Annotated in this window: 55 protein-coding genes and 1 tRNA gene (2 of these 56 only partly in view); 32 read left to right on the plus strand and 24 right to left on the minus strand. The window is 62.5% G+C overall.

Annotated elements, in window-relative coordinates; genetic code table 11:
• Window positions 1-73 (minus strand) — tRNA-Met (locus ACI3KQ_RS06595) (it extends 4 nt beyond the left edge of the window).
• Window positions 74-329: 256 nt separating this feature from the next.
• Between ACI3KQ_RS06595 and ACI3KQ_RS06600 the strand changes: the two genes are divergently transcribed.
• From ACI3KQ_RS06600 to trxB, 5 genes are all read left to right on the plus strand, one after another.
• Window positions 330-1,739 (plus strand): circularly permuted type 2 ATP-grasp protein, encoded by a 1,410-nt coding sequence (locus tag ACI3KQ_RS06600; protein WP_404955952.1) that lies wholly within the window; start codon window positions 330-332, stop codon window positions 1,737-1,739.
• A gap of 70 nt (window positions 1,740-1,809) precedes the next feature.
• The gene (locus ACI3KQ_RS06605) at window positions 1,810-2,742 is read left to right on the plus strand and encodes an alpha-E domain-containing protein (protein ID WP_404955953.1); all 933 of its coding nucleotides are present in this window, start codon (window positions 1,810-1,812) and stop codon (window positions 2,740-2,742) included.
• Window positions 2,743-2,758: 16 nt separating this feature from the next.
• A complete protein-coding gene (locus ACI3KQ_RS06610) occupies window positions 2,759-3,634 on the plus strand; it encodes a transglutaminase domain-containing protein (protein ID WP_404955955.1) in 876 nt (291 codons plus the stop codon).
• A 24-nt stretch (window positions 3,635-3,658) separates the two neighbouring features.
• A complete protein-coding gene (locus tag ACI3KQ_RS06615; protein ID WP_404955956.1) occupies window positions 3,659-4,396 on the plus strand; it encodes a peptidase in 738 nt (245 codons plus the stop codon).
• Between the two features lie 155 nt (window positions 4,397-4,551).
• Entirely contained in the window at window positions 4,552-5,514 is a 963-nt protein-coding gene (gene trxB / locus ACI3KQ_RS06620) for a thioredoxin-disulfide reductase (RefSeq protein ID WP_404955958.1), read from the plus strand.
• Between the two features lie 54 nt (window positions 5,515-5,568).
• Here the strand turns inward: trxB and ACI3KQ_RS06625 are convergent, their stop codons facing one another.
• Together ACI3KQ_RS06625 and ACI3KQ_RS06630 are read right to left on the minus strand one after the other, a co-directional pair.
• On the minus strand, window positions 5,569-5,859 hold the full coding sequence (locus ACI3KQ_RS06625; RefSeq protein ID WP_404955960.1) for an acyl carrier protein: 291 nt from the start codon (window positions 5,857-5,859) through the stop codon (window positions 5,569-5,571).
• Window positions 5,860-5,887: 28 nt separating this feature from the next.
• Window positions 5,888-6,895: a GNAT family N-acetyltransferase gene (locus tag ACI3KQ_RS06630; RefSeq protein WP_404955962.1), complete on the minus strand. Its 1,008-nt coding sequence runs from the start codon at window positions 6,893-6,895 to the stop codon at window positions 5,888-5,890.
• 46 nt (window positions 6,896-6,941) lie between these two features.
• Here ACI3KQ_RS06630 and ACI3KQ_RS06635 point away from each other — a divergent pair, with 46 nt between their 5' ends.
• The 19 genes from ACI3KQ_RS06635 (at window position 6,942) to ACI3KQ_RS06725 (ending at window position 30,678) form a co-directional block, all read left to right on the plus strand.
• Window positions 6,942-8,489, plus strand: a complete 1,548-nt coding sequence (locus tag ACI3KQ_RS06635) for an acyl-CoA ligase (AMP-forming), exosortase A system-associated (RefSeq protein ID WP_404955963.1) — start codon at window positions 6,942-6,944, stop codon at window positions 8,487-8,489.
• Window positions 8,486-9,718, plus strand: coding sequence for a pyridoxal-dependent decarboxylase, exosortase A system-associated (locus ACI3KQ_RS06640; protein ID WP_404955965.1), 1,233 nt, complete (start codon window positions 8,486-8,488; stop codon window positions 9,716-9,718). Before ACI3KQ_RS06635 ends, ACI3KQ_RS06640 begins: the two co-directional genes overlap by 4 nt.
• A gap of 130 nt (window positions 9,719-9,848) precedes the next feature.
• The gene (locus ACI3KQ_RS06645) at window positions 9,849-10,493 is read left to right on the plus strand and encodes an XrtA/PEP-CTERM system exopolysaccharide export protein (protein ID WP_404955967.1); all 645 of its coding nucleotides are present in this window, start codon (window positions 9,849-9,851) and stop codon (window positions 10,491-10,493) included.
• A 1-nt stretch (window position 10,494) separates the two neighbouring features.
• Window positions 10,495-12,009, plus strand: coding sequence for an XrtA system polysaccharide chain length determinant (locus ACI3KQ_RS06650; RefSeq protein WP_404955969.1), 1,515 nt, complete (start codon window positions 10,495-10,497; stop codon window positions 12,007-12,009).
• Between the two features lie 14 nt (window positions 12,010-12,023).
• Window positions 12,024-12,947: a P-loop NTPase gene (locus tag ACI3KQ_RS06655; protein ID WP_404955971.1), complete on the plus strand. Its 924-nt coding sequence runs from the start codon at window positions 12,024-12,026 to the stop codon at window positions 12,945-12,947.
• Window positions 12,944-14,521, plus strand: a complete 1,578-nt coding sequence (locus ACI3KQ_RS06660) for a hypothetical protein (protein WP_404955973.1) — start codon at window positions 12,944-12,946, stop codon at window positions 14,519-14,521. Before ACI3KQ_RS06655 ends, ACI3KQ_RS06660 begins: the two co-directional genes overlap by 4 nt.
• 22 nt (window positions 14,522-14,543) lie before the next feature.
• Complete coding sequence (locus tag ACI3KQ_RS06665) at window positions 14,544-15,761, plus strand: XrtA/PEP-CTERM system-associated ATPase (protein WP_404955975.1); 1,218 nt, start codon at window positions 14,544-14,546, stop codon at window positions 15,759-15,761.
• Window positions 15,762-15,775: 14 nt separating this feature from the next.
• Window positions 15,776-16,621 (plus strand): XrtA system polysaccharide deacetylase, encoded by an 846-nt coding sequence (locus ACI3KQ_RS06670; RefSeq protein ID WP_404955976.1) that lies wholly within the window; start codon window positions 15,776-15,778, stop codon window positions 16,619-16,621.
• Window positions 16,621-17,682, plus strand: coding sequence for a FemAB family XrtA/PEP-CTERM system-associated protein (locus tag ACI3KQ_RS06675; protein ID WP_404955978.1), 1,062 nt, complete (start codon window positions 16,621-16,623; stop codon window positions 17,680-17,682). Before ACI3KQ_RS06670 ends, ACI3KQ_RS06675 begins: the two co-directional genes overlap by 1 nt.
• Window positions 17,679-18,905, plus strand: a complete 1,227-nt coding sequence (locus ACI3KQ_RS06680) for a TIGR03087 family PEP-CTERM/XrtA system glycosyltransferase (RefSeq protein WP_404955980.1) — start codon at window positions 17,679-17,681, stop codon at window positions 18,903-18,905. Before ACI3KQ_RS06675 ends, ACI3KQ_RS06680 begins: the two co-directional genes overlap by 4 nt.
• Window positions 18,902-20,437, plus strand: coding sequence for an exosortase A (gene xrtA / locus ACI3KQ_RS06685; RefSeq protein ID WP_404955982.1), 1,536 nt, complete (start codon window positions 18,902-18,904; stop codon window positions 20,435-20,437). The genes ACI3KQ_RS06680 and xrtA overlap by 4 nt, the downstream gene beginning before the upstream one ends.
• Before the next feature lie 11 nt (window positions 20,438-20,448).
• Window positions 20,449-22,344: an XrtA/PEP-CTERM system amidotransferase gene (locus ACI3KQ_RS06690; RefSeq protein WP_404955984.1), complete on the plus strand. Its 1,896-nt coding sequence runs from the start codon at window positions 20,449-20,451 to the stop codon at window positions 22,342-22,344.
• A 91-nt stretch (window positions 22,345-22,435) separates the two neighbouring features.
• Window positions 22,436-23,785, plus strand: coding sequence for a sugar transferase (locus tag ACI3KQ_RS06695; RefSeq protein WP_404955986.1), 1,350 nt, complete (start codon window positions 22,436-22,438; stop codon window positions 23,783-23,785).
• Window positions 23,785-24,918, plus strand: a complete 1,134-nt coding sequence (locus tag ACI3KQ_RS06700) for a glycosyltransferase (protein WP_404955987.1) — start codon at window positions 23,785-23,787, stop codon at window positions 24,916-24,918. Before ACI3KQ_RS06695 ends, ACI3KQ_RS06700 begins: the two co-directional genes overlap by 1 nt.
• 64 nt (window positions 24,919-24,982) lie before the next feature.
• Window positions 24,983-25,729 (plus strand): methyltransferase domain-containing protein, encoded by a 747-nt coding sequence (locus ACI3KQ_RS06705; RefSeq protein WP_404955989.1) that lies wholly within the window; start codon window positions 24,983-24,985, stop codon window positions 25,727-25,729.
• Between the two features lie 20 nt (window positions 25,730-25,749).
• Window positions 25,750-27,048, plus strand: a complete 1,299-nt coding sequence (locus ACI3KQ_RS06710) for a hypothetical protein (protein WP_404956186.1) — start codon at window positions 25,750-25,752, stop codon at window positions 27,046-27,048.
• Window positions 27,045-28,190 carry a glycosyltransferase family 4 protein gene (locus ACI3KQ_RS06715; RefSeq protein WP_404955991.1) on the plus strand — a complete coding sequence of 382 codons (1,146 nt, stop codon included), beginning with the start codon at window positions 27,045-27,047 and terminating at the stop codon, window positions 28,188-28,190. Before ACI3KQ_RS06710 ends, ACI3KQ_RS06715 begins: the two co-directional genes overlap by 4 nt.
• Window positions 28,187-28,939 (plus strand): FkbM family methyltransferase, encoded by a 753-nt coding sequence (locus tag ACI3KQ_RS06720; RefSeq protein WP_404955993.1) that lies wholly within the window; start codon window positions 28,187-28,189, stop codon window positions 28,937-28,939. Before ACI3KQ_RS06715 ends, ACI3KQ_RS06720 begins: the two co-directional genes overlap by 4 nt.
• On the plus strand, window positions 28,939-30,678 hold the full coding sequence (locus tag ACI3KQ_RS06725) for an MFS transporter (protein WP_404955995.1): 1,740 nt from the start codon (window positions 28,939-28,941) through the stop codon (window positions 30,676-30,678). Before ACI3KQ_RS06720 ends, ACI3KQ_RS06725 begins: the two co-directional genes overlap by 1 nt.
• Before the next feature lie 21 nt (window positions 30,679-30,699).
• Here ACI3KQ_RS06725 and ACI3KQ_RS06730 read toward each other — a convergent pair whose 3' ends face one another.
• On the minus strand, window positions 30,700-32,394 hold the full coding sequence (locus tag ACI3KQ_RS06730) for an amidohydrolase (protein ID WP_404955997.1): 1,695 nt from the start codon (window positions 32,392-32,394) through the stop codon (window positions 30,700-30,702).
• The gene (locus ACI3KQ_RS06735; RefSeq protein WP_404955999.1) at window positions 32,391-33,260 is read right to left on the minus strand and encodes an NAD(P)-dependent oxidoreductase; all 870 of its coding nucleotides are present in this window, start codon (window positions 33,258-33,260) and stop codon (window positions 32,391-32,393) included. The genes ACI3KQ_RS06730 and ACI3KQ_RS06735 overlap by 4 nt, the downstream gene beginning before the upstream one ends.
• A gap of 98 nt (window positions 33,261-33,358) precedes the next feature.
• Between ACI3KQ_RS06735 and ACI3KQ_RS06740 the strand changes: the two genes are divergently transcribed.
• A complete protein-coding gene (locus ACI3KQ_RS06740) occupies window positions 33,359-34,606 on the plus strand; it encodes a threonine ammonia-lyase (RefSeq protein WP_404956001.1) in 1,248 nt (415 codons plus the stop codon).
• Between the two features lie 117 nt (window positions 34,607-34,723).
• Window positions 34,724-35,542 carry an arginyltransferase gene (locus tag ACI3KQ_RS06745; protein ID WP_404956003.1) on the plus strand — a complete coding sequence of 273 codons (819 nt, stop codon included), beginning with the start codon at window positions 34,724-34,726 and terminating at the stop codon, window positions 35,540-35,542.
• 119 nt (window positions 35,543-35,661) lie between these two features.
• On the opposite strand, the gene ACI3KQ_RS06750 is transcribed toward ACI3KQ_RS06745, so the two are convergent.
• From ACI3KQ_RS06750 to ACI3KQ_RS06765, 4 genes are all read right to left on the minus strand, one after another.
• The gene (locus ACI3KQ_RS06750) at window positions 35,662-36,492 is read right to left on the minus strand and encodes an RcnB family protein (RefSeq protein ID WP_404956005.1); all 831 of its coding nucleotides are present in this window, start codon (window positions 36,490-36,492) and stop codon (window positions 35,662-35,664) included.
• 126 nt (window positions 36,493-36,618) lie between these two features.
• Window positions 36,619-37,104, minus strand: coding sequence for a GAF domain-containing protein (locus ACI3KQ_RS06755; protein WP_404956188.1), 486 nt, complete (start codon window positions 37,102-37,104; stop codon window positions 36,619-36,621).
• Window positions 37,105-37,156: 52 nt separating this feature from the next.
• Entirely contained in the window at window positions 37,157-37,582 is a 426-nt protein-coding gene (arfB, locus tag ACI3KQ_RS06760) for an alternative ribosome rescue aminoacyl-tRNA hydrolase ArfB (protein ID WP_404956007.1), read from the minus strand.
• A 5-nt stretch (window positions 37,583-37,587) separates the two neighbouring features.
• A complete protein-coding gene (locus ACI3KQ_RS06765) occupies window positions 37,588-38,265 on the minus strand; it encodes an RluA family pseudouridine synthase (protein WP_404956008.1) in 678 nt (225 codons plus the stop codon).
• Window positions 38,266-38,332: 67 nt separating this feature from the next.
• Here ACI3KQ_RS06765 and ACI3KQ_RS06770 point away from each other — a divergent pair, with 67 nt between their 5' ends.
• Complete coding sequence (locus ACI3KQ_RS06770; protein WP_404956010.1) at window positions 38,333-39,319, plus strand: acyltransferase family protein; 987 nt, start codon at window positions 38,333-38,335, stop codon at window positions 39,317-39,319.
• An 89-nt stretch (window positions 39,320-39,408) separates the two neighbouring features.
• Here ACI3KQ_RS06770 and ACI3KQ_RS06775 read toward each other — a convergent pair whose 3' ends face one another.
• Window positions 39,409-40,128, minus strand: coding sequence for a pirin family protein (locus ACI3KQ_RS06775; RefSeq protein ID WP_404956011.1), 720 nt, complete (start codon window positions 40,126-40,128; stop codon window positions 39,409-39,411).
• 107 nt (window positions 40,129-40,235) lie between these two features.
• On the opposite strand from ACI3KQ_RS06775, the gene ACI3KQ_RS06780 reads away from it, so the two are divergent.
• Together ACI3KQ_RS06780 and ctrA are read left to right on the plus strand one after the other, a co-directional pair.
• On the plus strand, window positions 40,236-41,129 hold the full coding sequence (locus ACI3KQ_RS06780) for a LysR family transcriptional regulator (RefSeq protein ID WP_404956013.1): 894 nt from the start codon (window positions 40,236-40,238) through the stop codon (window positions 41,127-41,129).
• A 204-nt stretch (window positions 41,130-41,333) separates the two neighbouring features.
• The gene (gene ctrA / locus ACI3KQ_RS06785) at window positions 41,334-42,041 is read left to right on the plus strand and encodes a response regulator transcription factor CtrA (RefSeq protein ID WP_404956014.1); all 708 of its coding nucleotides are present in this window, start codon (window positions 41,334-41,336) and stop codon (window positions 42,039-42,041) included.
• 171 nt (window positions 42,042-42,212) lie between these two features.
• Here the strand turns inward: ctrA and ACI3KQ_RS06790 are convergent, their stop codons facing one another.
• Window positions 42,213-42,854, minus strand: a complete 642-nt coding sequence (locus tag ACI3KQ_RS06790; protein WP_404956016.1) for a hypothetical protein — start codon at window positions 42,852-42,854, stop codon at window positions 42,213-42,215.
• 101 nt (window positions 42,855-42,955) lie between these two features.
• Complete coding sequence (locus ACI3KQ_RS06795; protein WP_404956018.1) at window positions 42,956-44,212, minus strand: S8 family serine peptidase; 1,257 nt, start codon at window positions 44,210-44,212, stop codon at window positions 42,956-42,958.
• A 155-nt stretch (window positions 44,213-44,367) separates the two neighbouring features.
• Here ACI3KQ_RS06795 and ACI3KQ_RS06800 point away from each other — a divergent pair, with 155 nt between their 5' ends.
• The gene (locus ACI3KQ_RS06800; RefSeq protein ID WP_404956020.1) at window positions 44,368-44,856 is read left to right on the plus strand and encodes an RNA polymerase sigma factor; all 489 of its coding nucleotides are present in this window, start codon (window positions 44,368-44,370) and stop codon (window positions 44,854-44,856) included.
• Window positions 44,853-45,551: an anti-sigma factor family protein gene (locus ACI3KQ_RS06805; protein ID WP_404956022.1), complete on the plus strand. Its 699-nt coding sequence runs from the start codon at window positions 44,853-44,855 to the stop codon at window positions 45,549-45,551. Before ACI3KQ_RS06800 ends, ACI3KQ_RS06805 begins: the two co-directional genes overlap by 4 nt.
• A gap of 17 nt (window positions 45,552-45,568) precedes the next feature.
• Here ACI3KQ_RS06805 and ACI3KQ_RS06810 read toward each other — a convergent pair whose 3' ends face one another.
• From ACI3KQ_RS06810 to ACI3KQ_RS06830, 5 genes are read right to left on the minus strand one after another with little or no spacing between them, the layout of a single operon-like run.
• On the minus strand, window positions 45,569-46,324 hold the full coding sequence (locus ACI3KQ_RS06810; protein ID WP_404956024.1) for a metallophosphoesterase: 756 nt from the start codon (window positions 46,322-46,324) through the stop codon (window positions 45,569-45,571).
• A 43-nt stretch (window positions 46,325-46,367) separates the two neighbouring features.
• Window positions 46,368-46,922, minus strand: a complete 555-nt coding sequence (gene dcd, locus ACI3KQ_RS06815) for a dCTP deaminase (RefSeq protein WP_404956026.1) — start codon at window positions 46,920-46,922, stop codon at window positions 46,368-46,370.
• Window positions 46,923-46,928: 6 nt separating this feature from the next.
• The gene (locus ACI3KQ_RS06820; RefSeq protein ID WP_404956027.1) at window positions 46,929-47,405 is read right to left on the minus strand and encodes a cytidine deaminase; all 477 of its coding nucleotides are present in this window, start codon (window positions 47,403-47,405) and stop codon (window positions 46,929-46,931) included.
• On the minus strand, window positions 47,402-48,067 hold the full coding sequence (locus ACI3KQ_RS06825) for a GH25 family lysozyme (protein WP_404956190.1): 666 nt from the start codon (window positions 48,065-48,067) through the stop codon (window positions 47,402-47,404). Before ACI3KQ_RS06825 ends, ACI3KQ_RS06820 begins: the two co-directional genes overlap by 4 nt.
• Window positions 48,068-48,105: 38 nt before the next feature.
• The gene (locus ACI3KQ_RS06830) at window positions 48,106-48,588 is read right to left on the minus strand and encodes a UPF0262 family protein (RefSeq protein WP_404956192.1); all 483 of its coding nucleotides are present in this window, start codon (window positions 48,586-48,588) and stop codon (window positions 48,106-48,108) included.
• 134 nt (window positions 48,589-48,722) lie between these two features.
• Here ACI3KQ_RS06830 and ACI3KQ_RS06835 point away from each other — a divergent pair, with 134 nt between their 5' ends.
• On the plus strand, window positions 48,723-50,207 hold the full coding sequence (locus tag ACI3KQ_RS06835) for a replicative DNA helicase (protein ID WP_404956028.1): 1,485 nt from the start codon (window positions 48,723-48,725) through the stop codon (window positions 50,205-50,207).
• Between the two features lie 8 nt (window positions 50,208-50,215).
• On the opposite strand, the gene ACI3KQ_RS06840 is transcribed toward ACI3KQ_RS06835, so the two are convergent.
• From ACI3KQ_RS06840 to astD, 7 genes are all read right to left on the minus strand, one after another.
• On the minus strand, window positions 50,216-50,611 hold the full coding sequence (locus ACI3KQ_RS06840; protein WP_404956029.1) for an MAPEG family protein: 396 nt from the start codon (window positions 50,609-50,611) through the stop codon (window positions 50,216-50,218).
• A 170-nt stretch (window positions 50,612-50,781) separates the two neighbouring features.
• Window positions 50,782-51,573 (minus strand): phosphoadenylyl-sulfate reductase, encoded by a 792-nt coding sequence (locus tag ACI3KQ_RS06845; RefSeq protein ID WP_404956031.1) that lies wholly within the window; start codon window positions 51,571-51,573, stop codon window positions 50,782-50,784.
• A complete protein-coding gene (locus ACI3KQ_RS06850; RefSeq protein WP_404956033.1) occupies window positions 51,566-52,006 on the minus strand; it encodes a DUF934 domain-containing protein in 441 nt (146 codons plus the stop codon). The genes ACI3KQ_RS06845 and ACI3KQ_RS06850 overlap by 8 nt, the downstream gene beginning before the upstream one ends.
• Window positions 51,999-53,630 (minus strand): nitrite/sulfite reductase, encoded by a 1,632-nt coding sequence (locus ACI3KQ_RS06855; protein ID WP_404956035.1) that lies wholly within the window; start codon window positions 53,628-53,630, stop codon window positions 51,999-52,001. The genes ACI3KQ_RS06850 and ACI3KQ_RS06855 overlap by 8 nt, the downstream gene beginning before the upstream one ends.
• Before the next feature lie 3 nt (window positions 53,631-53,633).
• Window positions 53,634-53,930, minus strand: coding sequence for a DUF2849 domain-containing protein (locus ACI3KQ_RS06860; RefSeq protein WP_404956037.1), 297 nt, complete (start codon window positions 53,928-53,930; stop codon window positions 53,634-53,636).
• On the minus strand, window positions 53,927-54,715 hold the full coding sequence (cobA, locus tag ACI3KQ_RS06865; protein ID WP_404956038.1) for a uroporphyrinogen-III C-methyltransferase: 789 nt from the start codon (window positions 54,713-54,715) through the stop codon (window positions 53,927-53,929). The genes ACI3KQ_RS06860 and cobA overlap by 4 nt, the downstream gene beginning before the upstream one ends.
• A 114-nt stretch (window positions 54,716-54,829) precedes the next feature.
• Window positions 54,830-55,741 carry the 3' portion of a succinylglutamate-semialdehyde dehydrogenase gene (gene astD / locus ACI3KQ_RS06870; protein ID WP_404956040.1) on the minus strand. Its footprint extends 522 nt past the window's final position, so 912 of the gene's 1,434 nt are visible here — the last part of the coding sequence; its start codon lies off the right edge, out of view — the gene reads right to left on this strand; its stop codon occupies window positions 54,830-54,832.

Below are 55,741 nucleotides of genomic sequence, written 5' to 3' on the forward strand. Positions count from 1 at the left end.
AGCGGAGGAGGGACTTGAACCCCCGACACGCGGATTATGATTCCGCTGCTCTAACCAGCTGAGCTACTCCGCCCCAAGGGCTGCGCCGGGCTGTGCAGCCCTGCGGTGAGGGCGCGCTATAAGCAGGGTGATGGGCCTGGTCAACGGGGTTTGATACGCCGCCGCAGATTCTGTCGCCCTGCGCACAGTGTGGCAAATCGGCGGGTCGCCGCGATATTTTTGGCATGGTTTGGGAAGGGCGCGCATTTTAGCGCTTGCAATCGCGCCTTTGCATTGCACTAATGTTGCAATGCACAACCGGCGGTCACCGCCGAGGGAGGATCGACACTTTGCCCTTCCACGAAATGTTTGAACCGGACGGTTCGTTGCGCCCCGGTTATGGGGAAGTGCAGAGCTGGGTGGAACGGACAGGCATCGCCGGGCTCAATCGCCGGATGGACGAGGCAGAGGCGATCTTTCGCCGCATCGGCATCACTTTCGCGGTTTATGGGGAAGGGGGCGACCCGGAACGGTTGATCCCCTTCGACCTGTTGCCGCGCATCTTCACGGCGCAGGAATGGCGCGTGCTGGATCGTGGCATTCGGCAACGGACACGGGCGCTCAACGCCTTTCTGCACGATGTTTATCATCGCGGTGAAATCGTGAAGGCCGGGATCATGCCCGCCGACATCATCTACCAGAACAGCGCCTACCTGGCGGAAATGGCGGGCTTCACGCCGCCGGGCAAGGTGTACAGCCACATCGTCGGGATCGACATCGTACGCACTGGCCCTGCCCGGTTCGAAGTGCTGGAGGACAACTGCCGCACCCCGTCGGGCGTGTCCTACATGCTGGAAAATCGGGAAATCATGACGCGCATGTTCCCGGAACTCTTTGCTCAGGGGATTGTGGCGCCGGTCGATGATTACCCCGCCGAATTGCTCAAAAGCCTGAAGGAAGTAGCGCCACCCGCGTGCAAGGGCGATCCGGTTGTCGTCCTGCTGACCCCCGGCGCGCTCAACAGCGCTTATTATGAACATAGCTTCCTGGCTGACCTGATGGGTATTGAACTGGTCGAACCCGCGGACCTGTTTGTGGATCAGGACCGGGTGTGGATGAAGACCACGCTGGGGCCCAAGCAGGTGGACGTCATCTATCGCCGGATCGACGATGAATATCTCGATCCGCTGGTTTTCCGGCCCGACAGCATGCTCGGCATTCCGGGTATTTTCAACGTTTACCGCAATGGTGGCGTCACGCTGGCATCCGCGCCGGGATCAGGCATCGCGGATGACAAGGCGGTTTACATCTATGTGCCAGAGATGATCCGTTTCTACCTGGGGGAGCAGCCCATCCTGGAAAACATCCAGACCTGGCAATGTTCGAAGCCTGACGAGTGCAGCTATGTACTGGAACATCTGCACGAACTGGTCGCGAAGGAGGTTCATGGATCGGGCGGCTATGGCATGTTGATCGGTCCCAAGGCGACACGGGATGAAATCGCCGCCTATGCCGATCGCATCCGGGGCAATCCTGGCGGCTTCATCGCCCAACCGACGTTGGACCTGTCGATGGTCCCGACGCTGGGGCCGGCTTCAGTGGTCGGGCGGCACGCCGATTTTCGACCCTATTGCCTGGTCGGGAAACAGATCCGGCTGGTGCCTGGCGGGCTGACGCGTGTGGCGCTGACCGAAGGATCGCTGGTGGTCAATTCCAGCCAGGGGGGCGGGGTCAAGGACACATGGGTGTTGCAGGATTGATGGAGATGACAGCCGCGCCACATTTTGCACTGCCTGTCGGAACGGTAAATATTCGCCCGAAAGCTCGGCCATGCTGAGCCGGACCGCCGAAAACCTGTTCTGGATGGCGCGCTATATGGAACGTGCCGAAGCCACCGCCCGCTTGTTGACCATGGGGCAGCGCATGGCGATCCTGCCCGGCGCGCATCACCGGGACGAATGGCGGTCGGTCGTGCGCGCCACGGGCAATGGCGCTGCCTTTCCCGAAGGCCCGCAAGTGACCGAAAGCGACGCGGTGTCCTATCTGATGCTGGATCTGGACAACCCCAGCTCCATCCGTTCCTGCCTGTTGAAGGCGCGGGCTAATGGCAAATCGGCCCGGACCATGCTGACGCAGGATATGTGGGAGGCGCTGAACGAAGGGTGGCGCAAGCTCGACAGCTATGATGTGGGAGAGGCGCGGCGGCAGCTGCCCACCCTGATCGATTGGGTCAAGACGCGGGTCATGACATTCCGGGGCGCCGCGCATTCGGGGCAGTTGCGCAATGAAGGCCATGATTTTCTGCGGGTCGGTTCGGCGCTGGAGCGGGCGCAGATGACCTTGCGGCTGCTGGACGTGAAATATTATGTGCTGCTCCCTGAAACCGAAGTGATCGGGGGTAATCGCGACCATTATCAATGGACGTCGGTGCTGCACGCTTTGTCGGGGTCGCGGGCCTATCATCACGTCTATGGCGGAACTTACACCCCCTGGCGGATCACCGATTTCCTGATGCTCAATCGCATGTTTCCGCGCAGCGTCGCCTATTGCTACGACCAGATGGCCTACCGGTTGAACCGGTTGGCAGGGTGGCATGACAGCCGCGGTCCCTGTCATGACACGGTGCGGCAGATGGTGGCCGACCTCGAACAGTCGGACAGCGGAGAGATTTTCCGGGTCGGACTGCATGAAACCGTGCAAAGCGGGCTGGAGATGACCGACCGACTGGGCGGCGAAATTGCCCAGACCTACCATTTTGGATGAAGGGGGCAGGCGGGGCATGAAACTGATTGTCCGCCATCAGACGGTCTATCACTATCAGGCATCGGCGGGGCGCGCCGCGATGCGCCTGAAACTGATGCCGATCGATACCGCCATGCAACAGGTGCTGGAATGGCAGGTCAGCGTGAATGGCGAACCTGTGGACGGTTTCCACCGCAACAGCTTTGGAGAGATGGAGGCCATCTGGATTCGCAACGAGCGGCTGGACAGTGCGGTGATCGTGGCGGAGGGTCTTGTGGAAACACAGGACAGAAACGGCGTGCTGGGGCCTCAGCAAGGCTGCCTGCGCCCCGATTATTTCCTGCGCGAAACGCCCCTGACCCGCATGTCGGATGCGATCAGGGACATGGCTCTGTCATTGCCCGGCGATGCAGGAATATTGAACCGCCTGCATGATTTGAGCGCTGCCGTGGGCAACGCGGTCGCCTATCGCAGCGGTGCCACAACGTCCAGGACCACGGCGGCAGAGGCGTTCGCGCTCGGTGCGGGTGTCTGCCAGGATCATGCGCAGATATTCATCGCGGGCGCGCGTGCCATGGGGGTGCCCGCGCGTTACGTGACTGGGTATCTGCTGGCGCAGGAGGGCATGGCCCTGCACGAAACCCACGGCTGGGTGGAAGCATGGATCGCCGACCTTGGCTGGGTGGGGTTCGACCCGTCCAACCATGTGTGCGTGACGGAACATTATCTGCGGCTTGCGTCCGGCCTGGATGCGGAAGATGCGGCTCCCATCCGCGGTTCTGTGACGGTGGCGGGCGATATCTGGATTGACGCGGACGTTCGTATCGCGCAGGCGGAGGATGGGTTGGAGGATCGGCAGTTGCAGCGGCAGCAACAACAATGTGCCCAGCCATCCATCCCGCTGAGTATCTAAGGTTGGATAGGAGCCCGATGGGCGATGACCTATTGTGTGGCGGTTCGCGTGGATCAGGGTCTGGTCATGCTGTCCGACACCCGCACCAATGCGGGCATGGACAATATCGCGCGTTTTCGGAAGAGCTTTACCTATAGCGTCGCGGGCGAACGCGCGATCACGCTGATGTGTTCGGGCAATCTGTCGATCACCCAGGGGGTGAAGGCGATGCTGGGCAGGGCGATCAAGGATTCGCAGCGTGATCCAGAGATTGAAAGCATCCTGAATTGCGCGACCATGCACCGTGTGGCCCAACTGGTTGGCGACGCGATGTGCGAGATGCAGCATCATTATCGCAGCACCATCGAAATGCAGGGGTCGGGGGCGGATGCGTCCATCCTGGTCGCGGGGCAGCGGCGGGGCGGCAAACAGCGCCTCTACCTCATCTATTCAGCGGGCAACTTCATCGAAGCCACGGAAGACACGCCGTTCTTTCAGATCGGCGAACATAAATATGGCAAGCCGATCCTGGACCGCATTGTCCGTCGCGAAACGACGTTGGAAGACGCAACGAAAGCGGTCCTTGTCTCGATGGATTCGACCCTGCGTTCCAACCTGTCCGTCGGCATGCCGCTGGACCTGACCGTTATCGAACGCGATCAGTTCGATTTCCGGGTCCGCACCCGGATCGAGGCGGATAACGAAGAATTCCAGCTACTCTCGCTCGGCTGGTCGGCGGCGCTGCGCAAGGGTTTTGAGGACCTGCCCAACGTGCTGGGCTGATCGGCTATAATGGTCGAGGCGATGGCCTTGGCCAACGGCGCGGAGTGGCTGAGCTTCACGGCGATCAAGCAAATGCATCAGACGGTTGGGCTTGCGTGTCCGCCGTTGCAGCCTATTTCATCGCGACGAACGAATCTGAACGCCGGGGACATTTGATGACCGCAAGCCATTCCACTCGCATGCTGATCCTGGGATCGGGACCTGCGGGCCTTTCCGCCGCCATTTACGGCGCGCGTGCTGGCCTCGCTCCCATCGTCGTGCAGGGCATGCAACCGGGTGGGCAGCTGACCATCACCACAGATGTGGAAAATTATCCCGGCTTTCGCGACGTCATCCAGGGCCCCTGGCTGATGGAGCAGATGCAGGCGCAGGCCGAACATGTCGGCGCAAAGATGATGTACGACCAGATCGTCGATGTTGACCTGTCCGAACGTCCCTTCCGGCTTAAGGGTGACGGCGGCGCGGTCTACTATGCCGACAGTCTGGTGATTTCGACCGGCGCGCAGGCGAAATGGCTGGGCGCTGAGGGCGAGCAGCTGTTGCAGGGCAAGGGCGTGTCAGCCTGCGCCACCTGCGATGGGTTCTTCTATCGCGGCAAGAAAGTGGTCGTGATCGGCGGCGGCAATACCGCTGTCGAAGAAGCGCTTTACCTCACCAATCACAGCCATGACGTGACCCTGATCCACCGCCGTGATTCGCTGCGCGCGGAGAAGATTCTGCAGCAGCGGCTTTTCGCTCACCCGAACATCAAGGTGCTGTGGAACCAGAAGATCGAGCGTTTCGTCGGTGGTGGCAACCCTGAAGGACTGGTCGGCGTCGACCTGATCGATACGGTGACCGGCAAGGCGTCCCATATTGAGACAGATGGCGCGTTCGTGGCGATCGGCCACCAGCCCGCAACGGAATTGTTCGCGGGCAAGCTCCCGATGGACGATGGCTATCTGCTGGTGGATCCGGGAACGACCCGCACCAATATCCCCGGCGTCTTTGCGGCGGGCGACGTCACCGACAAAATCTACCGCCAGGCGGTGACGGCGGCGGGCATGGGCTGCATGGCGGCGCTGGACGTGGAAAAATTCCTGGCCGAAGCCGATTTTGAAGCGATGGCGGCGGAATAAGCTGGTCAGTCGGCTGGGTCGAACTGCGCGAGAGCGGCAGTTCCGACCCGGCGATTATTGCGCCAGCTTTGCCTTGGCAAAGGCAAGCAGCGTGCCGAATGTTTCGAATGTTTCGCCGTCAATATCGTCATCCTCGATCAGGATGCCAAGGCGATCTTCCATTTCCGTGAGCAGGCTTGCGACGGCCATGGAGTCCAGTTCGGGAAGGGCGCCGAAGAGCGCCGTGCCGCAGTCAAAGGCGTCGACGCGATCCTGTGACAGTGCAAGCACGTCACGCAGAAGGTCCCGCACCACCGTTTCGATATCGCTTGTCCGGTCGACCGGCATTGTTTGTCCCGCCCGCATGATGGGCGCCTACCTAATCGTTCCGCCCCTAGCCGACAAGGGCGGAAATGGCGGTACGCGCGGCGGGCAGCCATGCCGAAGCGAAGCGGGGGTTGAAGAAGTCGAGACGGTGGAGCGCTTCCCGCCGGTCCATCCATTCCGCCTTATAGGCATTGTCTCCGGTGCCATAATCGATCCGCTGCACCGCGTCGGTATCGATGGCATGCGCGAACATCGCGTGGCTGAGCAACGTTCCAGGCGAAGCACCGTCGAACGCGCGGTCATGGGCGAGCTTGTGAATCAGCGCCGTGCCATTTTCGACTGTCCAGAACTGCGTCGCGATGGGCTGGCCATGCAGGCGAACGAAGCCCAGGCGCAAAGTTCCCGCAGCGGCTTCCCGTTCCGCCAGCGCTCGCAGGAAGGCAAGACCGGGTTCGGGCTGTTTCCAGCTGCTGGCATGGACGGTGACATAGTCGCGCCACAGGGCGTCATTGACCTGCTGCCCGATGTCGATGGTGAAGCGGCTGGCGCGGGCCTTGCGCTGCAACTGATTGCGCAGGCGGCCGGGGCGGTCGGCCCAATAGGCAGCGAAATCGCGGCCATTCAGGTCGAGCAGATGGCGGCCGCCCATCGGGCGCCGCACAGCGAACCATCCAGCGCGGCGAAAGGCGTCGAGTAGCAGGTCGGCATGATCGGTGACGGGATAAAGGTCGATATGCGCGCTGCCGGTAACAAGATGCGCGGCCATCACTTCGACCAGCCGACGACGGGTTTCCGGGCATGGATCACCGATGAAGATCGGCGACCAGGAAAAGCTGTACCAGTTGGCAAGTGCGCTCAACCGCCGCGCGGTGGGAGACATCAGGAACAGCCAAGCTTCATTGCCATCCTCCATCGTATGAAGGATGCGCACCGGCACTTTGCCGAAACAATGGGCGTGCAGCGATTCGAACCAGTCGATCCGGTCGAACAGCGAAGGGGTGGAAGCGCGATCCATCCGTCCCGCCATCGCGCCGCGAGCATGGGCAATCGTGCTATATTCCCTTGCGACCAGCAAACCACTATCTCCCCGTCGCCCCCGCATGTAGGTGAAAAGTCTGGAAATGGAGTTAAGCAACAGCCTGGAACGCACACCGGCCGTGATCGACGGCGCTGAAGTGTTGCCCATCGACCATGTGCTTTTGCGCGGCGACCCTGCCGGCCTGGCGCTGGACGGTCGGTCGGGAACGCAAAATTATGCTGAGCTGGAAGAAACGCTGGGACAACTGGCGGGCTGGCTCGCTGGGTTCGGTCTTGAGCGCGGGGCAAGGGTCGCTAGCTGGATGGCGAAGGGACCCGTAGCCGCGCTGATGCCGCTTGCCGCCCCCCGTGCGGGATTGGTCCATGTCCCGATCAACCCGTTGCTCAGGCACGCACAGGTCGCCCATATTCTGGCCGACAGTGGGGCGCGCCTGTTGATCGGCACGGCGGCCCGGATCGACACGCTGGGGGCCGCCGATGTGCCGGGGGAATGCCGCCTGCTGCGGGAGGAGGACGCCGCTTGTGCGATGAGCGGGGGCAGCGCGATTGGCCCGTCCGATGCCGAACCGCACGATCTGGCCGCCATTCTGTACACCAGCGGGTCGACCGGCAGGCCCAAGGGCGTAATGCTCAGCCACGCCAATCTATGGCTGGGCGCGGCGTCGGTGGCCGATTATCTGGGGCTAGGCGCGCAGGACAGGACACTTTGCGTGCTGCCATTCAGCTTTGACTATGGGCAGAATCAGCTGCTTTCGACCTGGTTCGCGGGGGGATGCGTCTATCCGCTGGACTATCTGACGCCGCGTGACGTCATGAAGGCGGTAGAGCGGCGCGAAATCACGACGCTGGCGGGTGTGCCCCCGCTCTGGGTGCAGTTGACCGAATTGAACTGGCCGCCGGAAGTCGCGGGAAGGCTGCGGCGGATCACCAATAGCGGCGGGGCGCTGACTCGCCCCTTGGTGGCGAAGCTGCGCAGTCTGTTCGCCAACGCCGACATCTATCCCATGTATGGGCTGACAGAGGCGTTTCGATCCACCTATTTGCCGCCCGCGCTGGTGGACAGCCATCCCGATTCGATGGGATCGGCCATTCCCCATGCCGAAATTTTGGTGGTGCGGCCCGATGGCATCGTCGCCGCCGATGATGAGCCGGGAGAATTGGTGCATTGCGGTCCGCTGGTCGCGCAGGGCTATTGGCAGGATGCGGCGCGCACGGCAGAGCGGTTCCGCCCCGCGCCGCCCGCATCGCGTTATGGCGGTATGGCGGTCTGGTCCGGCGACACGGTGCGGCGCGATGCGCAGGGCCTGCTGTATTTCATTGGCCGCGACGATGCGATGATCAAGTCGGCGGGCAACCGCATCAGCCCGACGGAGATTGAAGAAGCGGCGGTCGCCGTGCCGGGCGTGGCTGAAGCGGTCGCTATGGGCATCAAGGATGAACGGTTGGGGCAGGCCGTGCTGCTGTTGATCAGATCCACCGATCCGCTGGCGGAGGCGCAGGTCGAAGCGCGGCTGAAGGCTGAACTGCCCAATTTCATGCATCCGCGCACGATCGTCAGGCGGGATGAATTTCCGCGAACGCCCAATGGGAAAATAGACCGGGCAGCATTGATGGGGGAATTTGACCGATGAAACCGATGGGTCCGATCCCGCCATTCTTCACTGGCGAAGACGGCATGTTGCTGATCGGCGGCTGTGGCGCGGCCAGCCTGGTGGAGGAGGCGGGGGACACGCCGCTGTTCGTCTATGACATGGGCATCGTTCAGCGTCAGGTGCAGGATTGGCGTGACGCCATGCCGTCGATGATGTCGCTGCATTACGCGGTAAAGGCCAACCCTTATCTACCATTGCTTCACCGCATGGCGGCGTTGGTGGACGGTTTCGACGTGGCGTCGGGCGGGGAAATGGGCCGCGCGTTGGAGGCGGGAATGGACCCTGCCCATGTCAGCTTTGCCGGGCCGGGGAAGCGAGACGATGAACTGATCGCGGCGATCGATTCGGGCGTTACCATTAACCTGGAATCCGAAGGAGAAGCACGCCGCGCCATGACCATCGCCGGGCAGCGGGGCCGTACGCCCAGACTGGCCGTTCGCGTCAATCCCGATTTCGACCTGAAGGGGTCGGGGATGCGGATGGGCGGCGGGGCCAAGCCGTTTGGCGTGGATGCCGACCGGGCGGCGGCGCTTGCCCGCTCGTTGATCGATGCGGGCGCCGACTGGCGGGGCTGGCATATCTTTGCGGGGTCGCAGGCTCTGGATGCGTCGGCCTTGATCGAAACGCAGGCGGCGACGGTGGCGCTGGCGGCGCGACTGTCCGACACCGTTGGCGTCACGCCGCCGCTGGTCAATCTGGGCGGGGGCTTTGGCATTCCCTATTTTCCCGGAGATGCGCGGCTGGACATCAGGCCTATCGGCGAAGCGCTGGCGCATGTGCTGGATGCGCGGGCCGACATTCTGGCAGGCAGCGGGTTCGCGATGGAACTTGGCCGCTGGCTGGTGGGCGAATGCGGGGTCTACCTGACCCGCGTTGTTGATGTGAAGGTCAGCCAGGGCGAAACATTCGTGGTTGTGGACGGCGGCCTGCATCACCAGCTTGCCGCCAGTGGCAATTTCGGCACCGTCGTCCGCCGCAACTATCCGATAGCCGTGGCGAACCGCTATGGGGAAGGCCCGGCGGACCAGGCGGTCACCGTCGTTGGCTGCCTGTGCACCCCCATGGACAAGCTGGGCGACAGGGTGGCGTTGCCAATGGTGGAGGAAGGTGACCTGATCGCGCTGTTTCTGGCAGGCGCATATGGGGCGTCGGCGAGTCCCGCGGCCTTTCTGGGGCATCCCAACCCATTGGAACTGTTGGTCGGATGACGTCGGGAACGGTTGACGCCTAACCCAATCTTTACCCTTTGAGTGCAAGAAGAAGCCCAAAGCCCATGGCTTGATGGCTCGCCTGCCTGTGCAGCAGCCATCCCGCGCGGCTGCACGAAGAGGTGAAGATATGCGTTTTCTGTCTGTTTCCCGGGCTCTGATCGGCGCAGCGATCCCGGCGGTCGCGCTTTCAGCTTGCGCATCGGGGGGCGGTGGGCGGCAGCTTCCGCCAGCATCCTTCGTGTCTCAGGAAGAAGGACCGGGCGAACAATATGTGATCGGCCCTCTCGATGACCTGACCGTGTTCGTGTGGCGCAATCCCGAACTGGGCGCAAAGGTGCAGGTGCGGCCCGACGGTCGTATCACCACACCGCTGGTCACCGACATGGCGGCAGTGGGCAAGACGCCCAAGCAGCTGGCCGACGACATGAAGGTGGCGCTCACCAAATATATCGAAAACCCGCTGGTGTCGGTGATCGTCAACAATTTTTCAGGCACGTTCAGCCAGCAGGTGCGGATCGTCGGCGCGACCGAAAAGCCTGCGTCCATTCCCTATCGCGCGAACATGACGCTGCTCGACGCCATGATCTCTGTCGGCGGCCTCAGCGAATATGCGGCGGGCAACCGCGCACGGCTGGTCCGCTTCAACAAGGAAGCGGGCAAGCAGCAGGAATATCAGGTCCGCATCGGCGACCTGCTGAAACGCGGCGATAGCAAGGCAAATGTCATGCTGGCGCCCGGCGACGTCATCATCATTCCTGAAAGCATGTTCTGATATGGCGGGACTTTATGATGAGCTGCTGATCGTCCTTCACGGAATTTGGAACCGGCGTTGGCTGGCCCTGGCCGTGGCGTGGGGCGTGTGCATGCTGGGCTGGCTGGGCGTGGCGCTGGTCCCCAACAGCTATGAAAGCAAGGCGCGGGTCTATGTGAACACCCAGTCGCTGTTGCAGGACAAGGTGGGCATCACCCAGGTCCAGTCCCAACAGGACCTGGACCGTGTGCGTCAGACGCTGGCCAGCACCGGCAATCTGGAACGGGTGGTGAAGGAAACCGACCTCAACCAGACGGTCAGCGGCCCGCGCGACGTGGCGGCAAAGATCACGACCCTGCGCGAAGGCATCACGGTGATGGCGCAAGCCGACCCCAGCATGATCGACATCAGCGCGAAGTCGGCCGATTCGGGCCTGTCCGACGGCGCCAATGCGCGCATCGCGCAGCAGGTCGTGCAAAAGCTGATCGACATATTCCAGGAAGCCAATCTGTCGTCCGATCGCGTGGAAACCAAGCAGAGCCTGGCCTTCCTCGACCAACAGATATCTGAGCGCGGCAAGCAACTGGCCGTCGCGGAACAGCGCCGGGTCGAATTCGAACAGCGTTATGCGGGCGTCCTTCCGGGCGCCGGGTCCATCGGTCAGCGCATGGACGCTGCCCGGATGGAGATCAACAATATCGAATCGCAATTGGCACAGGCCCAGGGCGCGCTGAGCGCCATGAACGGGCAGCTGGCCGGCACCCCGCAGACACTGCCTGGCACGGGCGTTTCGGGCGGCCCTTCGGCTCTGGCGCAGGCGCAGGGCGATCTGGCGGGCATGCGCGCGCGCGGATGGACCAGCAGCCACCCGGACGTGATCGCTGCCCAGCGGCAGGTCGATGCACTGCGCAAGCAGGGTGGCGGTGGCGCGGTGGGCGGCACGCCGAACCCCGCCTATCTTTCCATCAAATCGATGCAGGCTGAACGCGCTGCGACGGTGCAGGCGCTTCAGGCCCGCAAGGGGCAATTGCAGGCAGACCTTGCCGCCATGTCGTCGCGCCAGACCGATGAGCCTGGCCTCGCCGCCGAGCAGGAAAAGCTCGACCGCGACTATCAGGTGCTCAAGACCCAATATGACAAGCTGCTTGCCGACCGCGAGGAAATCCGCCTGCGTGGCGATGTGAAGACGGAAACCGGCGCGGTGCAGTTCCGCGTCGTCAATCCGCCCAGCGCGCCCACCGCGCCGACCGCGCCGAACCGGCCGTTGCTGCTGGTCGGGGTGCTCATTGTGGGCATCGGCGCGGGCGTTGGCACAGCCTTTGCCGTGGGACAGCTCAAGGGCAGCTTTCCTACGGCGGCCCGGCTTGAACGCGCCATTGGCCTGCCAGTGATCGGGTCCATCACCCAGACGGTCAGCGCCACGCAGAGGGCGGTCGAAAAACAGCGGCTGAAATGGTTTGCAGGCGCGAGCGGCGGGCTGGCGGCGGTTTGCATGCTGCTGGTCCTGGTCGAATTCATCCAGCGCGGCATGGCCTGAAGGAGAGCGGTAATATGAACAAGCATAGCTCCCTCTCCAACGGTTCGCTGATTGAGCGGGCGACGGAGATATACGATTTTTCCGCCGCACTGCGCGGGCGCGCCGCACCGGATGTGGACGTCCCGGCAGAAGCTCTGGCGGCAGCGCCTCCGGTTGTGGACATGGTCTCGCCATTGGGTGCCGGGGCAGCCGTGCAAGCGCCCGAATGGACCGGCCCCGTCCAGCCGATCGATCGCATCGCCCTGGCGGAGGCAGGCTATCTGCTGCCCGACGGCGCTGTCAGCGCAATGAGCGAGGAGTTTCGCTTGCTCAAGCGCGACCTTCTGGCTCAGCTGGCCGACGATCCGCGCGGCAATCATATCCTGGTCTGTTCCGCCCATAGCGGCGAAGGCAAAAGCTTTTGCGCGATCAATCTGGCGCTCAGCCTGGCGGCGGAAAAGGAGCGGGAAATCCTGCTGGTCGACGCCGATTTCGGCAAGCCCGGCATTCCCGAAGCGCTGGGCCTGACCAGCGGGCCGGGCCTGATGGATGCACTGGCCGACACCACCATATCCGTGGAAGACTGCATCATCCGCACCGATCTGCTGTCGTTGTCCGTGCTTCCGGCCGGACGGCGGAGCAACAATGATACGGAATATCTGTCATCCAGCCGAACGCAAGCGCTGCTCAATCGCCTGACGGAGGGGCGGCCCGACCGCGTGATCATATTCGATTCGCCCCCGCTGCTGGCCGCTTCGGCCGGGGCGGTGCTGGCCAGCCATGCCGCCATCGCGCTGCTGGTGGTGCGGGCCGACCAGACGAGCGAAAGCGCGCTGCGCGACGCGGCAAGCATGCTGAAGGGCGCGGGTCAGGTGCAGCTGTTGCTGAACGGCGTCAGCTTTTCGGGCACCGGGCGGCGCTTTGGCAGCTATTACGCCACGGGGGGCGCCGACGAATGAAGTTGCAGTTTTTTCTGGTGACCGCTGGCGTCATGACGCTGGGCCTGGGCGCGCCCGCGCATGCGCAGGAGCGCAGGGTTGAAGTCACGCCCTATCTGGGCATCGATCAGGTGGTGATGGCGCCGCTGACCGGCGGTGGAGAGGTCCTCACCTATACCAACGTCACGGCGGGCGCGACCGCCAGCATCCAGACGCGCCGGATGGAAGCTGTCGCGGACGTGCAATATAACCACAGCTTTGGCTGGGGTGGCTCCGCTACCGATCAGGATGTGATCAGCGGCATCATTTCGGGCCAATATGGACTGGCGAGCGGCCTGACGCTGAATGCCGGGGCGCTGGCCAGCCGCATTCGCACGGATGGGTTTTCGGGTGCGGCGACGCTGAATGACAGCCAGACGAGCCAGATTTATGCAGGCTATGTCGGCCCCGCCTATGCCGCGTCGTTCGGCGACATCGACGTCACGGCCTCCTATCGCCTGGGCTATGCCAGGGTCGAAGAGGATGCAGGCGCGAACTTCGGTGGCGCGGGCCTGTTCGACGAATCCGTTTCGCACAATCTTGCCGGTTCCGTCGGGGTCGGGCCGGGCGTGTGGCTGCCGGTAGGGATCGTCGCCAGCGCGGGTTATGACCGTGAGGATGCCAATCAGCTTGATCAGCGGTTTGAGGATAAATGGGGTCGCCTGGACGCCACCCTTCCGGTGTCGCCAACGGTCGCCCTGGCAGGCGGGATCGGCTATGAAAATATCAAGGTCAGCCAGCGTTCGCCGTTGCTGGACAGCAATGGTTTGCCGGTCGTGTCCAATGGCCGCTACGTCACGGATGACAATTCGCCGCGCCAGCTGATCTACGAATTTGACGACATCATCTGGGACGCAGGCGTGCTGTGGCGACCCAATCACCGCACCTCGCTGGAAGCGCGCGTGGGTGAACGTTATGGCGGCATGACCTATAGCGGCAGCTTCGTTTGGCAAGGCCGCAACAGCAGCGTCGCGCTGGTGGTCTTCGATGGCATCGACAGCTTCGGGCGGATCATCACGTCCAACGTCGCCTCCGTGTCCGGCAGCAGCCTGGATGTCGTGCGCAACCCATTTACGGGCGATTTCACCGGCTGCGCCTTTTCGGAATCGGGGGGCGGCCAGTGCTTCAACGATGCCTTGTCGGGTGTCACCAACGCCAATTTCCGTTATCGTGGCGTCGCGGCTCAATATTCCGCACGGCGCGGGCCTTGGGGCCTTGGCGTCGGGGCGGGCTATTCCCAGCGCAAATTCCTGACGCCATCGGGGCAGGCTGTGCTCGTCAGGGGATCGAAGGACCAGAACTGGTATGGCACCGGGTCGCTCACCTATGTGATCGACAGCCAATCCAGCATCGATAGCGCCGTCTATGCAAATTATTTCGATGCCAGCGGCGCGCGTCTGGATGTGCTCAACCTGGGCGCGTTCACCAGCTACAACCGCCTTATCAACCGCAATCTTCAGGCTTCCGCATCGCTGGGCATCGACAGTGCCAAGGCGGATGAACTGGACGCGCTGATCACCGCGATGGGCCAGATCGGCCTGCGCTACAGCTTTTAACCCGGCCGGGTGGAGACGACGAATGTACGATCAATTCTACGGATTTGAAGGCCGCCCCTTCCAGCTGACGCCGGACCCGCATTTCTATTTCGAAAGCGCGACGCATCGCAAGGCGCTGTCTTATCTGGGCTATGGGCTGGCGCAGGGTGAAGGCTTCATCGTCATCACCGGCGACATCGGCGCGGGCAAGACGACGCTGGTCGGCCACCTGATGGCGACGGTAGACCCCGCTCGGCTGACCGCGGTCAAGATCGTGTCGACGCAGGTCGGCGGCGACGACATGCTGCGGTTGACCGCGCAGAGCTTTGGCCTGCCCGTCGACAACATGCCCAAGGCGCAGGTCCTGCGACAGGTCGAATCCTACCTGCATGCGCAGGCGCGGGCGGGCCGCCGGTCGCTGCTGATCGTGGATGAAGCGCAGAACCTGTCGGTTTCCGCGATCGAGGAATTGCGGATGCTGTCCAATTTCCAGTTGGGTGGGCATTCATTGTTGCAGATATTCCTGCTTGGCCAGCCGGAGTTTCGGGACCTCATGAAGTCCTCGCAGCTTGAGCAGTTGCGCCAGCGCGTCATCGCGACCCATCATCTGGAACCGATGATGGAAAGCGAGGTGGAGCCTTATATCCTGCACCGCCTGTCGGTGGTCGGGTGGAACGGCGATCCGTCGTTCACGCCTGACGCCTTTGCCGCCATCTACGCCGCGACCGGGGGCGTGCCGCGCCGGGTCAACGTGCTGGCCAGCCGTGTGCTGCTGCTCGGCGCGCTTGACCAGTTGGCTGAAATTGATGCCGACGCGGTGGCGGCGGTGGTCGCCGATATGGGGGCGGACAGCGATGCCGCGCTGGAACCGGTTCGCCCATCGGTGCTGGACTGTGTCGAAGAAGACGACATAGTTCCGGCCCAGCCCCAGAAGGCGGTGGAGGCGAATGAAGCCATCGCGCTGAGGGCCGAAATAGAGGCATTGCGCGCGCGTCAGCCCGAACCGTCGGTCACGCTGACGACCGAAATCGCAACGCTGCGAGCCGAACTGAACCGGCTTCGCGCCGGTCAGGCGGAGATTCAGGCCGTCGATCCCGAAGCGCTGAAAGACTGCTTCACCCTGATTGAGGAACGGCTGTCGTCGCTGGAATTCCGTGTTGGCGAACAGGATGTTGCGCTGCGCCGCGTGCTTACGCTGCTGGTGGAATGGGTGGAACGCGAACAGCGCATGGGTGACCCGCAGCAAAGCGCGGCGGCCTGACCCATCATATCAGGATGATGCAGAACGCCCTTTCCGTCGATGTTGAGGATTGGTTTCACGTCGGCGCGTTCGAACGGACGATCCGGCGTGAGGACTGGGCCGCACTGCCGCATCGGGTCGAACATAATACCGACGCGGTGCTGGACTTGTTCGCGCAGGCCGGGATCAATGCAACCTTCTTCACGCTGGGCTGGGTAGCGGAACGCTATCCTGCGCTGATGCGACGCATCGCTGCTGCCGGGCATGAAGTGGCCAGCCATGGTTACGATCATGCGCGCGTCTTTACCCTGTCACCCGAAGAGTTCCGCGCCGATCTGCGCCGGTCACGCGGGCTGCTGGAAGACGCCAGCGGGCAGGCGGTCACAGGCTATCGCGCGCCCAGTTTCTCCATCGACCAGCGCACGCCATGGGCTCACGCCATATTGGCGGAGGAAGGCTATGCCTATTCCAGCAGTGTCGCACCGATCCGGCATGATCATTATGGCTGGCCCGAATCGCCGCGCTTCGCCTGGAAGCCGGTGGCCGGGTCGCCATTGGTCGAACTGCCGGTGACGACAGCCATGTTGGGCCGCCGCCGTTTGGCTGCGGGTGGCGGGGGTTTCTTCCGGCTGCTGCCCTACGCTTTTTCCCGTTGGGCAATCGGCCAGGTGAACCGGCAGGAACAGCGACCAGCCGTCATCTATTTCCACCCTTGGGAAATTGACGTGGATCAGCCGCGCATCGCCGACGCGCCGCTCCGGTCGCGCATTCGCCACTATACCAATATTCCCGTGATGGCCGACAAGCTTCGGCGGCTGATCGGCGATTTTGCCTGGACGCGTGTCGACGCGTTGCTCCCCCAGGAAGCGGGACGGGCCTGATGATCGCCGCCGATCTGGCCGTTACGACGCTCAACCTTCGCGATCCGGTTCAGGCGCAGGCCGCCGACGAATTTGTGATGGGCAGGGCCGACGGCACGCCGTTCCACCGCCCGGCATGGTTGACCGCCATCGCCCGCGCCACGGGCAATCGCGGGCATATGCTGGCTGCTGTCGCTCCTTCAGGAAAGATCAGGGGGCTGCTCCCCCTCACGCATATGAAAAGCCGCCTGTTTGGGCAGGCTCTGGTGTCGTCCGGCTTTGCGGTGGATGGCGGCGTTCTGGCCGAAGATTCGCGCGCTGCTCAGGCATTGGGCGCTGCGGCGCAGGATATGGCGCGCAATCTGGCGGTGGGGTCGGTCGAACTGCGCGGCGGCGACGCTCAATCGGATGATTGGGCGCGGCATGAAGGCAGTCATCTGGGCTTTTCCCGCCCAATTGCGGCTGACGATGAAGCTGAACTGCTCGCCATTCCGCGCAAGCATCGGGCGGAACTGCGCAAGGCGCTCGCCAACCCGGCGCTGCATATGGACGTGGGCCGGACCGACCGGCTGATCCGTGACCACTATCGCATATTTTCCGAAAGCGTCCGCAATCTGGGCACGCCGGTCTTCCCCGCGCGCCTGTTTCGCGAAGTGCTCGATCAGTTTGGAAACAATGCCGACATCCTGGCCATCTATGAAGGGGACCGTCCGGTATCCGCCGTGTTGACGCTCTACCATCATGGCCGGGTCATGCCCTTTTGGGGTGGCGGCGTCGCCGACGCACGGCGGCTGCGGTCCAATGAGCTGATGTATTATCGCCTGATGGGCCATGGCCGGACGCAGGGCATGACCATGTTCGATTTTGGCCGGTCCAAGACGGGCAGCGGTCAGGCGGCGTGGAAAAAGAGTTTTGGCTTCGATCCCGTTCCGCTCGCCTATCATAGCTGGTCGGCGGATGGCGCGCGGCGGGACATTAATCCCAACAGCCCCGCCTATCAGCGCCGGGTGGAAATGTGGAAAAAGCTGCCACTGCCAATCGCCAATCTGATCGGTCCCTGGATCGCGCGGGGGCTGGGATGACCGGCGAAGTCCTGTTCCTGTGCCACCGCATTCCCTATCCGCCTGATCGGGGGGATAAAATCCGGTCCTATCACATGCTCCAGCGGATTGCGGAGGTCGCGCCGGTTCATGTCGGCTGCTTCGCCGATGACGACCGCGACATGGGCTTTGCCGCAGACATGGCCGCCTTGACCGCCAGCCAGTGCGTGTTGCCGCGCGACCGTTCGCGTGTCGCCGCAGGGCTGCGTGGCCTTGCCCGGCGGCAACCGCTGCTGGTGTCACTGTTCGACCATCCGGCGCTGCATCACTGGGTCGCACAGGTGCTGCGCGAACGGCCCATCAGGGCCGTCTTCGCCTATTCGGCCCAGATGGCGCATTTCGTGCCGCTGCTGGGACCCGAAACTCGCTTTGTCATGGACTTTGTCGATTTCGACTCCGCCAAATATGCCGCCTACGGGGCGAAAGGCAGAGGGCCGATGAGCTGGATTCACCGCCGCGAGGGGCGGCTGTTGCTCGACTTTGAGCGTGCGACCGCCGCGCGCGCCGACATCAGCGCCTTCGTCAGCGATGCCGAGGCGGATCTGTTTCGCGCGGTCAGCGGGCTGGGACCAGACCGGGTGCGTGCAATCGACAACGGTGTGGCGCTCGAATATTTCGATCCCGCCGCCAGCTTTCCTTCGGTTGAAAGGGGGGAAGGCCCGCTGATCGTCTTCACCGGCCAGATGGACTATCGCCCGAATGTCGAAGCGGTGGAGGCGTTTGCATGGGGCGCTTTCCCGATCATTCGCGCGCGCTACCCGCAGGCGCGCTTCGCCATCGTCGGCCGCAAGCCCACCGGGCAGGTGCAGGCGCTTGGCCAGCTGCCCGGCGTCACCGTGACAGGCGCCGTGCCCGACGTGCGCGGCTGGCTGGCGGCGGCGGACGTGGTGGTCGCGCCCCTGACGATCGCCAGGGGCATTCAGAATAAGGTGCTGGAGGCTATGGCGATGGCGCGACCCGTCGTCGCTTCCCCCCAGGCCGCCGAAGGCATAGACGCCAGCGACGGCGCGCATCTGCTGGTCGCGGACGATCCTGTCGAACAAGCGGCGAAGGTCATGGCGCTGATCGCCGATCCCTTGGCGGCAAGGCGGCTGGGCCAGGCGGCGCGGGCGCGCATGGAACAACGCTATCGCTGGTCGGCGACATTGCGGGACCTGCCGGCAATGCTATTCGGTCAGCCCGCCAATGATGCGCGCACCGCATGACCGATCGCGCGCTTCCTCTGCACCGTTTCTCCGGTCTGCGCCTCTCAGGGTGGCGCGGGCATCTGTCCGCGGTCGCCATCGTCTGGCTGGCGATCCTGGCGCTGTTCCACAGGGACGCGGCGGGAATGGTGTCGATCTGGTGGAACGCCTCCACATTCGAACATTGCCTGTTCATACCCTTCCTGATCGCCTGGCTCGTGCAGCAGCGCTTGCCCGGTCTGCGTCAGATGCAGCCGGTCGCCTGGACGCCGGGGCTGATCTGGCTGACCGTGGGGGCGGTCGCATGGCTGCTGGGCGCGGCGGCGGGGGTTGCGCTGTTCCGCCATGTCGCGCTGGTCCTGATGATGCAGGGGACGGTCGTCACGCTGTTGGGCCCCGCCATCTCGCGCGCGCTGCTGTTCCCGTTATTCTACGCATTTTTCATGGTCCCCTTTGGCGAGGAAATCGTCGCCCCGTTGCAGATCGTGACGGCGCGCCTGTGCATGTTCTTCCTTGGCCTGTCGGGCGTGCCCGCCCATATGGACGGCATATTCATCACCACGCCAACCGGCTATTTCGAAGTGGCGGAAGCCTGTTCCGGGGCGAAGTTCGTCATAGCGATGACCGCCTATGGCGCGCTGGTGTGCAACGTCTGTTTCACCCGCTGGTCCCGGCGCATCCTGTTCATCACCGGCGCATTGGCGCTGTCCGTGCTGGCGAACGGGGTCCGGGCCTATGCGACGATCCTGGTCGCTCATTTCACCAGCATCGACGCAGCCGCTGGCTTTGATCATGTCCTCTATGGCTGGGTGTTCTTCGCAACCGTCATGATAATCGTGATGGCAGCGGCATGGCCGTCTTTCGACCGCAAGCCCGGCGACCCCTGGTTCGATCCCGACACGCTGCGCAATCCCACAACTGGAGTGGTATCGGCCGCACTCGCCACGGCCATCGCGCTGGGCCTCATCCTGGCCGCACCACTATGGCTCGCGGTCAGCGCGGCTGCCAGCGAACCGCTGCCCGGCGCGCCCCAACTGCCGGTGGTGAAAGGATGGACCCTCACGCCTGACCCCGCACGCTATCCATGGACGCCGCGCTTCGATGGAGCCGACCACCTGATCACCGCCCGCTATCGCGATGGCGATGGCGATATCGTGGATCTCGCCATCGCCAGCTTCGCCCGCCAGGACGAAGGACGCGAGCTTGTCGGCTTTGCGCAGGGCGCTGCCGATCCTGATCAGGGCTGGACATGGTCTTCGCCCGCCAAAGCACCGCCAAACGCGCGCGGAGAGCAGATTACCGCCCCCGGCCCAGTCGTCCGTCATGTGGTCAGCTTTTACCGCGTCGGCGACGGCGCGCTTACCGGCAGCGCGCCACAGGTCAAGCTGGCCACGATGAAGGCCCGGCTGCTGGGCACTGACCAGCGCGCGGTCGCCATCCTGCTGTCCGCCGAAATGGGGCAGGGCAGTTCCGCCGACGCCGCCATCGCGCAATTTCTTGCCGATCTGGGCCAAGTGCAGGAATTGGCTGACCAAAGCCTCGGCATTCGCTAAGGCCATTTCGCATGTGCGGAATAGCGGGCATTTTTCACCTTGAGACGGCCAAGCCGGTCGACCCGGCGCGCGTGCGCGCCATGCTGGACGTGATGCCACATCGCGGCCCGGACGGCAGCGGCATCTGGACCGCGCCCGGCGTCGGATTAGGCCATGTGCGCCTGTCTATCATCGATCTGGGCGGCGGCGCGCAGCCGATGCTGACCGAGGATGAAAGCCTGGCGGTCACATTCAATGGTGAGATCTATAATTTCGCCGAAGTCCGCGCCGAGTTGGAGGCGAAGGGGCACATATTCCGCACCGACAGCGACACCGAAGTCATCCTGCACGGCTATCGCCAGTGGGGCGAGGCCTGTGTCGAACGGTTCAACGGCATGTTCGCCTTTGCCCTGTTCGATGCCCGCGCACAGGCGCTATGGCTGGTGCGCGACCGGCTGGGGGTCAAACCGCTCCACTATGCGCTTCTGTCTGACGGCAGCCTGATTTTCGGGTCGGAACTCAAGGTCCTGCTGGCTCATCCCCTGTTGCGGCGGTCGCCAGACCTGTCGGCGGTCGAAGATTATATGGCTTATGGCTATATTCCCGACGACGCCTGCCTGGTCGCCGGGGTGCGCAAACTGGGCGCGGGGCAGACGCTTCGCATGGTGCGCGGACGTCCCATGCCCCAGCCGCAACGCTATTGGGACGTGAGCTTCGCCGAACGCAGCAAGGCGAAGCCTGAAGCGCTGGAGGAGGAACTGGTCGCGCTGATGCGGCAGGCGGTGCGATCGCGCATGGTGTCGGACGTGCCGCTGGGCGCTTTTCTGTCGGGCGGAGTGGACAGCAGCAGCGTCGTCGCCCTGATGGCGGAGTCATCGACCCAGGCGGTCAAAACCTGCACGATCGGTTTCGATGTCGCATCGCTGGATGAAACCGCCTATGCCGACCGCATTGCCCGGCGTTTCGCCACCGACCATCGCGCGCGCATCGTGTCGCCGGACGATTATGGCCTGATCGACAGGCTGGCATTTCATTTCGACGAACCCTTTGCCGACGCATCCGCGCTGCCAACCTATCGCGTATGCGAACTCGCGCGGGAAAAGGTGACGGTGGCACTGTCGGGCGATGGCGCGGACGAAGCCTTTGCCGGTTATCGCCGCCACCGTTTCCAGATGCAGGGCGAACGGATACGCGCGCTGATCCCGGCATCGGTGCGCCAGCCATTGTTCGGCGCACTGGGGCGCTGGTATCCCAAGGCGGACTGGGCGCCACGTTCTTTACGCGCCAAATCGACCTTCCTTGAACTGGCGGGAGAAGGCGGCGAAGCCTATGCGGCGTCGGTCGGCGTCACCCCCCATGCACTGCGTCAACGCCTGTTCGGGCAGGATATCCGGTCGCGCCTGGGGGGGTATCGGGCAGAGGATCGCTATATCCGCGCCATGGCAGACGCGCCCGCGCGCGATGCGCTCGACCGCGCGCAATATGCCGATCTCCGCATCTGGTTGCCCGGCGATATATTGACCAAGACCGACCGGATGAGCATGGCCGTAGGGCTGGAAGCGCGCGAACCGCTGCTCGACCACCGGCTGGTCGAATTCGCCGCGCGCCTCCCGGTCGCTCAGCGCATCCGGGGCAACAGCGGCAAATATATATTGAAAAAGGCGATGGAGCCTTATCTGCCGCAGGACATCCTCTACCGCCAGAAAATGGGCTTCGTAACCCCCATCAGCAGTTGGTTCCGCGGCCCGCTGGCGGGGGAGGCCAGCGCCATTGCGGGTGGATCGGCGCTGGCAAAAACCGGCTGGTTCGATACGAAGATGCTGGCCAAGGTGGCGGCCGACCACAAATCCGGCGTTTCCGATCATGGCCGCCTGCTTTGGCAATTGCTGATGCTGGACAGGTCGCTGGGGCGGCTGTTCGGCCTTTGAACCGGCAATCGCCACTGCGGAACATCAACGCTTGCAACCCGCAAAGGCCGGTGCCAACGGGTCGTTCAGCTAATGGCTTTCAGGGACGCAAGTGACGGTCTCAAAGGAAATAGTGCGCGCGCGCCTTTACCTGCTGTGCCTGCTGGGGGACCTTGCGGGCCTGTTCCTGTCATTCCTGCTTGCCAATCGCCTGGCGCTCGGCGCGTTCATGGGCGAACCGGGCAAGCCGCACGGGCTGGTCATGTTCTCGATGATTGCGCCGCTGTACATCCTGCTGGCGGTGCAGGGCGGGGCCTATGGCATTCACATGCTGGCCAATATCCGCCGGGGGATTTTCCGGGGGCTTCTGGCGCTGGCGCAGGCCGCGCTGCTCATGCTGCTGATCGTCTATCTGGGCAAGATCGCCGAACAGCTTTCGCGGCTGACCTTCATCACGGGGCTTGGATTTTCGGCGCTCAGCGTCGCGCTCGTCCGTATCGCCATCAGCCGTCTGGGCGCCCGCCTGCTGGGCGAAGTGCCCCATCTGACGGCGGTCATCATGGATGGCGTCGAAATTGAAACCCGCGCGCATATGGAGGTGATCGACGCCGACGCCGCCAACCTGCATCCCGAACGGCATGATGCCGACATGGCCGCGCGCCTGGCCGCTGCCGTCGGCATGGCGGAACGGGTGATCGTCGCCTGCCCGATGGAGCGGATGGCGGAATGGTCGGTCGCGTTGAAATCGCTGTCGGCTCGTGGCGAAATCGTCGTGCCGGAACTGCTGCGCTTCGCCCCGGCGCGGGTCGACGAATTTGACGGGCAGCCCACCATCATCGTTGCGGGGGGACCGTTCCAGTTCCGTGACCGCATCATCAAACGCATCTTCGACATCGTCGTCGCAACCGCCGCGACAATCGCGCTGTCGCCCTTGCTGGTCGTCACCGCGCTTGCGATCAAGCTGACCAGCCCCGGCCCCATCCTGTTCAGGCAACCGCGCATCGGTCGTGACGCCCGGTCGTTCAACATCTACAAATTCCGGTCGATGCGCGTAGAGGCCAGCGACAGCAAGGCGGATCGTCTGACCGCCCGCGACGATGACCGGGTAACCGCCGTCGGGCGCTTCCTGCGCCGCACCAGCATCGATGAATTGCCGCAGCTGTTCAATGTGTTGCGCGGCGACATGAGCATCGTCGGCCCGCGCCCCCATGCCGCAGCGGCCAAGGCGGGCGACAGCCTTTATTGGGAGGTCGACGAACGCTATTGGGAACGTCACTGCATCAAACCGGGCATGACCGGCCTGGCGCAGGTGCGGGGGCATCGTGGATCGACCGACCATCATCAGGACCTGATCGACAGGCTCCAGTCCGACCTGGAATATGTCACCCAATGGTCGATCTGGCGTGACCTGCGCATCATTGTCGCCACTATCGGCGTTGTGGTGCATCATAAGGCCTATTGATGCGCGGCCTTGACCTTTTCCTCTGCGCCGTCCTGCTGCTTTCGATGGTGGCGCTGCTGTGGCCTTTCCTGTTCTACCCGCTGATCCTGCGCATGCTGCCGGACCGCCAGGAATTGCCGGAACAAGGTCCGCGCCCTACCGCTTCGCTGTTGTTCTGCGCCTATAATGAAGCGGCGGCCATGCCGGAAAAGATCGCCAATATCGACGCGATCAAGCAGCGGCATCCCCAATTGCAGATACTCGCCTTCGACGACGGGTCATCGGACGACACAGCTGCCTTGATCGCACAGCGGCCCGACCTGTTGACGCTGGTCCGTGGCCCCGGCCGCAGCGGCAAGGCGCATGGAATGAAGCGGCTGGCGGCGCAGGCGACCGGCGATGTGCTTATCTTCACTGACGCCAATGTACTGCTGGACGCCGACGCCATCGACAATCTGCTGGCGCGCTACGCCGATCCAGCCGTGGGCGGCGTTCTGGGGTCGCTCCATTATGTGGGGGAGGGAGAGAGCGCCACCGCGTCGGTCGGGTCCCTCTACTGGCGGATCGAGGAACGGTTGAAGGACGAAGAATCGCGCACCGGCAATGTGCTGGGCGCGGATGGGTCGATCTTTTCCATTCGCCGCGCTCTCTATCCCCAATTTCCCGACAGCGTGCTGGATGACCTGACCGTGTCGATGGCGGTGGTTTTCGCGGGCCAGCGGTTGGTGAAGGCCAGGGACGTCATCGCGCGTGAACGGCTGGTTACGGGGCGGGGCGACGAATATCGGCGCAAGGTGCGGATCGCCGCGCGTGCCTGGCATACGCATGTCCATCTACGACCGCAGCTAAGGCGCATGGCCGCGATCGACCGTTTCAAATATGCGTCCCGCAAGATTATACGCTGGTTCGGTGGCCTGTTCATCCTGACCGGTGCGATTGCAGCGGCTGTGCTGGCTGTTCGGGTCTCGCCTTTGCTCGCGCTGGGTGGGGCGGTGCTGGCAGTGGGTATGATCGCGATAGGACTGCGCGCCAAAGGCGGGCCGGTCGCGGCGGTCGTCGACATACTCGTCGCCTATGCAGCAACCTTGCAGGGCGTAATCAGGGCCATGAGGGGGCGGACGGTCACCATATGGAATCCGGCCAAGTCGCGTTGATCCCCCTCGCCAAAACGGCGGCATATTGTATAGGCCGTCGCTGTTTGTGCATCGGAGCCGAGGCGTGATTACTTTCCAGCGGGTGGCAAAGGCCGTCGGCAAACATTCGACCCGCGCCATATTGGCGGCGCGAAAGGCCTTGGGCGCGCGCGCCAATCGCGCTTGTCCAGCATGCGGCCAAACGGTCGTGGGCTTTTTTCGCTATGGCGACAATGCCGAATGGGGTTGCCCCGCCTGCGCCGCGTCGCCGCGCGAACGGTTGATGAACCACCTGATCACGACCAATGTCCTGTCGGTGCCCTCCACGGGGGCGATCCTGCACATGGCGCCCAACGAAGCGAGCCTGGTCCGCCGCTTTTCCGCAGCTGCCGATTATGTGCCTGCCGATCTCAACCCCGAACGATATAATGTTCCGGCCATGCGGCGCGTCGACCTGATGGCGCTGGCGGATGTGGATCGCTACGACCTGTTCTACGCCAGCCATGTGATGGAACATGTACCCGACGACCACCAAGTCCTGCGCAACATTCATCGCGCCCTGAAAGCCGGGGGCGAAGCCTGGTTGATCGTTCCGCTGTGGGACAAGCCGACCGAGGATGGCAGTTTCGACATCCCCCCGCGGGAACGCGAGCGCCGATTTGGCCAATGGGACCATGTCCGCCAATATGGCCCCGATTTCGCCGACCGCATCCGTGCGGCGGGGTTTGAGCTTGAGGAAATCGACGTCAGCAGCATCGATGCCGACGTTCGTCACCTGTTCGGGCTGGACGACCGGCTGTTCCGCGCGCGCAAGCCCGGCGGAACCGCCTAGCCGTGGGACAGCCCGGTGGCATGGCGGTCACCCGGTTGGAAGGGTCGGCCCGAATTCTGGCTCTGGTCAAGCTCGCCAATGTCGGGCTGACGCTGATCTGGGGCTTCGCCGTCACCTACGTGTTCGTGCGCGCGCTCCCCTTGCGCGAATTTCAATCCTTCCTGCTGCTTGTTGCTTTCGGCAATTTCGCCATTTCGGCGGAATTCGGCCTCACCAGCATCATCTACGCCCGACTGCGGCGGCACTGGCTGGGCGTCAGGGATGAAGGGGCGGGGCAGTTCCGGCTGGAGGAAATGGGGGTCCTGTTCCTGTTCCTTGGCCTGCTGATCGCCGGGGGCCTGGCCATCCTGCTCATTGCCCTGGCGTCAGGCGGCATCGACACGACGATGCCGGTGCTTTTCATCCTCTTTTTCCTGTCCGCCTGCGTCAACCTTCCCGCCTTGCTCGCCAAACGGGCGCTCGCCGCAGTGGACGGCAATTTCCTGTGGGAAGCGCTGGACTTCATGCGGCGCATCATGACGATCACGCTGCTGCTGTTCATCCTGCAGGGCCTTGATCCGCGCGTGTCGGTGGCGTTGCAATTGGGGGTCAGCCTGTGCGTCATCGCGTGGGCGATCATGCTGGTCCACGCCCGGTTGGGAATGACCGTCCGGCACTGGTTCGCCTTTCGCGTTGGCGGCGGCCATGTGCGCGCGCATTATCTACGCGACATCGGTGCGTCGGCCATGTTCACCATGTCGGAAATCGTCGCCTATAATGCGCCCTATTTCACGATAGCCCTGGCGACGCAGGACGCGCGCCCGATGCTGCTGTTCGACTTTTTCTTCAAGATGTCCCGCGCGCTGTCGATGTTCGTCCGCGCCGCGGTGGAAGCTGCCCTGCCGCGCATCACTCGCGCCTTTCACGCGGACGACCGCGCCCGCCTGAAGCAGCTGCTGACCAGAGCGCTCGGCGCAGGTTTCGTTTTCGCGCTGGCGACTTCGGTCGCGCTGGCGTTGGCGGGCACCTGGATTTTCGGGAAGCTGTTTGACGGCCGAGCGGCGATTTCGTCGCTGGACCTGCTGCTGGTCGATTTGGCCCTGTTCGCCCTGACGATCATCTGCGTATCAGTCTATGTCCAGGCCGCGCTTGGCCGCTTTGCGCATCTTTTGACCCGGTCGCTGCCATTCCTCGCCGGATCGTTGCTCAGCGTCCCGCTGGCCCTGTTGCTGCGCGATCAGTTCGATATCGCCTTCCTGTCCTTTTACACAGCGACGCTCCTTCTGGGCGCCATGCTCCACGGTCTGTCGCTGCGTCGCCTGTTGAAGGGCGAACGGTGAAGGTAACGATGGTCGATCCTTCGCTCTTCACCGGGCGTTACGACGACAGCCTGTGCGCGGCGCTCGCGGACGAAGGACAGGATGTGACGCTGCTGGGCCGCCCGATGCGATCGACCGACGCCATAGCGCCCAGGGGCTATGATTATGCCCCCCGCTTTTTCCGCCACAGCGAATCCCTCCGCGCAAAGCTGGGCGAAGGAAAGGCCTTCCGCCTGATCAAGGCGGCGGAATATGGTGCAACGGCCGCTCTGGGCAGGCTTGGCGCGTTGGAACGTTCGGACATCGCCCATTTCCAATGGCTGCCGCTTGCGCCCGCCGACCGGGTCCTGCTTCGCCGGTTGAAGGGGCGAACGGCCCTGGTCCATACCGTGCACAATGCGGACGCCTATCATGACGACGCGGGGATGCAGGGCCGGGGCTATCGCGCGCTGCTGGATCAATTCGACGCGCTGATCGTCCATGGCGAAACCACGCGGCACGCGCTGGAGCGGCAGGGCGTCTCGCCGCGCCGCATTCATGTGACGCCCCATCCGCCGATGCGCCTGGCCAGGGCGAGCGCGCAGGACCTCGCCGCGATAGCTGACCCCGTGACGCCAAGGTTGCTGTTTTTCGGCACGATCCGCCCCTACAAGGGGGTCGACCTGCTGATTGAAGCCTGCCTTTCGCTATGGCGGTCGGGCCTTGCCTTTGAACTGGTGCTGGCGGGCAAGCCCTTCATGGACATCGACCCGCTGATCGAAGGGGTCCGCGCCGCCGGGTTCGGCGATCGGCTGATGACCGACCTTGGTTTCCTGACAGAAGGGCGACTGGACGCGCACATGGCCAAGGCCGACGTCATTCTGTTCCCCTATCGGCACATCGATTCCAGCGGGGCGTTCCTGTCGGCGTTGCACCATGGCAAGGCGATGGTCACGTCCGACGCAGGCATGTTCGGCGCGCTTCCTGATGGCGCTGCGGTACGCACGCCCGCCGGAAATGCGCCCGCCCTTGCCCAAGCCCTCTTGCGGCTCATCGAAAGCACGGCCATCAGACACGCAGCAGGCGCGGGCGCGCGCGCCTATGGCGATATGATGGGCAGTTGGAAGGACATGGCGTTGACGACGATCGGCATCTATCGCTCCGTGGTGACGTCACAGGCATGAACCGCTATGTCCGCGAACTGACCGACCGCACGCTGGCGCTTCGCCTCGCCGTCGCGGGTCGCACCCACCAATATCCTGAAATCCAGGCATTGCGCCGGTTCCTGTCCACCTTTGCCATCGATTGCGTGTTCGATGTGGGCGCGAACCGCGGCCAATATGCGACGATGCTGCGCAAGGACGCAGGGTTCGGCGGGACAATCCTGTCATTTGAGCCGAACCCGGACATTTTCGCTGAGCTTTCCCGTCACGCCTCCAAAGACGCCAAATGGCATGTCTTCAACCTGGCCCTGTCCGATTTCGACGGCACGGCCAGCTTCAACATCATGGCGGCGGACCAGTTCAGCTCGTTGGAAAAGCCGGCCGAAGGACAGGATGCGATCTTCACTGACCGCAACCGGGTGACCCGTACGGTGGAAATGCAGTGCCGCCGCATCGACAGCCTGCTGCCGGAACTTCAGGCAGCGCATGCCTTCACGCGACCATTCCTTAAAATGGATACGCAGGGCCATGACATGTCGGTGTGCGAAGGGGCAGGGGACCTGCTGTCGCAGATCGCGGGGGTCCAGACGGAACTGGGCGTTCGACCCATTTATGAAGGCGGGATCAATTATCGCGCCATGATCGATTGGCTGGCGGACAGGTCGTTCCGGCCATCCGCTTTCTTCGCGAATAATAAGGGGCATTTCCCTCTCCTGGTGGAAATGGACGGCATTTTCGTCAACCAGGCGCTGTTGCCGCAGGGCGCCTGATGGGGTCCGGCGTCCGATCCGTCGATGCCCGGCGCCTGTTCCTGGCGGGGGCCATCGGCCTGACGCTTTGGCTGGGCGCGACCTTCCTGTGGCACGTGACATATCGGCAGGGCATCAGCCTGGCGGTCATCATGTTCCTGGATCAGGATTTTCCTGCACTGCTGGGCGGGTTGCTGCTGCTGACGCTGGCCGCGCCTTTCGCCGGGGGCATGGGTTTTCGCCTGCCCGCGCCACGTGCGCGCATCATCGTGCCCCTGATCATGCTGTTCGGCTTGGTCGCCTGGGCCGGACATTATTGGCTGTTCCAGGATTATGCGATCTCCCGCGATGAAGAGGTCGCCCGTTTTGCCGCCGCCTATATGCGTGAAGGGCTGTTGGCACGCCCGATCCCACCGGAATGGGAACCCTATCGCCGGGCGATCATGCCCGAATTCTTCTCTCCCTTTGGCGCGGCGGATTATTGGACGGCGGCCTATCTGCCGGTGAACAGCGCCATCCAGGCGATGTTCTGGCAATTGGGCGATCCCAACATGGCGGGACCGGCCCTGCTGATCGCGGGGCTGTTCGCCCTGTGGAGGGTCGCGCTTCACCTGTTCCCTACGCGCCCCGACGCGGTGTGGGTGACCATGCTGCTCGCTCTGTCGTCCGCTCAACTTTGGGTGACGGCCATGACACCCTACGCCATGACCGGGCATTTCGCGCTCAACATGGTGTGGCTGGCGCTTGTGCTGCGCGGCGGCGTGGTGGGGCATGTCAGCGCGGGCGCAGTCGCCTTGGTGGCGGCGGGCCTGCACCAATGGCATTTCCCGCCCATCTTCATCGCGCCCTTCATCCTGTGGATGCTGCTGGCGCGGCGTTGGGCGGCGGCGGCGTTCCACGTCATCGTGCTGGTGGCGATCGTCATCGTCTGGGCAAAGCTGTGGCCCGGATTTCTGGTGGAACTATTGGGGCCGCCGTCCGACATTCGTCCTTCGGCGGGGGTGGCGGACAAGGTCGGCAGCCTGTTCGAACGGCTCGGCGACCGCTGGCAACCCTTGGTGAACCTCAGCCGGTTTGCGGCGTGGAACAATATTTTGATGGTGCCGCTCGCCACGCTGGGCGTGTTCGCGATGCAATGGCGGCGGGCGATCAGGGGGCGGGAAATCGCCTTGCCGCTGGCCCTGGGCTGTTTTGCAGGCTGCGGGCTCGCGCTGGCGCAGGGCTATGGCTGGGGCTTTCGCTATGCCCACGGCTTTATCGGGCCGTTCTGCCTGCTTGCCGGACTGGGCTGGGCGCACTTTCGTCCGGCGGCGATGCGGCCGATCTTCATCGGTCTGGGCGTCACCTTGGTGGCCAGCGCCTATCTGGTCTGGCGGACCCATGTCTTTGTCGCGCCCTACGCCGCCAGCCACCGTATGATCGACGCATCGCAGGCCGACGTGGTGCTGGTTGATCCGCGTGGCGGCCTGTATGTGACGGATCTGGTGCGGGGCCGCAACGGCGTTCCGGGGCGGCCCATGGTCATCAACCTGGCCATGTTGACGCTGGATCAGGTGGATCAGCTATGTGAAAAATATGTGGTGGAACTGTTCGATCGCGCTGAATTCCGTCCGCTGGGTATTCCTTTGGCGCGCTGGAACCTTGGCAGGATGGATGCGCTGCGGGCACATATGAAGGAAGTCGGCTGCGACAGCCCTGTGCTGCCGCCTTTGCCCGAAACGATGGAGGACGCGTTCAACGCTTCGGGGGATGTGCTCTGACCTTGGCGGGGACGGTCAGCGTCAGGGTTTGACGCCCTTCATATAGACCCGCTTTCCGCCGATCCATGTTTCCAGCACCTGTGTGGCCCGGATATCGGCTGGGCGGCTCACCGAAATATCGCGGTCGATGATGACGAAGTCCGCGCGCTGGCCCGGTATCAGGCTGCCGAACCGTTTTTCGGCAAAGCCCGCAAATGCCGCCTGCCGGGTATAGCCGTCCAGCGCCGCTTCGAAGCTGACGCGCTGCTGCGGCGTCCAGCCGCCGGTCGGCTGGCCTGCGCCATCCTCCCGGCTCATCGCGACCGCCATGCCGACGAAAGGATTGGGCGTTTCGGTCGGTACATCCGACCCGAACGTCAGGGGAACGCGATTGTCCAGCATCGCTTTCCAGGCATAAGCGCCGTTGATCCGCGCTTCGCCCAGCCGGACCGTCGCCGTGCGCCTGTCGGCCACAGCGCGCCCGGGTTGCATCGACGCGACGATGCCGTTCTGGCCAAATCGTGGCAGGTCCGAAGGATCGACGATCTGCGCCTGTTCGATGCGCCAGCGCCGGTCGCCCTTATAGGTCTGGCCCAGTTCGGTAATGGCGTCCAGCAGCTCGCTGTTCGCCGCATCGCCGACCGCATCGACCGCGATCTGGAAATTGTCCATTGCCGCCCGGCTCATCATGTTGCGCAGCTGGGTGGACGGGATCAGTTCCATTCCGCGCTGGCCGGGCGCGTCGGCATAGCCAGTCTTCAGCCATGCCCCGCGCGATGCCAGTGCGCCGTCCAGAACCAGGTTCAGGCCACCCATCCGCAGATGATCGTCATACAGCCAGGGCGTCGGCTCCGGCCCGGCGATCATCACCATATTGTCCAGGCCCAGCGCATAGGAAATGATCCGCACGCGCAGAGCGCCCCGATCGGCCGACCGTCGGAACGCCTGCCAATCCTCGATGCTGGTTCCCATGTCGGCAATGCCGGTCACGCCGTTCGCCAGCAACGCCTGCTGCGCCTTTTCCAGCGCGATGTCCCTGTCCTTGGGCGCTGGCGGTGGAGCGGCCTTCTGGATCAGGTCCATCGCCTTGTCCACGAACAGGCCAGACGGCTTTCCACCCGCCATTTCGATCCGCCCACCGGGGGGCGCCTTGGCCGTGGCCGTGACGTTGGCGGCGCGCATCGCCAGGCTGTTGGCCCAACCGGCATGACCGTCGGCATGCTCCAGCCACACCGGCACATCGCTGACTGCTGCATCCAGGTCGGCTGCGGTCGGGAACCGCCCCAGACCCCAGCTTTCCTGGTTCCATCCGGTCCCGATGATCCACTTGCGGGCGGGATTGGCGGCGGCATAGGCTCTGATCCTTGCCTGCGCTTCCGCCAGTGATCCTGTGTCCGACAGGTCCAGGGTAATGAACGCCAGGCCCATGTCCATGACATGGCCATGGGCGTCGATCAGACCGGGGATCAGCGTCTTTCCTGCCCCGTCCAGCTTGAAGTCGGGTCCCTTGGGCCAGGATTCCCCTTTTTTCAGCTTCTTCTTGCGCGGCGGGTCCTGATAACGGCCCGGCAGCAGCTTTTCGACCTTGCCCTCATCATCGATCAGCAGCGCGCGAAAACGCACGACCTGCCCACTCGCGTCCAGCGCGATGCCGTTCACATTGTCGATGACCCCCGACGCCATGGCGGGGACGGGAAGCGCGAGTGCGGCCAGCGCCGCCAGCAGCCTTTGCCTCATGCGCGCGTGATCCGGCGCACCAGTGCGCTCGTATCCTGCCGGTTGCCGCCCATCGCCTGCACGTCGGCGTAGAATTGGTCGACCAGCGCGGTGACGGGCAGGGTCGACCCATTGGCGCGCGCTTCTTCCAGCGCCAGCCCCAGGTCCTTCCTCATCCAGTCCACGGCAAATCCGAAATCGAAACTGTCCTGCGCCATCGTCTTCCAGCGATTGTCCATTTGCCAGCTTTGCGCCGCGCCGCCGGAAATGGCCTCGAACACCTTGTCCAGGTCCAACTCGGCGGCCTGCGCGAAACGCATGGCCTCCGCCAGGCCCTGCACCACGCCTGCAATGCAGATCTGGTTCACCATCTTGGTCGTCTGCCCCGCGCCAGCCGTGCCCACATGGACGATCCGCGCGGCATATGTCTGCATCACTATACTTGCCGCATCGACGGCCGGCGCGGTGCCGCCGCACATGATGGACAGCTTGCCATTTTCCGCGCCTGCCTGCCCGCCGGACACCGGGGCATCGACGCAGTGCAGGCCCAGGCTCTCTCCCTCGACGAACAACTGCCGCGCGATCCGGGCCGAAACGGTCGTGTGATCGATGAACAGGCCGCCCGGCTTCATGGTGCGAAACGCGCCCTCGCGGCCCATCGTTACCTGCGACAGGTCATCGTCCGTGCCGACGCAACTGATGACGATTTCCGCTTCTTCCGCCGCCTTGGCCGGGCTGACCGCGACCTCCCCGCCATACAGCTCGGCCCAGCGTTTCGCCTTGCCGATCGAACGGTTGTATACGGTAAGGCTGTGTCCTGCCCGCGCCAGATGCCCGGCAACCGGACCACCCATGACACCCAGGCCTATAAAAGCGATATTAGCCATATGCCTCGTACATGTAAACGCGCACCCCCGCCGCCATAGGGACAGTTTTCAGTGAGGGCCAGTTCCTTCGGAACTAAATTTCCGCTAGGGGCCAACACATGAACACCTTGAGCAAGATCGAAGGCGCTTTGCCGCTGCCTGTTACCGTCGACGACATATTGGCGGCACGCGTGCGGATTTCGGGTGCAGTAGTGCATACGCCCACGCTGATCAGCCAGACATTGTCGACGATGCTGGGCTGCAAGGTCTATCTGAAGTTTGAAAATCTTCAGTTCACTGCGGCTTACAAGGAACGCGGCGCTTTGAACCGGCTTCTCCAGCTGGACGAAGATGCGAAGCGGACGGGCGTGATCGCGGCTTCGGCAGGGAACCATGCGCAGGGGCTGGCTTATCATGGCCGTCGCCTGGGCGTCCCCGTCACCATTGTCATGCCGAAGACTACGCCGACGGTGAAGGTTACGCAAACCCAGGGGCATGGCGCGACTGTCGTGCTGCACGGTGAAAAATTCGATGACGCCAACACCTATGCGCGTCAGCTGGCGAAGGATCAGGGGCTGACCTTCGTCCACCCCTTTGACGAACCGGACATCATCGCTGGGCAGGGCACCGTCGCGCTCGAAATGCTGGAGGACGCGCCGGAAATCGACACGCTGGTCATCCCCATCGGTGGCGGCGGCCTGTTTTCGGGCATGGCGACCGCAGCAAAGGCGATGAAGCCTGATATCTGCGTCTATGGGGTGCAGGCGGACCTTTATCCGTCGATGTATAGCCATATCAAAGGCGCGAAGTTGCCCTGCGATGGCGACACGCTGGCCGAGGGCATAGCGGTCAAGGAGCCTGGCGAACTCACCCGGCGGATTGTCGAACGTTTTGCCGACGACGTGCTGCTTGTCAGCGAGCGTGATTTGGAAGAAGCAGTCAGTCTATTGCTGCAGATTGAAAAGACCGTGGTGGAAGGCGCTGGCGCGGCTGGGCTTGCCGCCTTGCTGACGCATAAGGAATTGTTTGCCGGGCGCAATGTCGGGCTGGTCCTGACCGGGGGCAATATCGACACACGGTTGCTGGCCAATGTCCTGTTGCGCGACCTGGCCCGTTCCGGGCGGCTGGCGCGGCTGCGCATCATCCTTCAGGATCGGCCGGGCGCGCTGTTCCATGTCGCGCGGATTTTCGACCAGGAGGCGGTCAACATATTGGAGCTGTCGCATCAGCGCATCTTCACCAACCTGCCCGCCAAGGGGTTGAGCCTGGACGTCGAGTGCGAGACGCGCGACGGCGATCATCTGGACCGGCTGCTCGCGGCGTTGCGGGAAGCGGGCTATGAAGTGGCGCCGATCGAGGTCGCTTGACCGGCGAACTTCGGGTGATCGGATTTTCGTGGTAAATGTCCTTTTCACAGACGGCGGGGGGCGGCATAGTTGCCCCATGATTCAAGCATCACGCAGGGTCGGGACGGAGATAGTGGCGTGACCGCACCTTTTCGCTTTCCACGTTTCTTCGTGACCAATCCCAGTCCCTGCCCCTATCTGCCGGGGCGCAGCGAGCGCAAGGTTTTCACCGAGCTGAACGGGGACAATGCGTCGGAACTGAACGACGCGCTGGGCCGCATCGGATTTCGCCGCAGCCAGAATGTCGCTTATCGACCCAGCTGCGCGGATTGTTCGGCCTGCGTGTCTGTCCGTGTCGTGGCGGATCAGTTTGAACCCAATGCAAGTCAGCGCAAGCTGATCCGCCGTAACAGCGATTTGGTCGTTACCGCGTGCAAGCCCTGGTCGACCGAGGAGCAGTTCGAACTGCTGCAGCGTTATTTGCGCGCGCGTCATCCGGGCGGTGGCATGACCGAGATGGATGAGATGGATTTCGCCGACATGGTCGAACAGACCCCGGTGGAAAGTCATGTCGTCGAATATCGCGAGCCGGGTGAAAATGGTCGTCCCGGCAAGCTGGTTGGGGCCTGCCTTACCGACCGGCAGGGGGATGGGCTGTCGATGATCTACAGCTTTTTCGATACCGAGCTGGAGCATCGCAAGGGGCTGGGCAACTACATCATCATGGACCATATCCTGCGGTCGGCCAAAGCGGGGCTGTCCTATGTCTATCTCGGTTATTGGGTCGAGGGGTCGCAGCGGATGCAGTATAAGGTCCGCTATCACCCGTTGGAAATGCTGAGCCGCAGCGGTTGGGTAAGGTTCGATCCGCAGCAACAGGCGCAAGCGATCCGCAGCGCCGTATCGCGTGACGAGCCGCCGCTGCCGATCGAGCTGGGCGGAATTTTCAGGAAGTAAATCCCGTCACCGGGCCGCTGGTTTTCAGTCGTGCACTGTCATGTGCAAGGGAGTGTAATCAGCCGATCGGATGGCATGGAAGGGTAGCCCTTCCTTCGCGACCGGCTGTGCAGTCCAACTTACTTGCAGTTGCAGTCCCGGTGGGCCTTCCCCTTTGCATGGCGACGCGGCGCGGCTTTGCTGGTGACGTAGGTGCGGGTCGTGGTCATCACCGGCTGAACGACGACGGTCGTGGTGGTCGGCCCCGGATAATAATAGCCATTGGCATAATAGCCCGGCGCGTGCGTGGTCGTGACCCTGGGTTGACCCAGGCCTTCGTGATGCGTCACGTGCGGAGCGGATGCGTAAGGCGGGGCGTCATAGTCGGCGCCATAGTTGCTGCGCGCCTCTCCTTCGAAGCGCCCTTCATATTCGCCGCTGTAGGTTTGCCCTTTCTCGTCTCGCCAAGTGCCGGTCCAGCGGCCTTCATATTCGTGAGGTGGCGGGCCGCCAGGCATGGTGACGTCATCGTCGTAGTCCGCGCCATAAGGCGGATCGGACCGGTCGTCCTGGTCCCACCGGACATCGCTGCGATGGTCCCGGACCCGACCGTCGCGGTCAGTCATCACAGCGTCGTCATAGTAACGCGACCAGCGATATCCGGCCGCTGGGACTGGCAAGCCATAGGCGCTGTAATTGCCGATATGATATGTCGGGCTGACCCAGTAAGTGGGCAGTACATAGCCGATAACAGGACGGCGATAGGCTCCCCAACCACCCGGCGCGCGCCATCCGGCGAACCAGCGGCCCTGAACACGCGGACCCCAGCGATGGACGGCCCGGCCCGAAAAGCCGCCCTTGCCCATCATCGCCAGCGCTGGGCCAGCAGGGGTCGCTTCGCCCGCTATCGCCGGACCACTGAGTCCCAGCGTCAGTCCCGCTCCCGCCAGCATGATGCTCCAGATTCGCATGGTTCACTCCCCGTCATATCGGGCGGACGTCAGCCCGCGCGCAGTTAAGGGCTTGTTTAGCATGGCGATCCGCATCGATCCACGCGACGCAGCGGCGTTCCTGTCCCGAATCGGGGCAGGGAGCGGTCAGGCGACGCGCGGAGCAATCCGCTTTACTAGCGCTTCCAGACCAGCTTGATCGGCAGCATCAAAGCGCCCGGTTGTGGGGCTGTCCAGGTCAAGCACGGCCACCACCTGTCCATTCAGCGCCACCGGGATCACGATTTCCGAAGCACTGGCCGCATCGCACGCGATATGTCCGGGGAAGGCGTGGACGTCGTCTACCAGTTGGGTTTTACCTGACGCCGCCGCCGTCCCGCACACGCCGCGTCCTAGAGGAATGCGGATGCAGGCCGCCTTGCCTTGAAATGGCCCAAGCACCAGTTCGTCCCCAACCATCCGGTAAAAGCCCGCCCAGTTGAGGTCCGGTAGAAACTGCCAGATGAGCGCGGCAACATTGGCCATGTTGGCGATGGCGTCCGATTCGTCCCGCGTGATGGCATCAGCGGCCGCGATCAGGTCGGCGTAGATTGCGGACTTGTCTGCGTCGGGCGAGGGCGAGAAATCGAACATGGGTGGCATATAGAGGCGGTCGCCTGCGTCGGCCAACCCGCATACCTGAATTCTAGTCGAATTTTACGCGGCCCCGGCCCTGCTTCACTGAACTGCGCGCCTTCTTGGCGTCAACCCGGCGCGCTTTGGCGGCTTTACCGGGCTTGGTTGCCTTTCGCGCCTTGGGGACGATGGTGGCTTCACGGATCAGTTCGATCAGCCGCGCCAGCACTTCCTGCCGGTTCAGAAGCTGGGAGCGCGACCCTTCCGATCGCAGGATCAGGACCCCGTCCATTGTCATTCGGCGGCCAGCGATCCCGGCCAGCCGTTGCTTGACGGCTTCGGGCAGGGATGGGCTGTTCGCAACATCGAACCGAAGCTGCACCGCGCTGTCAGTTGTGTTCACATGCTGGCCGCCAGCGCCCGTTGAGCGAACGAAGCTTTCAGACAGTTCGTCCGCGTCAATCGATATTGAACGAGTGATGGGGATGAGCGGCAAAGGCGCTACACCCCCGCTTCATCCAGATATTCGGGGCCGAACCCGGCAGCAGCGAAGCTGTCCGGCAGAGGGGCGGTCGCTTCGACAGGAGGCTTTGCTCCGCGCGGAATGCTGAGGAAGCGGCTATGCAGCATCATCGGCCCGGCACCATCTCCATAGACGGGATCGCCTGCGATGCTGATGCCTAGGCCGTGGAGGGCATGGCTGCGGATTTGATGCGTCCGGCCCGTCCGGGGCGTGAACAGAATGAGCGAGCGCCCATTTTTCTCCGCGAGCATACGCCATTCGGTCATTGCCGCCTTACCGTCGCTGGCGGCGATCATCCGCCATCCTTCCGCCGCGCTGCTGACCTTTTTCAGCGGCAGGTCGATAGTGCCGCTGGGTTGATCCGGTACGCCTTCCAATATGGCGACATAGCGTTTGGTGACGGTGCCTGCTTCAAATTCGGCGGCGTAGCGTTTGTGCGCCTTTGGATTTCGGGCAAGGGCGAGGCAGCCGCTCGTATCGCGGTCCAACCGATGCACAGGCAGCGGCCAGCGTTGGAACCCAAAGGTCAGCGACGATAGATGATTTTCAAGGCTGAGCGATCCGTCGCGTGGCGCGTCCACCGGCAAGCCAGAGGGCTTGTCCAGGATAATGGCTTCGCCATCGATGAACAGGACGCGATCGTGAAGCAGGGTCAAGGATGATAATCCAACAGAAAGGGATGATGATTGACGGTTCTGCGGCTTCCTATAGGGCGTCAAAGCCATGAACAATAGGGGGGACAGCAGCCGGACCGGGACGGCGCCATCGGAATGGGTGCCGGGCGGTGGACGACTTGAGTGGGTCGATGTGGCGCGTGGCGTCGGCATCATCGCCGTGGTCGTGGGACATGTCTGGACGCGAGGCCCCCTGCGCGACGCGGTCTACAGCTTCCATATGCCGCTGTTCTTCCTGCTGTCAGGCCTGCTGTCGCGTCCGCAGGCTCCTGGCGCGTTCGCCGTTCGCCAATTGGGATCGCAAATGCGGCCCTACGCTGCTTTTCTGACATTGTTGATCTTGGCGGATCAGATCGTTGAGCCGTTGAAGGGACATCGCCCTATTTCCGACCAATGGCCGCAGGACCTGTTGCCGGTGCTGCTGGGCGGTTCATGGCTGCGAGGGCCATATACAATCTTCTGGTTCGTGCCGTGCCTGATGGTCGGCCGCATCCTATTTAACATGCTGCTGACACGCTGGCCCGATCCACTCGACAGGCGGTGGATGTTGGTGATGCTCTTATTGCTACCCTTTGCCTATATAACGGGTCGGATCACAGATATTTCGGTGCTTGGGTCGTTGAGCGTTCCCATGGCGATTGCTCTGCTATGGATCGGCTGTGCCTGGCAGAAAGTTGGCTGGCGGCGATGGTTCTGGTGGCCGCTGGCGGCGCTATCGCTGGCCGGTTTATCTGGGCTGCTGCCTACATTGAATATGAAGGCTGGGGATTATGGCATGCCCCTACTGTCGATCGGATCAGCAATCGCTACGTCATTGCTGCTGTTCCGCTTTTCGGTGCGGATGGGGCCTGTAGGCGGCTGGCTGGCGGCGATAGGCCGCGCATCGCTCGTCATCATGTATCTTCATGTGGCAGTGATTCATTATCTCGCGCCGATGATGGGTAAATCCTGGCTGATGACCTTGGCCCTCGCGCTACCGATGGCGGCCTATCATCTCATGAAGTGCAGTTCCGTGACCCGACGCATCTTTTTGTAGGCTATTGCTCTTCGAACGCGATGTGGTCGCCCGCCTCAGGGAAGGGGGGATGAGGCGGGCGACCGTGGGCCTGTCGAAAGAGGGCAGGCCTATTCGCTGTCAACCAGGACAATTTCGGCATCTTCCAGCGCAGTGATCGTAAAGGGGCTTCCGCCGATGATCGCTGCACCATCGCGCGCTTCGAATAGTTGGCCGTCAATCTCTATCCGCCCGGTGGCGGGGACCAGATAGAGGTGGCGTCCTGGGGCGCTTTCGTAAGTCACGCTTTCGCCCGCCTTGATCGTGCCGCCCAGCAGGCGGGCGTCGGCACGGATGCGGAGCGCTTCAGCGTCCTCATCATGCCCGCTGGCCAGCACGACCAGCTTGCCCGACCGATCGCCTTTGGGAAACGGCTTTGCTCCCCAGCTAGGCGACCCACCTTCTGCGCTGGGGATGACCCAGATCTGGAAGAGCGTCGTCGTTTCATTCTCCAGATTATATTCGGCGTGGCGGATGCCTGTTCCGGCGCTCATGACCTGCACGTCGCCTGCTTCAGTGCGGCCTTTGTTCCCCAGGCTATCCTGATGCGTGATTGCGCCGGTGCGGACATAGGTGATGATTTCCATGTCGCGGTGGGGATGAGGTGGAAAGCCGGATTGAGCGGCGATCTCATCATCGTTCCATACCCGGATCGCGCCCCAGCCCATCCGGGCGGGATCGCGATAATCCGCGAAGGAAAAATGGTGCCGCGCGTTCAGCCAGCCATGATCCGCATGGCCGAGCGAGGTAAAGGGGCGGCGTTCGATGCTGTTCTGCACGATGTTAGTCATCTGCTGGACCTTTCAATGCATTGTCGGCGCTTCCGACTTGCTTTCCAGCAATCTAGCGATCAGGATCGTTTCTTAAACAAGCAGCATTGAAACGGATTGTTTCCCTTATGCGTCTCCCCGATCTGGAAGCCTGGGCGATGTTCGCCGCCGTGGTGGAGCATCGCAGCTTCACTGACGCCGCCAAGGCGTTAAGTGTTTCCAAGGCCACCGTGTCCAAGGCCGTGACGCGGCTGGAGCAGCACCTCGACACCAGCCTGTTCAGCCGGACCAGTCGCCGCCTCGCCCTTACCGAAAGCGGCAAGCGGCTGGCCGATCACGCCGCCCGGATACTTGCCGAAGGGCAAGCGGCGGAGGAAGCTGCGCGCCGGGAGACGACGGAGTTGAGCGGCACAGTGAAGCTGGGCGCCCCTATGACCTTTGGCCTGCTGCGCGTCGCGCCCCTGATCGCAGAGTTTACGAAGCTCCACCCCGGCGTCGACGTTGATCTGCACCTGTCGGATGCACGGATCGACCTTATAGAAATGGGTCTGGATGCAACCATCCGCATCGCCGACATGCCTGACAGTTCGCTGCGTGCCCGGCGGCTGGCGGATATGAATGTGCATGTCGTTGCGTCCCCCGCTTATCTGGATACACGGGGGCGGCCGACGCATCCTGCGGACCTTAGCGGTCATGACTGCCTTTGCTATTCCAACGTCTCCACGCCTGACGTCTGGCGGTTTGTCGGACCGGGGGAGCAGAATGTGGCCGTGCAGGTTCGCGCCCGCATCACAGTCAACAGCGGGGAAGCGATGTTGCCCGCCTTGGTGACCGGGGTGGGAATCGCTCGCCTGCCTGATTTCATCGTCGGTGACGCTATCGCGGCGGGTGATCTGGAGGAAATCCTGATTGACTGGCGCCCGCCGCCGCTGGGTCTCCACCTCGTGACGCCACCTTCGCGGTTGAGGTCCGGGCGAGTTGAAGCCCTGCTTGATTTCATCACGCGTAATCATGGCTGCTGAGGGCTGAGCGGCAAAATGGCTTCTGGCAGGATTTGAATCAGTCCATCGTCAAGGCTTTGTAAATAGATTCAAATTCCCGCGACTCGTGGATTTCTGCGGGTTAGCGAAAAATTAACCTTTGTCCTTCAGAAGTTTTTTGGTTAATGAATTGGAGCAGACGCCGTTCTTCGGGGTTTACGGGATCTGCAAGGACAGGGGCTTCATATGCGCGTTCTGCTAATCGAAGATGAACCGACCACGGCCAAGGCGATCGAGCTGATGCTCACGACCGAAGGCTTCAACGTCTATACGACCGACCTGGGCGAGGAAGGGCTCGATCTGGGGAAGCTGTATGATTATGACATCATCTGCCTGGACCTGAACCTGCCGGACATGCACGGCTATGACGTGCTGAAAAAATTACGCGCGGCCAAGGTGCAGACGCCGGTGCTGATCCTGTCGGGTATTGCCGAAATGGACAGCAAGGTACGCTCATTCGGCTTTGGCGCAGATGATTATGTGACCAAGCCTTTCCATCGCGAAGAACTGATCGCCCGTATTCACGCGGTCGTTCGTCGGTCAAAGGGGCATTCGCAATCGGTCATCCGTACTGGCAAGCTGGCCGTCAACCTGGACGCCAAGACAGTGGAAGTCGATGGCAACCGCGTCCACCTGACCGGCAAGGAATATGCGATGCTGGAGCTGCTTTCGCTCCGCAAGGGCACGACGCTGACCAAGGAAATGTTCCTGAACCACCTGTACGGCGGGATGGACGAGCCGGAACTCAAGATCATCGACGTCTTCATTTGCAAGCTGCGCAAGAAATTGGCGCTGGCCTGCAGTGGCGACAATTATATCGAAACCGTCTGGGGACGCGGCTATGTGCTGCGTGACCAGGACGAAGCCATGGATGTTGCGACCAAGGTCGCCTGATTTAGGCATCCCTGACGAAATTGAAGGCCAGCTAGCCCCTTGGGCGGCTGGCCTTCCTGTGTCTGGCGATGACCGATGGAAATGGGCCGACGACCTGTTGGTCGCCGGCCCCCAGTCAGACAAAGGGCGGCAATGGCTGAAAGCCTTGGTCGGGGGACCGCCCTTGAAGGGCTATTCGCCCGTCTGGCTGGATGAGGTTGCGCCGGATGCGGTCGTGTCGGCATGACCTGTCAGATGACCATGGGCGTCCAATGTGGCCGCCCCGTCCAGCGCACCGCTTGCGCCACCGGCTACGGATTTTGCGCTGCTGGCGGCGCCACGCGCACGATTTCCAGTGGTTTCAGCGGTCGCATTTGCTTTGCCCTGGGCTGTTGCTGCGGCGCTGACGGCACGATCGCGCGCGGCGCCGACGGTGCCAGTGGCACGGTTGCGAACATTAGCTGCTGCCTGGTTCACATCAGCCGTGCCAAGCGTGTCTGCGGTTACATTGCCATTGGCTGAGCCGGTGAGGGAGCCAGACCCGCTGCCGCCCTTCGTCTTGCCCTTGCGAGTGATGGCGCCATCTGCCCCACCATCGGCGCGGCCCTGAGCCGATCCAGCCGCGCGGACCCGGCCATTTTGCAGGTCGATGGCGCGATCAACGCCTATGCCGCCTGACCCACCGACTGTTCCGCCCAAGGAGCCGCCTACGCCACCAAGGCCGCCGCCCAGACCACCGCCGAGGCCGCCTCCGCCACCCAGAAGCTGTGCCGAAGCGGGAGCCGCCGTCATTGCGGCAAGGCAGGCAGCGGTCAGAATGAACTTCGCTTTCATCGATCGTCTCCTCATTTGTTTGTCGATCCAATGGAAGGACAACGGGACGGCCGCTGCATTTCATCCCGGCAATAAGAAAAAATCGAGCAAGGCGCTGTAATTCAGTCCAAATTTCTGCACCGACCGCATATGATACCGCGTCCAAGGCGGCGGTCGGCCTTTCCAGGATGCGTCGCTTCGGCTCTCAACGCCTTTAAGCTGCCGGTTGTGAGCAGGCGGCCTGCGACCAGCGGCGCGGCGAAGGAAGTGCCCCGCACCCGGCCCTTGCCGCCGTCGCTACGCGCCGCGTTCATGTCGGCGCCGGGGGCTGCGAAATCGATGTGGCGGGCACGACCTGCTTCGGGAAGCAGGCGGCCACGCCCGTCGATCCCTGTCACGGCGATAACTTCGGGATAGGAAGCGGGGTAGGCCGGGGGTGCTGCCGGTCCGTCATTGCCGACGGCTGCGACCACCGTCACGCCCTTGCTTTTCGCCAGCCGGATTGCTCCAGCCAGTAGAGGGTTGTCAGGTCCCACAAGGCTGACGGTCGTCACGTCAACTCCACGCGCAGCCATCCATCCCAGCGCCCGTGCGATGGCGAAGGCGCCGCCGCCAGCGGGATCATCGCCATAGACGTCGGCAACGAGCAAAGCCGCTCCGGGCGCGGCGCCCTGGATGATGCCGGTGCCGCTGATCAACGATGCGACCGCCGTGCCATGGGCGCTGGCTCGTGGTGACCCTCGCGCAAATCCGCGTTGTTCGATAGGCCCCGAAAGTGAGGGGTGGCGCGCGACGCCGCCGTCTATCAGTCCTGCGATGCGGCCCTTGGCAAATCCTCCGCCCGCCAGATGTGCTGCACCTGCCGCCATGGACTTTGGCGCCGTGCCGCTGGGGAAGTAGAGGTTGTCGGCGCTTGGCTGTGCTTCGGGAGCGATCGAGCGAACCTGTTTGAGGGCGCGGGCAAGGCTGCGTCCCTGCGGCACAGCCAGCCGCGTGACCGATAGCCCAAGACCCTCGACAAATTCGTTCTCGATACCGTAGCCTGCTTTCCGCAGCGCCTCGACACTGGTGGCGGCGGCGCCGATTAGCAGTATCACGCCGCGTCGCGCCGGTTCGCGCCGGTCATCCAGTTCGATCCGATCGCTGTGCTGATTCAGCAAGGCGCGGATGCGAGCGTCCCTGGTTTCCATCAGGCGGTCTGCCAGACGGGCGGGAGATAGCCGATCGAGATCGGCCTGACCCAGCACGCTGCCCAGACGCCCCTCTGATGCGCCACGGCTCATGTCCAGAGCATCGCCGACGGAAGGCAATAGCTGTGCGCCTGAGCCTGTTCCGGTCATGAGCAGGATAGCGAGGGCCAAGGTGCGTGTGAATTTCATGGCGCTTCTTTCATATTTCTGCCGATCGGGCCTGAACAACCTAGACGTATTGACGTCAAAATCAGCCATCGCTCAAAAACTTCCGATAAGGAATAAAGTCAGGGATGAAACGTTGGCCATCAACCGTTTCATCCCTGACGGCTACAGGAGAGCAGATGTCATTTGAAAATGATCTGTTGGCGATCCTTCCTCGGCTGCGCCGCTTTGCGGCCAGCCTTTCGAGGGACCGTGCCGATGGCGATGACCTGTGCCAGGCTGCGGTCGAAAAGGCTTTGAGGGCGCGGGACCAGTGGCAAGCCGGAACGAGACTGGACAGCTGGATGTATCGAATCATGCGCAATCTGTGGATCGATGAGGGCCGGGCGCGGCAACGCGCCGCCCGTACGTTCGCGCCCGAAGAGGCGGGAGAGCATGTCGGCCATGCGGGTGACCGTGATGTCGAGGCCCATCTGATGCTGGGCGACGTCGATCGAGCCATGAACGCGTTGCCCGACGAGCAGCGGGAAGCAATCGCCTTAGTGCTGGTGGAGGGGTTGTCCTACAAGGAAGCCGCCAGCGTGCTGGGCATTCCGATGGGCACCTTGACGTCACGATTGGTGCGAGGCCGCGGCGCTCTTCTTGAGCTGATGGGGGAGGCTGCATGACCGACATTGACGAAGCGAAGCTGATCGCATGGATCGACGGGGAACTGGATGACGTCACCCGGCGGCGCGTGGACCGTGCCGTGGCCGACGATCCTGCGCTGGCCAAACGTCTGGAGATGCACCGCCGTCTGCGCGAACGCGTGTCGGCTCACTACGCACCTATAGCGAGCGAACCAGTTCCATCAGCCATGGAGATTGGACTGAGGGAGACCGCGAAGGTCGCGCCTATGCCCCAGCGGAGCGCATCGTCCTGGCGCCACTGGGGCATAGGCGGGGCAATCGCTGCCAGTCTGCTGCTGGGCGTGGCGGTCGGGCAATGGACGAAAGCTACGGATGGCCCCGTGCTGATGAGGGAAGGAGCAATGTTCGCCGGGGGTGACCTTAAATCAGCGCTGGATACGCAACTGGCGTCGGCGCAAGAGGGCGCGTCCATCCGCATCGGCCTGAGCTTTCGTCGGAAGCAGGGAGCGGCCTGGTGCCGCAGCTTCGATGGGGACGCCATGGCAGGCGTGGCATGCCGGGAGGGAGAGGGCTGGCGGATAGAGCAACTCCTTCCGGGCGACGGAGAACGCACCGCCTATCGTCAGGCCGCATCGATCGATCCTCGGATCATGGCGATGGTGGCCGATTTGATGGCTGGCGATCCAGTCGATGCGCGGGATGAAGCGGCGGCGAAGGCGAGCGGCTGGCGCTGAGAGCCGTCGCCAGCCTATCAGGTCTGGAGGAACCAGCGTTCCGCGCCTTGCAGCCCGATCGCGCTAAGCTTTCCACTGCGCCAGGCTCCGGTATCGATGCCGATGCGATTGGACTGTTCATCGACCTCATCCGTGATGCTATGACCGTGTACGATCATTCGTCCATGATCCCCGCCATCGGTCAGGAATTCGCCTCTGATCCAGTGCAGGTCAGCGGGGCGCTGGGCCTCCAGCCGCACGCGTGGACGAACGCCTGCATGGACGAACAGATAATCGCCAACTGCTAACATGTCTTCAAACTGGTCGATGAAATCTACATGATCGCGCGGCACATGAGCCAGCATCCATTGGGCGAGCGCGTCATCGTCCATCGCCATGCATTTGTTTGCAGCCAGGCCGTAGCTGGCCAGCGTTTCCACGCCGCCGATGCGACGGAAAAAACCGGCATGCTGCGCGCTGCCGCGGGCGGCGGCGACGAACAACTCTTCATGATTGCCCTTGAGGAAGCGGACATTTTCCGTCGATTGTGCCAAGGTCATGGCGCGATCGATCATCTGCGCCGATTGGGGACCCCGGTCGATCAAGTCCCCCAACAGGATCAACTGGCGGGGCAGGGGCGGGCGGTTCGCGTCGTCCTGATCGATCATGGCCATCAGTCGGTCGAACAGGTCCAATCGCCCGTGAATGTCGCCGATAGCGTAGACCCGCGCATCATCACCCACGCTGGAAAGCGTGGTTCGCGGCTGTGGACGGCGGCGAAGAAAATTCAGCATGGCGGCGACCGCTCGAGCTTCATTTCCTCAATGTCGCACGACTTCATAGCCGAGGCAATGTGACACCCTGCTGACCCATATACTTGCCCGCCCGGTCAGCATAGCTGACCTCGCACGGCTCATTGCCCTTCAGGAACAGGAACTGACACGCGCCTTCATTGGCATAGATTTTTGCGGGGAGTGGAGTCGTGTTGGAAAATTCCAGCGTCACATGACCTTCCCAGCCGGGTTCCAGCGGCGTCACATTCACGATGATGCCGCAGCGCGCATAGGTGGATTTGCCCAGGCAAATCACCAGCACGTCACGCGGTACCCGGAAATATTCGACCGTACGCGCCAGCGCGAAGCTGTTGGGCGGGATGATGCAGCAATCGGTCTTGCGATCGACAAAGCTGTTCGATGCAAAATCCTTTGGATCGACCACGGCGCTATCAACATTTGTGAAGATCTTGAACTCATCGGCCACGCGGGCGTCATAGCCGTAGGAGGACAGGCCGTAGCTGATGCACCCGTCGCGCCGCTGACTCTCGACAAAAGGCTCGATCATCTTGCTGGACAGGGCCTGTTCGCGAATCCACTTATCGGACAATATCGACATGAATATCTAACTTTTCCTATTAGGATTTATGCCCAAGTCATTGGGACCAAATGCGAATGGTAAAAGAGCCGTGACGCTATGTTCCACTATGGCGGCACCATGCGTCGAAGCGCAATAGATAGCGATAGGACGGTCGGCTAACTGCTGAGCTTCGTTCAAAATCTGGCGGCAGCGACCGCACGGGGTGATGACATGGTTTTCATTTTCGGCACTGTCGGAGCGGCTGATTGGCCCACCGACCACGGCAATGGCGTCGATGTCGGCAAACCGTCCTCGCGCATTGGCCGCCGCCAGTGCGACGGTTTCGGCGCAAAGTGACAATCCCAGGCTCGCATTTTCGAAATTGGCGCCAACGATTATTTCCCCATCGTTCAGCCGAACTGCCGCGCCGACTGAAAAGCGGCTGTACGGCGCATAGCCATTCTTCCGGGCAGCGCGCGCTGCCTCTACCAATTGGCTGATCGTATCTTCCCGCGCATTCATGGCGCCACAACACCCCAGCGGACTGGCCCTTCGACACCGTCGATATGCCGCATGTCGTTGGCTGTCCACATTACCCAGTTGCGCGTCGCATAATCCGGGGGAAAAAAATCACCGTCCAGCCAAAGCGTGCGATTGATCCCGGAAGCGATGTCATAATGTTCCTCGAAATCGGGCGAGATATTCAGCAACGCAGGCTTGCCGGCGTTGCTTTCAACCAGATTGACCAGAGTGTTGAGTTCCGACAGCACTGCGTCCCGTTCCGGTCGTTCCGCGCAGGAGGGGGTGAATGCCAAACGAATAACCGGGGGCAGGGCGGCGTTGTCGCGCGGCACGGTGGTCACGAACCGAGTTGCCTGCAGGGCCGCGCGCTTGCAAAGGCTGAAATCCAGCGAAGCACCGTAGCGCAGTCCGGCCGACCGAGCTGCTGACCAATTGCGAGCAAAGGCAGGATCGCGGCCATCTGCCCCTTTGGCCGCGCGAATATAAGCGAAATCTACGCCGTTCGCGGCCAGTGTCCCCCAATCGATGGGTCCATTTTCGGCGCTGACCGCGACGCCTTGTGTCGGATAAACGCTGCGGTCAGGCGCCCAGTCGCGTACATAGAGCCACAGCGCCGCCGCCAGCAGGGCAAAGACGGCGACGCCCGCCAGAAAGCGGGCCAGATAACGGCCTGTAGAATGCTGGCGAATGATGTGCCCCCTTAACCCTTGATATGCAGCACGCAGATCAGCGTGAACAGGCGTCTGGCCGTGTCGAAATCGACCTTGATCTTGCCGTCCAGCCGTTCGATCAGCATCTCTGCCGCATCATTGTGGATGGCGCGTCGGGCCATGTCCACCGTTTCAATCTGCTGAGGCGATGCATTGCTGATCGCCTGATAATAACTGTCGCAGATGGCGAAATATTCGCGGATAGGCCTGCGAAAGCGGCCTAGGCCGAGGATGATCGCTTCCAGCGGCTCTTCGTCATCGCGCTTGACCTCGATCACCAGGCGTCCTTCCTCTACGCGCAGCATCACGCGATAGGGGCCTGCATAGCCATCGGCATGGACGCGCTGCGGAGCGAAGAAATTATCTTCCAGCAGGTCGAATATGGCGATGCGACGTTCCTGTTCGACGTCGGCGCTCCGCCACAGGATCGTCCGCTCATCGAGCGTGATATCAATGATGCGCGGATCGGCCATGGTGCCGAAGGTGAGTGCGGCGGCCTGCAACGAAAAGCAAGGCCGGAAAGAGCCGATGAAGTTCTCCACAGCTTTGCCCAGGGTGATATAGCTTCACGCTTGCACTGCGCCGCTGCGAGCGCGATGAGGAGCGCATGGTCGAACTGGTGCAGATTAACCCCGCCGCGGAAACAGGCGTTACGGAACTCCCCCGCAATGTGGAGGCCGAAGCCGCTCTGCTGGGCGCGCTGATGATTGACAACCGAATCGCCGAAGATGTGCAGCTGAAACTAAAGCCGGAGCATTTCTTCGAACCGCTTCACGGTCGTGTCTACGAAGCCGTCATGAAGCTGGTGGAACGTGACATGGTCGCAAACCCGGTGACGCTGAAGCCGATGCTGGAACAGGACCCGGCGCTTAAGGAATTGGGAGGCATTGGCTACCTGGCGCAGTTGACCGGCAATGGCGCGGCGCTGTTGGGTGCGCGCGATTTCGCGAGTCAGATCTATGACCTTGCCCTTCTACGTCAACTTGTAAATGTTGGCCGTGAACTTGTTGAAAATGCTCTTGATACAAGCGAGGACGTTAATCCGCGCGAGCAGATAGAACAGGCCGAGGTCGCGCTTTATAAAGTGTCGGAAGGGGAAGGTGAGGTCGGCTCGGTCAAGAGCTTTGCCACCGCTACGACCATGGCGGTGCAGGTGGCTGAGCGGGCGCTCAACAGCGGCGGTCATGTGTCCGGGATCACCACGGGTCTTAACAGCCTGAATGAAAAGATTGGTGGCCTTCACAATTCGGATCTCATGATCCTGGCGGGGCGTCCGGGCATGGGCAAGACGTCGCTCGCGACCAACATCGCTTATAATGCGGCTTCACGTTGGATGCGGGACCATGCTGACGGCATTCCGCCAGAAAAGAATATGGGGGCGAAAACCGCATTTTTCAGCCTGGAAATGTCTGCCGATCAGTTGGCCACCCGCGTTCTGGCCGAACAGTCGGGCATTAGCGGCGAAGCGCTGCGCATGGGCAAGATCAGTCGCGCCGATTTTCAGAACCTGTCCCGCGCAGCGCGCGAGCTTCAGGAACTGCCACTGTTCATTGACGATACACCGGGCCTGACCATCGCGGCCCTGCGCACACGCGCCCGTCGGTTGAAGCGCCGCCACGACGTTGGCCTCGTCATCGTCGATTATCTTCAGCTGCTTCAAGGCACGGGCAAGAGCAGCGACAATCGCGTTCAGGAAATTTCCGAAATCTCTCGTGGTCTCAAGACCTTGGCCAAGGAACTTAACGTCCCGGTTCTGGCATTGTCGCAGCTGAGCCGTGCAGTCGAGCAGCGTGAAGACAAGCGTCCGCAGCTTTCCGATCTTCGCGAATCGGGGTCGATCGAGCAGGACGCGGACATGGTCTGGTTCGTTTTCCGCGAAGATTATTATGTTGCAGCCAAGGAGCCGGGCAACAAGGAAGGCCCTGATCATTTGGAGTGGGCGCAGGAGATGGAGCGCATCTACGGTCTGGCCGAACTGATCATCGCCAAACAACGTCACGGTTCAACCGGTCGCATTCGCATGAAATTCGACGCCAAGATCACGCGTTTCTCGGACCTGGCCGAGGGCGGGTTCATGGGCGATTACGAATGACGAACGGGTCAGCCTGACACCAGGGCCTGGAATATCAAGGCAAGACCGACGAGGCTCATGCCGTAGGTTAGAGTCCTGATGACGGGCACGCCCATGCCATATAGCGGCAGATAAACGGTGCGCGCACCAAGCCACAGCCACCCGCCCAGTGCCGTTGTATCGGTCGTCTTGCCCGCGATGACCACGCCCAGCAGGCAAATGATGGCGACAGGATAGGTTTCCATGAAATTGGCTTGAGCACGCACCAGGCGGCCAGCCAACGGATCCAGCGGCGGCAAGGATTCGTCGCGCGCGCCCATGTTCCACTTGGCCCCATATTGCTTTGTTTTGAGGTGAGCCGCCGCAAAGATATGCACGAGCAAGAGCACGCAGCTCCAGGCCAGGATCTTGATTTCAACGGCCATGACATTCCCCTATGGTTGACTGGCGCATGATAGGCGAAGTTGCGGCTACGTCACCTTGCTTGTGAAGGCTGGCGGATTTTAAGGCAGCGAACAAAGAAATCCTCCCAACGCGCTGGGCGCAGGGAGGATTTTTATGTCCGCTACCTAGCCGTCCAAGACCGAGTCGATACTCAGAATACCGGCTGGTTGGCCGGATCGTCCGGGTCGCCAACAAGCGGGGGCAGCGGAGTCACGGGCGTATGGATGCCGCATTCCACCTTGTCCCAGCCCCGCCAGCGACCGGCGCGGGGGTCTTCGCCCGGCAGAACCTTTGACGTGCAGGGTTCGCACCCGATCGACAGATAACCCTGTGCTTCCAACGGGTGACGCGGCAGCTGATGCTGCTCGAAATATGCCTCTAGGTCCGTTTTAGTCCAGTCACCCAAAGGATTGATCTTCAGGCGACCGTCCTCAATCTCGAAGCGGGGGAGGTTTTGGCGCGTTACCGACTGAAACGCCTTCCGCCCCGAAATCCAGGCGTCGAGCCCTTCCTTCGCGCGATGCATCGGTTCGACCTTCCGAATTTCGCAACAGCCATCGGGGTCGTAGGACCAGCGGAGGCCGGTTTCGTCCTTTTTCGCCAGCACATCGGCGATGGGCGTGACGGCGCGGCTGTCGGTAAATCCGAACCTGCCGATCAAAGTGTCACGATAATCCAGCGTTTCTGTGAACATCTTGAGCGTGTCGACAAAGATGACCGGCACATTCCTGTCCGCCATTGCCACCAGATGGAGCAACACAGCACTCTCCGTGCCGAAAGACGACACAACCGCGACGTTGCCCGCCAGTCCTTCGGCAAAGACGGTCTTGAGCATCGACAGCGTGTCGACACCTTCGAAACGCACGTTGAGGGCATCGGCTTCCGCCTGGGTAAAGGCGGGCCGGGCGTCGATCACATCGAGCTGGCGGGCAGGTTCAGCCATTCACATTCTCCGGGTGCCGTTTCGCCCAAACAGGGCGGAGGCCATCGACAGTCTTTTGATAGACCTCGGCATAACGATTGAGCGCACGCGCTGCAGCGTCGTCGTCCAGCGCCTTGTCAGGCCGGAATGTGTCAAAGCCGCAGCGCCGCATTGCGACGAGTTGGTCCACCAGCACGTCGCCGACGGCGCGCAGTTCACCGGCGTAGCCCGCTTCCCGCAAGATGCGGGCCGCCGAATAGCCGCGACCGTCGCCGAACGCAGGAAAGTTGACTTCTACCAGCGACAGCCGGTCAAGAAACGGCAGCAACTCACGTGCGTCTTCGCCCGCCTCAATCCTGACGGCGGTCGAATTGGACTGGCCGGTGAAGGATTCGACCGTCACCGCCGGTTCCTGCGTTACTTCGCCTTCGCGGAAGGAAAGAAACTCAACCATAGATCGCCTCCTTGAAGGGCTTCATGCCAAGACGGCGATAGGTGTCGAGGAAGCGTTCACCTTCTTCTCGCTGGGCGAGATACAGGTCGGTCACCTTCTCGATCGCATCGACCACGCCGTCTTCCGAGAAACCGGGACCGGTAATCTGCCCGACACTAGCGTCTTCGGCACCCGATCCGCCGAGGGATAGCTGGAAATTCTCGACTCCCTTACGATCCACGCCCAGCACGCCGATATGGCCCGCATGATGGTGGCCGCAAGCGTTGATGCAGCCGGAAATCTTCACCTTAAGCTCGCCCAGGTCCTTCTGCTGGTCGATGCTCGCAAAGCGTTCCGACAGCTTTTGCGCCAGCGGAATCGAGCGCGCGTTGGCCAGGCTGCAATAATCCAGGCCGGGGCAGGCGATGATGTCGGTGATCAGGTCAAGATTGGCTTCGGCCAGACCTGCTGCATCCAGCTTTTGCCAGATGACATAAAGATCAGCCTTTTTCACATGCGGCAGCACGAGGTTCTGCGCATGGGTTACACGCAGTTCGTCGAACGAATAGTTTTCCGCAAGGTCGGCCGCCAGTTTGATCTGTTCCGCCGAAGCATCGCCCGGAATGCCGCCGCGCGGTTTCAGGCTGATATTGACGATAGCGTAACCCGGTTGCTTGTGGGCAGCGACCTGCCGGTCCACCCACAATGCAAAGGCCGGGTCGGAGCGATCGATATCGTCGCTCAAGCCCTGCTCGTAGGCCGGATTGGCGAAGAATGGCCGGATGCGATCCAGTTCCTCGGTTGGCGGATTGAGGCCGAGTGTCCGCATATGGGCGAACTCTTCTTCAACCTGCCGTCTATACTCATCGACGCCCAGTTCATGGACCAGGATCTTGATCCGTGCCTTGTATTTATTGTCGCGACGGCCATGGCGGTTGTAGACGCGCAGGCAGGCTTCCAGATAAGATATAATCTCATCTTCTGGAACGAAGTTGTTGATTTGAGGCGCAACCATAGGCGTCCGGCCCATGCCGCCACCGGCATAGACTTCGGCACCGATCTGCCCATCACGCTTTACCAGCTTCAGGCCGATGTCGTGCAGTTTCATCGCGGAACGATCTTTCTCGCTCGCGATCACCGCGATCTTGAACTTGCGGGGCAGATAGGTGAATTCCGGGTGGAAGGTCGACCATTGCCGCAGCAGTTCGGCCCAAGGGCGGGGATCGGCTATTTCATCCGCTGCCACACCAGCATATTGATCCGATGAGATGTTGCGGATGCAATTGCCGCTGGTCTGGATCGCATGCATCTCGACCGTCGCAAGTTCGGCCAGGATTTCCGGCGCATCGGCCAGCTTGATCCAGTTATACTGAAGATTCTGGCGCGTGGTGAAGTGGCCATAGCCCCTGTCATATTTCGCCGCGATCTCACCCAGCTTGCGCATCTGCTTGCCCGACAGGGTGCCATAGGGAATGGCGACGCGCAGCATGTAGGCGTGCAGTTGGAGGTAGAGGCCGTTCATCAGCCGCAGCGGCTTAAACTGATCCTCGGTCAGATGGCCCGCAAGGCGACGTTGCGTCTGGTCGCGAAACTCCTCGACCCGCGTATCCACGATGGACTGGTCATAGCTGTCATAACGATACATGGTTCAGATCACCCAGTTGCCGGCATCGGCGTCATTCGGTTTCAACGTCAGGTCGGGCCGCACGGTCGGTCCCAGTGCGCGGATGCGGTCCTTGATATGCGCGGGGCGCACCCCTTCGTCTGTCATGGTGGCGTCGATCACATAGGGGGCGACGACGCGCAGCGCAGCTTCTTCCGCGCGGGCCAGTTCGTCACCCCTGTCGCCAACGTCCACCGAATCGGCCAACTGGCGCGACCAGCCGTCGCCGGCCCACCAGATGACGTCGCCGGTGCCCAGGTCATTGCCCGTCAAAATTTTCACGAATGAATCTCCGCCCCATTGTTCATTTGCGCAGTCAAACCGGCCAGCGCGTCCTGCGCCAGCGCATAGGCCGCTACGTCGCCCACGACAATCAATGCGGGGCTTATTACCTTCTCTCGCAACACCATGTCGCCCAGGTCGGCCAGCAGGGTGCGCAGCGTCCGCATGTCCGCACGCGTGCCATTTTCCAGTACCGCTACCGGAATTGCGGGCGACACACCGTCGGCGATCAGCTTGTCAGCGATGTCGGCCGCTGTTGCTACGCCCATGTAGATGACGAGCGTTCGGCCATGACCTGCCAGCCCGGACCAGTCCTGATCGGTCAGCCCCTTGCACTGGCCCGCGACGAAGGTCACTGCGCTCGCCGAGTCACGGTGGGTCAATGGCAGTTGAGCCTGCGCCGCGCAGCCGATCGCGGCACTGATGCCGGGGACGACCTCCACCGGCACCCCTGCGGCCCGGCACGCTTCCATTTCCTCGCCGCCGCGTCCGAAGATGAAGGGGTCGCCACCCTTCAGCCGGACAACTTTGCGCCCGGAAAGGGCAAGATCGATCAGGAGCGCGTTGATCCCGTCCTGCGGCAGGGAATGGCGGCTGCGCTGTTTGGCGACGGAAATCAAGTCGGCATGTGGTGAGGCCATCGCCAAGATCGCAGCCGATACCAGCCCGTCATGCACGATCACCTGCGCGTCGCCGATCAGTCGCGCTGCGCGTAGCGTCAACAGGTCCGGGTCGCCGGGGCCAGCGCCGACGAGGTAAACGGTGGAAGGTGCAGCTTTAGCCATGATGGCCAAATGGCGGATGCACGCGCGCGTTTCAATTCAGAATGCTTTGTCAGCCACATAGGAAAATTTGGGAGGGGTGCCCGGTTCGACTGATAAGGGGATTAAGGAAGACGGTCAGTCGCCCATCGCCTTGATATCGATGTCCTTAAGGCCCACGCCGATGGAAGCGCGCGGCTGCTCAATTTCCGCGGACGCAACAGGATAGGCGCAATAATCCGCAGCATAATAGGCGCTCGGGCGATGATTGCCTGAAATTCCCACACCACCAAAGGGAGCGGAGGAAGATGCGCCGTTGGTCGGGCGGTTCCAGTTGACGATACCCGCCCGGACATTGGCCCAAAACTGGTTATATTGTTCTGGTGTCCCCCCGATCAGCGAAGCGGATAATCCATATCGGCTGTTGTTGGCTTCTGCGATGGCCGCGGCAAAGTCCGGCACCCGGATGACCTGCAGCAGCGGCCCGAACAATTCCACATCGGGCCGTTCTTCCATGGCTGTGACGTCGATGATTGCGGGACTGAGGAAAGGGCGATCCTCGACCGGGCGCACCATATGTTTGATGGGGCGACCGCCATGGCTCATCAGGTAAAGGAAGCTTTCGGTCAGTTGGTCCGCCGACCGATTGTCGATCACCGGCCCCATGAAAGGCGTCGGATCGGCATGAGGGTGATCGACGATCAGGCGGTCAGCGATTTTCTTGACCTCAGCGATCAGCGCGTCGGCCAGTTCCTGCTTTACGATCAGTCGGCTCGCTGCGGTGCATCGCTGTCCGCTCGACAGGAAGGCGGATTGTATCACCAGCACTGCGGCGCTCGCCAAATCGGCGGTGTCCCACACGATGACAGGATTGTTGCCGCCCATCTCCAGGGCCAGGATTTTCGCGGGATTAGTCGCGAACTGTTGGTTTATGGAAATTCCGGTGTGCGCCGATCCGGTAAACAGGATGCCGTTCACATCGGGATGAGCGGCAAGGGCTTTTCCTTCGTCCGGGCCGCCCAGAATCAGCCGCAGGCTGTCTTCAGGAAC

It is taken from the genome of Sphingobium sp. ZW T5_29, assembly GCF_044987515.1.
In the GTDB taxonomy this organism is placed as follows: domain Bacteria; phylum Pseudomonadota; class Alphaproteobacteria; order Sphingomonadales; family Sphingomonadaceae; genus Sphingobium.

Excerpts from the sequence above, each read along its gene's own strand:
- ACI3KQ_RS06720 (WP_404955993.1), top strand. The coding sequence starts at position 28,187 with ATGAACCGCTATGTCCGCGAACTGACCGACCGCACGCTGGCGCTTCGC.
- ACI3KQ_RS06735 (WP_404955999.1), bottom strand. The coding sequence starts at position 33,260 with ATGGCTAATATCGCTTTTATAGGCCTGGGTGTCATGGGTGGTCCGGTT.
- ACI3KQ_RS06645 (WP_404955967.1), top strand. The coding sequence starts at position 9,849 with ATGCGTTTTCTGTCTGTTTCCCGGGCTCTGATCGGCGCAGCGATCCCG.
- ACI3KQ_RS06770 (WP_404956010.1), top strand. The coding sequence starts at position 38,333 with ATGAACAATAGGGGGGACAGCAGCCGGACCGGGACGGCGCCATCGGAA.
- ACI3KQ_RS06835 (WP_404956028.1), top strand. The coding sequence starts at position 48,723 with ATGGTCGAACTGGTGCAGATTAACCCCGCCGCGGAAACAGGCGTTACG.
- ACI3KQ_RS06625 (WP_404955960.1), bottom strand. The coding sequence starts at position 5,859 with ATGCGGGCGGGACAAACAATGCCGGTCGACCGGACAAGCGATATCGAA.
- ACI3KQ_RS06610 (WP_404955955.1), top strand. The coding sequence starts at position 2,759 with ATGAAACTGATTGTCCGCCATCAGACGGTCTATCACTATCAGGCATCG.
- ACI3KQ_RS06730 (WP_404955997.1), bottom strand. The coding sequence starts at position 32,394 with ATGAGGCAAAGGCTGCTGGCGGCGCTGGCCGCACTCGCGCTTCCCGTC.
- ACI3KQ_RS06640 (WP_404955965.1), top strand. The coding sequence starts at position 8,486 with ATGAAACCGATGGGTCCGATCCCGCCATTCTTCACTGGCGAAGACGGC.
- ACI3KQ_RS06635 (WP_404955963.1), top strand. The coding sequence starts at position 6,942 with ATGGAGTTAAGCAACAGCCTGGAACGCACACCGGCCGTGATCGACGGC.
- ACI3KQ_RS06805 (WP_404956022.1), top strand. The coding sequence starts at position 44,853 with ATGACCGACATTGACGAAGCGAAGCTGATCGCATGGATCGACGGGGAA.
- ACI3KQ_RS06795 (WP_404956018.1), bottom strand. The coding sequence starts at position 44,212 with ATGAAATTCACACGCACCTTGGCCCTCGCTATCCTGCTCATGACCGGA.
- ACI3KQ_RS06700 (WP_404955987.1), top strand. The coding sequence starts at position 23,785 with ATGCGCGGCCTTGACCTTTTCCTCTGCGCCGTCCTGCTGCTTTCGATG.
- ACI3KQ_RS06690 (WP_404955984.1), top strand. The coding sequence starts at position 20,449 with ATGTGCGGAATAGCGGGCATTTTTCACCTTGAGACGGCCAAGCCGGTC.
- xrtA (WP_404955982.1), top strand. The coding sequence starts at position 18,902 with ATGACCGATCGCGCGCTTCCTCTGCACCGTTTCTCCGGTCTGCGCCTC.
- ACI3KQ_RS06750 (WP_404956005.1), bottom strand. The coding sequence starts at position 36,492 with ATGCGAATCTGGAGCATCATGCTGGCGGGAGCGGGACTGACGCTGGGA.
- ACI3KQ_RS06800 (WP_404956020.1), top strand. The coding sequence starts at position 44,368 with ATGTCATTTGAAAATGATCTGTTGGCGATCCTTCCTCGGCTGCGCCGC.
- ACI3KQ_RS06845 (WP_404956031.1), bottom strand. The coding sequence starts at position 51,573 with ATGGCTGAACCTGCCCGCCAGCTCGATGTGATCGACGCCCGGCCCGCC.
- ACI3KQ_RS06830 (WP_404956192.1), bottom strand. The coding sequence starts at position 48,588 with ATGGCCGATCCGCGCATCATTGATATCACGCTCGATGAGCGGACGATC.
- ACI3KQ_RS06755 (WP_404956188.1), bottom strand. The coding sequence starts at position 37,104 with ATGTTCGATTTCTCGCCCTCGCCCGACGCAGACAAGTCCGCAATCTAC.
- ACI3KQ_RS06780 (WP_404956013.1), top strand. The coding sequence starts at position 40,236 with ATGCGTCTCCCCGATCTGGAAGCCTGGGCGATGTTCGCCGCCGTGGTG.
- ACI3KQ_RS06660 (WP_404955973.1), top strand. The coding sequence starts at position 12,944 with ATGAAGTTGCAGTTTTTTCTGGTGACCGCTGGCGTCATGACGCTGGGC.
- ctrA (WP_404956014.1), top strand. The coding sequence starts at position 41,334 with ATGCGCGTTCTGCTAATCGAAGATGAACCGACCACGGCCAAGGCGATC.
- ACI3KQ_RS06665 (WP_404955975.1), top strand. The coding sequence starts at position 14,544 with ATGTACGATCAATTCTACGGATTTGAAGGCCGCCCCTTCCAGCTGACG.
- cobA (WP_404956038.1), bottom strand. The coding sequence starts at position 54,715 with ATGGCTAAAGCTGCACCTTCCACCGTTTACCTCGTCGGCGCTGGCCCC.
- ACI3KQ_RS06650 (WP_404955969.1), top strand. The coding sequence starts at position 10,495 with ATGGCGGGACTTTATGATGAGCTGCTGATCGTCCTTCACGGAATTTGG.
- ACI3KQ_RS06775 (WP_404956011.1), bottom strand. The coding sequence starts at position 40,128 with ATGACTAACATCGTGCAGAACAGCATCGAACGCCGCCCCTTTACCTCG.
- ACI3KQ_RS06740 (WP_404956001.1), top strand. The coding sequence starts at position 33,359 with ATGAACACCTTGAGCAAGATCGAAGGCGCTTTGCCGCTGCCTGTTACC.
- ACI3KQ_RS06680 (WP_404955980.1), top strand. The coding sequence starts at position 17,679 with ATGACCGGCGAAGTCCTGTTCCTGTGCCACCGCATTCCCTATCCGCCT.
- dcd (WP_404956026.1), bottom strand. The coding sequence starts at position 46,922 with ATGTCGATATTGTCCGATAAGTGGATTCGCGAACAGGCCCTGTCCAGC.
- ACI3KQ_RS06710 (WP_404956186.1), top strand. The coding sequence starts at position 25,750 with ATGGCGGTCACCCGGTTGGAAGGGTCGGCCCGAATTCTGGCTCTGGTC.
- ACI3KQ_RS06790 (WP_404956016.1), bottom strand. The coding sequence starts at position 42,854 with ATGAAAGCGAAGTTCATTCTGACCGCTGCCTGCCTTGCCGCAATGACG.
- ACI3KQ_RS06615 (WP_404955956.1), top strand. The coding sequence starts at position 3,659 with ATGACCTATTGTGTGGCGGTTCGCGTGGATCAGGGTCTGGTCATGCTG.
- ACI3KQ_RS06670 (WP_404955976.1), top strand. The coding sequence starts at position 15,776 with ATGATGCAGAACGCCCTTTCCGTCGATGTTGAGGATTGGTTTCACGTC.
- ACI3KQ_RS06855 (WP_404956035.1), bottom strand. The coding sequence starts at position 53,630 with ATGTATCGTTATGACAGCTATGACCAGTCCATCGTGGATACGCGGGTC.
- trxB (WP_404955958.1), top strand. The coding sequence starts at position 4,552 with ATGACCGCAAGCCATTCCACTCGCATGCTGATCCTGGGATCGGGACCT.
- ACI3KQ_RS06840 (WP_404956029.1), bottom strand. The coding sequence starts at position 50,611 with ATGGCCGTTGAAATCAAGATCCTGGCCTGGAGCTGCGTGCTCTTGCTC.
- ACI3KQ_RS06820 (WP_404956027.1), bottom strand. The coding sequence starts at position 47,405 with ATGAATGCGCGGGAAGATACGATCAGCCAATTGGTAGAGGCAGCGCGC.
- ACI3KQ_RS06655 (WP_404955971.1), top strand. The coding sequence starts at position 12,024 with ATGAACAAGCATAGCTCCCTCTCCAACGGTTCGCTGATTGAGCGGGCG.
- ACI3KQ_RS06850 (WP_404956033.1), bottom strand. The coding sequence starts at position 52,006 with ATGGTTGAGTTTCTTTCCTTCCGCGAAGGCGAAGTAACGCAGGAACCG.
- ACI3KQ_RS06605 (WP_404955953.1), top strand. The coding sequence starts at position 1,810 with ATGCTGAGCCGGACCGCCGAAAACCTGTTCTGGATGGCGCGCTATATG.
- ACI3KQ_RS06725 (WP_404955995.1), top strand. The coding sequence starts at position 28,939 with ATGGGGTCCGGCGTCCGATCCGTCGATGCCCGGCGCCTGTTCCTGGCG.
- ACI3KQ_RS06810 (WP_404956024.1), bottom strand. The coding sequence starts at position 46,324 with ATGCTGAATTTTCTTCGCCGCCGTCCACAGCCGCGAACCACGCTTTCC.
- ACI3KQ_RS06675 (WP_404955978.1), top strand. The coding sequence starts at position 16,621 with ATGATCGCCGCCGATCTGGCCGTTACGACGCTCAACCTTCGCGATCCG.